The following is a 57,671-nucleotide window of genomic DNA, read 5'->3' on the forward strand; positions in this document are numbered from 1 at the left end:
GGGCGCAGGGAGCGATTTTGAATAAGCTGACCATCCGCACGGTGTTCAACCTGCGCGAGCGGGTGGAAACGAAGATCAACACCCTACCGCTGCGCTACTTTGACACCCGCCAGCGCGGCGACGTGATGAGCCGCACCACCAACGACGTGGACAACGTGCAGCAGGCCCTGCAGCAGTCCCTGTCCTCGCTGTTCAACGCGATCCTGACGGTGGTGGGCATCCTGGTGATGATGTTCGCCATCTCCTGGCAGCTTGCCCTGGTGGCACTGCTGGCCATCCCGCTGACCGGGCTGGTCATGGGGCTGGTGGGCACACGCAGCCAGAAACAGTTCACCACCCAGTGGAAGGCGACGGGCGACGTCAACGGGCACGTGGAGGAATCCTTCTCCGGCCACGACGTGGCGGTCATCTTCGGCCGCACCGACGAGCTGCGCCGCACCTTCGACGAGCGCAACAACGAGCTCGCGGGCGCGGCACAAAAAGCGCAGTTTTTGGCTAACTCGATGCACCCGACCATGCAGTTCATCTCGTACCTGTCCTATGTGGCCATCGCGGTGCTCGGCGGGGTGAAAGTCGCCTCGGGCAAGCTCACGCTTGGCGACGCCACCGCGTTCATCCAGTACTCCCGCCAGTTCAACCAGCCGCTCGGCCAGATCGCCGGCATGATGCAGATGGTCCAGTCGGGCGTCGCGTCGGCGGAGCGCATCTTCGAGCTGCTCGACGCTGAGGAAGAGGTGGCGGATGTCGAGGAGGCGTCGACAAGCGCGCGGCCCGAAGGCCTGGTGGAATTCCGCGACGTGTCCTTCTCCTACACCGACGAGCCGCTGATCCAGGACCTCTCGCTGCGCGTCGCGCCGGGGCAGACCGCTGCGATCGTGGGGCCGACCGGCGCGGGCAAGACGACGCTGGTCAACCTGATCATGCGGTTCTACGACGTGAACGAGGGGGCAATCCTTATCGACGGCCACGACATCCGCGATTTCACGCGCCCCCACCTGCGCAGCCAGATCGGCATGGTGCTGCAGGACGCGGTCCTGTTCAAGGGCACGATCATGGAAAACATCCGCTACGGCCGCCTCGACGCGACGGACGAGGAGGTCATCGAGGCCGCGAAGGCGACCTACGTGGACCGCTTCGTGCACGCGCTGCCCGACGGCTACGACACCATCGTGGACCAGGACGGCGGCTCCATCTCCGCGGGCGAGCGGCAGCTGATCACCATTGCGCGCGCGTTCCTCTCGCAACCCGGCATCCTCATCCTGGACGAGGCGACCTCGTCGGTGGATACGCGCACCGAGGTGCTGGTGCAGCGGGCGATGAACGCACTGCGGGCCCAGCGCACCTCCTTTGTCATCGCGCACCGCCTGTCCACCATCCGGGACGCGGACGTGATCCTGGTGATGCAGACCGGGCGGATCGTGGAGCAGGGCACGCACGAGGAGCTGCTCGAGCGCAAGGGCGCGTACTCCGAGCTGTACCAGAGCCAGTTCTCACATAGCTAGGCTACCTTTATACAATTCCCTGGAAGTTAACCAGAAATACACAGCAATTCCGCTTCTTGCTCATAAGGTGCACTCTCGACCAAGTCCATACGACGTTGATTGAGAGCGCACATGAGCAGAGATGCCAAGTACGCCGAGACCGGCGCGCGCGAGGCGGCAACCGGCAGCACCGCCCTTGCCACCAAGACGAAACCCGACGCGGACACGGATGCGCCCGCAGACGCCGACGACGAGCCGGCCACCGACCCGCTTAGCTGGCTGCCCCTGAGCGGTGGCGCCAAGAAGGCCGCAGAGTGGATCTCCGTCGTCCTGGCGATCTGGCTGCTGCTCAACGCCGTCGGCATGATCGGCGCGGGTTTCAAGATGGCCGCCGGCGACCAGGCGAAGGAGCTGTTCTCCTTTGCAGAGAACCCGTTCGTCGGCCTGGCGGTGGGCATCCTCGCCACCGCCATCATGCAGTCCTCCTCTACCACCACCTCCATCACCGTCGGCATGATCGCCGGCGGCCTGCCGCTGGAGGTGGCGGTGCCCATGCTCTTCGGTGCCAACATCGGCACCACCGTCACCTCCACGCTGGTGGCACTCGGCCTGTCCGGCAACAAGCAGCAGTTCCACCGCGCGTTCTCCATGGCCACGGTGCACGACTTCTACAACCTGCTCGCGCTGGCCATCTTCTTCCCGCTGGAGATCTTTACCGGCTTCCTGTCCAAGGTCTCCGGTGTGTTCGCCGGCTCTCTCGCGGGTGAGGGCGACGGCGTGCTCGCCGGCATCTTCGACGCGATCGGTAACGGCGTCGACGCGATCACCGAGCCGCTGGTCAACCTGGCCACGCTCATCGTCAGCCCGCTGGGCGACGTGTGGGGCGGCATCGTCCTCGCCGTCGGCGGCGTGGCCCTCATCCTGGTAGTCATCGGCTTCATCGGCAAGATGCTCTCCGCACTGCTGGTTGGCCGCGCGCAGGAGATGCTCCACGCTGCGCTGGGCCGTGGCCCGGTCACCGGCATCCTCTCCGGTGCCGTGATCACCACCGCCGTCCAGTCCTCCTCCACCACCACCTCCCTCACCGTCCCGCTCGCCGCCTCCGGCAAGTTCAAGGTCAAGGAGCTGTTCCCGTTCGTGGTCGGCGCCAACATCGGCACCACCATCACCGGCCTCATCGCCGCGTTCTCCGCCTCCGGCGTGGAGGCCGAATCCGCGATGCAGGGCGCGCTGGTGCACACCATGTTCAACGTCTTCGGCGCACTTGTCATCATGTCCCTGCCGTTCCTGCGCGCCATCCCGCCGAAGGGCGCAGACTGGCTGGCCACCATGGCGGACAAGAACAAGTGGTACGTCTTCCTCTGGGTCGGCGGTGTCTTCTTCGCCCTCCCGCTGCTCGCCGTCCTCATCACCAACGTCTTCTTCTAAGGAGCCCCCATGACCACCCCTGAGAACGCACAGTCAAAGTCCGGCCAGCGCGCCCAGAAGCTTATCGACGCCGACGCGCCGAACAACGAACTCCAGCAGCTCATCGACGAGCTCGAAGAAACCACGAGCGTCCTGCGCGCCGAGCTCGAGATGCGCCGCAAGACGGACCACGAGCGCCTCACGCCGGAACAGCTGGAGGAGCTTAACCGCATCCCGGAGTACCTGGAGATGACCCGCCCGCGCTGGCGCGACGTGCTCACCTTCTTCCGCGAGTTCCGCAACGAAGCAACCAAGAAGCACCAGTAAGGCAGGCACAGCACGTATGAAGCAGCAATTCATCGCACTGACCGCCGCGCTCTCCCTCGCGGCGACCGGCCTGACCGCCTGCGCGGGCAGCGACGCCGAGAGCGACAACGATCCGGTCTCCGGCGGCGCGATCCGCGTCACCGGTTCCGCCACCGTCGAGCCGATCACCTCCTTCATCGCGGACCGCACCGACCACGACGTGCGCATCTCCGCCGACGGCTCCACCGACGGGTTCGAGGCGTTCTGCGACGGCAAGTCCGACCTCAACGACTCCTCCGTGGCCATCCCGCAGGAGTACCAGCAGCAGTGCAGCGACAATGGTATCGAGTTCATCGAGCTGCCCATCGCGCTCGACGCAGTGACCATTGTGAAGCACGCCGACAACACCTGGGCCCAGGACCTCACCACCGAGCAGCTCCACGACATCTGGGCGGCGGATTCCCCGGTGACCAAGTGGTCCGACATCGACCCGTCCTGGCCGGACGAGGAGATCTCCCTCTACGGCCGCCCCGACGGCTCCGGCACCCTCGAGGTGTTCAAGGACAAGGTCCTCGGCGGCGACACTATCCGCGACGACTACGAGGCGACCGACGACATCGACGAGCTGTCCGGCTGGATCGCCGACGACCCCAACGGCATCGGCTTCATGGGCGTTGGCAACTACTTGGCCACCGACGGCGAAACCCGCGACCTGATCGACAACGTCCTCGTCGACGGCGTCTCCCCCTCCCGCGAAGCCACGCAGGAGGGCGAGTACCCGCTGTCCAGGCCGCTGTTCGTCTACGTCAGCGCCGAGGCCCTCAACGGCAACGACGCGCTCGCGGACTTCATGGGCACCTACCTCGACCGCGTCGAGGGAGTACTGCCGCGCGTGTACTTCTACCAGCTGCCCGAGCAGGACTACGACGCCGCCCGCACGCGCTTCGACGAACGCGTCACCGGCGCCGACGAACGCTGGAGCACCTAAAGCACCACCTACGGTGCTATGGTGGGGCCGTTACTCTCTCTGTGAACTGTAAGGAGCATTTCCCCGATGAGCAGCGCTTTCCAGCCCACCCAGCCGGAGAACATCCGGCTTTCTGACGCGGACCGCACCGAGGCAATGTCCGCTCTCGGGGAGGCGCTGAGCGAGGGCCGCCTCACCCTCGGGGAGTACGACGAGCGCTGCCAGTGCTGCACCCAGGCGCAGACCCGTGCGGACCTCGTGCCGCTGTTCGCCGACATCCCCCAGGCACCCGTCATGGGCTCCAGCGCCGGCATGCCGGCGGCCCAGCACGACGTGCCCGTCTTCACCGCCCGCGAGCTTGTCGAGGCGCGCCGCTCCGGCCGCCGCACCCGCGCCGGCATCTTCTGGCTGGGCACCATCGGCAGCATCACCCTCGCCGGGGCGGCCTTGCTCCCCGCCGCGCTCGCGGTCATCCCGGTCCTGTTCATCCTGCTCTACGTGATGAAGGTGGGGCCGGACTCCTGGTACTCGCCGTCGCTGCGCGACATGGAGCGCTCCAAGCGCCGCCTCGTGCGCGCCAAGCAGCTGGAGCTGGAGGCGGACCGCGCCTACGACGCGGCGCGCAGGAAGGCGGAGCGCCGCGAGCAGATCGACCAACTCACCGGCGATACCCTCAACTTTGCTCAAGAATCCCTCAACAGGTTCCGCCGCCGCGACTAATATGGCCCTATGGCCAAGAAACATCCCAAAAACCCAGACCAGCCAGCCAATCCCGAGAAGGTGGCGTCGACACGCAGCAAGCGTGCACACCGCCACTTCGACCAGGCCGACAAGCTCAAAAACGTCTTCTACGACATCCGCGGCCCCGTTTCCGCGACTGCGGAGGAGATGGAGCGCGACGGCCACACCATCCTCAAACTGAACACCGGCAACCCCGCCGTGTTCGGTTTCGAGGCCCCGGACGTGATCATGCGCGACATGATCGCCAACCTCCCCACCTCCCAGGGCTACACCACCTCCAAGGGCATCACGTCCGCCCGCCGCGCCGTGGTCACGCGCTATGAGCTTATCGACGGCTTCCCGCCCTGCGACATCGACGACGTGTATTTGGGCAACGGCGTCTCCGAGCTAATCAGCATGGTCACGCAGGCCGCGCTCAACGACGGCGACGAGATCCTCATCCCCGCCCCGGACTACCCGCTGTGGACGGCGGCCTCCACCCTCGCCGGCGGCAAGGTCGTGCACTACCTGTGCGACGAGGAGGACGACTGGAACCCGTCGCTGGAGGACATCCGCTCTAAGGTCACCGACAAAACGAAGGCCATCGTGGTGATCAACCCCAACAACCCGACGGGCGCCGTCTACTCCCGCGAGACCCTCGAGGGCATCGCTGACATTGCCCGCGAGCACGAGCTGATGATCTTCGCCGACGAGATCTACGACCGCATCCTTTACGACGGCGCCCAGCACACCTGCATGGCCGAGGTCGCCCCCGACGTCATCACCATCACCTTCAACGGACTGTCCAAGGCGTACCGCGTCTGCGGCTACCGCGCCGGGTGGATGGTCATCACCGGACCGCGCCGCCGCGCGAAGGGCTTCATCGAGGGCATCGACCTGCTCTCTGGCACGCGCCTGTGCGCGAATGTCCCAGGACAGCACGCCATCCAGGTGGCGCTCGGCGGCCGCCAGTCCATCTACTCGCTGACCGCCGAGGGCGGCCGCCTGCACAAGCAGCGCGACGTCGCCGTGCGGAAGCTCCGCGAGATCCCTGGCGTTTCCGTCGTCGAGCCGAAGGGCGCGCTGTACTGCTTCCCCAAGATCGACGCGGAGATGTACGGCATCCACGACGACGAGCGCTTCATGCTCGACCTGCTCAAATCCGAGAAGATCCTCATGGTCCAGGGCCGCGGCTTCAACTACCCCACCCCGGACCACTTCCGCGTGGTCACGCTGCCGTGGGCGTCCCAGCTAGAAAACGCGCTAGAGCGGCTGGGGAACTTCCTCGCCGACTACCACCAGCACTAGCAGAGCACTCGCGGAGTGCTGGTGGGTGGGCCGGGCACCATGTACGCTCAGTGGCATGACGACTGCACCAGTGCCTCACGAGGATCTCCGCCGAACTGCGGACATCCTCCGCGAAGCAATTCTCCACGCAAAACGTGCGTCGTCGGCGACCGTGTCGATTCCTCAGGAGGGTGCTGCTGCGATCCTCAGTGTGCTCGAAGGCGCGGACGCTGAATACGAACGCCGCGATCGTGCAGCCGCTGCACTCGCCGAATTCTCTAACAGCATCGGCTTCGTAGAGTAATTTTGCGGACCCCTTTTTCGCGATGAGAGTTTTCGCTGACGCAAACATCTTGTTCTCCAGGGTGCTCCGAGACTATCTGCTGTACAGCGCCCACGAAGAGATTGTCGAAGTGCGGTGGAGCCAGGGTGTCCTGAACGAGATGTCCAAAAATCTGCGCGCTAGACTTCAGCTGAGCAAAGACGCGACCGATCGTTTGGAAGCGCTGATGAACGATTTCCTTCCCGACGCTTTGGTCACCAGCGACGTTCCGCTGCCACTGCCTCCTCACGGATCGAGTGTTCACCCGAAAGATTGGCATGTCTTATCGTCAGCGTTAGTTGCAAAGGCAGATGCGTTGGCCACCGACAACGCGAAAGACTTCCCGTCAGAGTGGATGCGCCTCCGGGGCGTCGCCCTCGTTGATGCTGAGACAATGATTTTAACCCTCATTGCTGAATCTCCTGAGCGATTCCTCAGAGCTCACGCTCTGGTAGTAAGGCTCAGTGCATCGCGTGACCAAGAGACCGTTCTCAGGCAGCTCGAAAAAGCCACCACACCCAACACTGTTGCCATGGTTCGTGCGATGCTCCAGTAGCCAACCCCCCACGTACACCCCCGGAACACGGAAACGGCCCACTGCCGTGGTCTCACAGAAGCGGGCCGGCCGGCGTGCGCACGTGAGTTCACGTGGGTTACAGCGAGCGGCCGAGAGCCCGCACCGTCCATCCGGCGTCCTGCCACGCGGGGACGGGGAGGACGTTGCGGCCGTCGATAAGCACTCGCTGCTCCACGCGCTTGGCCGAGGCGACCGGATCCATCTCCTTGAACTGCTTCCACTCGGTGGCGAGGATGACCAGCTCAGCGCCGGTCAGCGCATCGTCGAGGGTGTCGGCGTAGTCGAGCGTGGGGAAGACGCGGCGGGCGTTGTCCATCGCCTCCGGATCGAAGACGCGCACCGCGGCGCCCGCGAGCGAGAGCTGGCCGGCGACGGCGAGCGCGGGCGAATCGCGCACGTCGTCCGAGTTCGGCTTGAACGCCGCGCCGAGAACGGTGATGCGGCGGCCGATCAGGCTGCCGAGCTCCTCGCGCGCCATGTCCACCACGCGCTCGCGGCGACGCATGTTCACCGCGTCCACCTCGCGCAGGAACGTGAGCGCCTGGTCGGCGCCCAGCTCGCCGGCGCGCGCCATGAACGCGCGGATGTCCTTGGGCAGGCAGCCGCCGCCGAAGCCAAGGCCGGCGCCCAGGAACTTGCGGCCGATGCGGTCGTCGTAGCCGATGGCATCGGCGAGCTTCGTGACGTCGGCGCCGACGATCTCGCAGACCTCGCTGACCGCGTTGATAAAGGAGATCTTGGTGGCCAGGAACGCGTTGGCGCTCACCTTCACCAGCTCAGCGGTCTGCAGGTCGGTGACGATGAACGGCGTGTCCTTGGACAGCGGGGTGGCGTAGACCTCGCGCGCGATAGCCTCCGCCTGGGAGTGCTCCGGGCGAACGCCCAGCACGATGCGGTCCGGCTCGATCGTGTCCTTCACCGCGTAGCCCTCGCGGAGGAACTCCGGGTTCCACGCGATCTCCACCGACGTGCCCGGCGCGGCCAGCGCATCGGCGCGGTCCTGCAGCTCCGCGGCCGTGCCCACCGGCACCGTCGACTTCCCCAGGATGACGTGCTCGCCTTCCAGGTGCGGCACCAACGAATCGATCACGGCCTCGACGTAACGGGTATCCGCCGCGTAGGAACCACGCTGCTGCGGGGTGCCCACGCCGATGAAGTGCACGTTGCCGAACGCCGCAGCCTCCTCGTACGAGGTAGTAAAGTCCAAGCGCTCGGCGGCCATGTTGCGCTCAAGGACCTCGGGCAAGCCCGGTTCGTAGAACGGGACCTCCCCTGCCTTAAGTCGATCGATTTTCGCTTCGTCTACGTCCACGCCAAGCACCTCATGACCAAGCTCAGCCATGCAAGCCGCGTGGGTTGCACCGAGGTAACCGGTGCCAATTACTGTCATCCGCATAACTGACCATTATGCCCGTTTCTGTGAGCCGGGGCAGGACGAGGGTGACGCGGGACGGTGCTGCCGTTTTTTCAAAGTTGTAAGAAAGAAGACTAAAACACAAGGAGCCGCCAAGGACGGCCCAAATGAGCGATTACAAAGAGGGCTGCAGTAACTCCTGCGCGGTGGGCGTCGAAAAGCGAAATGCCCTACTGGAAGTTTAGGTACGCGCGCGACGGCGTAGGCCCGCGCTGGCCCTGGTACTTCGAACCGAGCGCGCCCGAGCCGTAGGGGACCTCGGCCGGCGACGACATGTTGAAGATCGCGAGCTGGCCCACCTTCATGCCAGGCCACAGCGTGATCGGCAGGTTGGCCACATTCGACAGCTCGAGGGTGATGTGGCCGGAAAAGCCGGGGTCGATGAAGCCCGCGGTGGAGTGCGTGAGCAGGCCGAGGCGTCCGAGCGAGCTCTTGCCTTCCAGGCGGCCGGCCAGGTCCGCAGGCAGCGTGAAACACTCGAGCGTGGACGCGAGGACGAACTCGCCGGGGTGGAGGACGAACGCCTCGCCCTCGGGGACCTCCACGGCCGTGGTGAGGTCGGGCATCTCCAGCTTCGGGTCGATGTGCGTGTACTTCGAGTTGTTGAAGACGCGGAAGAACTTGTCCATGCGCACGTCGATCGAGCTCGGCTGCACCAGGGCAGCATCGTAGGGGTCGATGCCGAGCTTGCCGGAGTCGATAGCGTCGCGAATGTCATGGTCTGAAAGAAGCACGCCACAAGCATACGGCAGGCTCGTTTTCCGTTTCAGCGCGGGACGGTGCTAAAGTATTGCCATTGTCGCGCTGATTCGGCGCGGCAGAATGCCGGCGTAGTTTAGTGGTAGAACATCAGCTTCCCAAGCTGAGAGTGCGAGTTCGATTCTCGTCGCCGGCTCCAATTTGATGAGGCCCGCTTCCCCGCTTCGTACCGGGAGGCGGGCTTTTTCGTGTGCGGTTTTTGTGTGCGGTGTGTCTGGCTCGGGGCGGGGTTGGGGGTTTGGCCTGTTTGACGAGGGCAGGGTGACGAAGACACGGAATTTTGTCGCATCCTCGTCACCCTGCCTTCGTCATATAGGTACTCAGAAGGAGGCGTCCAACCGCCAGAGCTCCGTCAGCTTACGCCCAGCACGCCCCGATCGGCTGGGCGGCGAGCACGGCGACCTTGCCCGATGCGGCCTCCAGCACCCGCCACTTCGGGTGGTAGCGCCACCCGGTGGCCAGCACGTTGGGGTTGTGGAACCAGCCCTGGACCACGCCGTCGTCGGTAGCAAACGTCACGCGCGTGCCCTCGACCTGCAGGATCTCCACCCGTGTCCACCCGCCGGCCTTGCCGTCGCGGGAGTTCGCGGCGCGGGTGACCGGGATCCAGTGCGGGCGGTGGCCATCCGCCACGAGCCTGCAGTGGGTGTGATCCACCGCTGCGTAATCGCGGGCGGGCGGCAGCGGGACTTCCTCGCCGGGGACGCCTCCCTCCGCAGCGGCCGCGCGCAGACGGTTGCGCTCCGGCGAGTACTCAAAGTTCGTACCCACCCGCTGAACCACGTCGAAGGCCGCGAGCTGGGTGCCAAACACGCGGACGTGCAGCTCACCACCAGCGGAAAAGGCCAGTACGGTCTGGTTGATGTTGTCCAAAGTGGCGGGAAGCCAGGACGTCAAAGCCATGAGGGCTCTCCTTGGAAGGTCGCACTTTCGGCGCGCGGTGTTGCAAACGCCGACAGATCTTCTCCCGGGGGCACCGTGCGCGATCTGCGCGGTTGCCAGCCGACGGGCCGGGAGGCCTTGCTCAAATCACACTGCAACAGCAGTCACTAGAAAGAGCGCGTCGGACTTCTTGATCCGTCGACCAGCGTATCGGAGCGAAAACTCCCGGTCAAGGAAGCGCGCAACCACATATGCTGGATACGCATGAAGCTCGCCACCATGATCGTCGCCGGCTCGGCCGCACTCGGCGCGGCCAACGCCGCGCGCAACCGACCACCGCTGCCCTTCAACGACCCGGACTTCTCGCCCTCGTACACCACCCCAGTCATGTACATCCACGGCGTGACCAGCCGCGCCCGGGCGTTCCGACCCAACGCGGAGCGCCTGCGCGACGAGGGCTTCTGGGTGTGGGGCGCCGACTACGGCGACATGCTCGCCCCCGGCTTCTACGGCATGGGCAACCTGGACAGCATCATCGAGGACGTGCACACAAACGTGGACCACGTCCTGGAGCAGACCGGGGCTGCGAAGTTAGACATCGTGGCGCACTCGCAGGGTGGGCTCATGACCAAGCTGTTCATCGCCAACGGGGGCGCGCCGAAGGTGCGGCGCGTGGTCGCCATGGGCGCGAACTTCCACGGCACCGACGTGCGCGGCCGCGCTCCCCGCTTCACCCCGTTCATTACGCGGCACCCGCGGGCGGCGTCGGCGTTGGCGTCGCCAGGCGTGATCCAGCAGCTCGCGGACTCGCCGTGGGTGCGTACGCGTCTCAACGTGCCCGATACGGTGCCGGGCATCGTGTACACGTCGCTGTACTCGCCCGCGGACGTGCTGGTCACGCCCAATGCGACGTCCATGCTGGCCGCCGTCGACGGGGCGGACGTGGTGAACATCAACGTCGCCGACGCTTATGACGGCTACGCCCCGCGGCACGCGCTGATGGAACGCGACCCGGTCTTCACCGAGCTCACGCTGTGGGGCCTCACCCGCGAGCGCGGGGAGCACACCCCGCCGCCCATCCCGTGGGCCTAAACGGGACCTAGCCGCACTTCACAATCGGCTCGGGGTCGTAGACCGTGGTCTGGGTCTCCTGGTCGATGAGGTTGCCGGAGAGGTCGTAAATACTCCGGGTGTCCGAGGTGGTGAACCCGGGCGAGCCGCCGGAGGGGCTGCACGTTGCGCCCGAAAGATTCATTGTGTTCGGCTGGGTCTGCGCCCAGCGCCCGCCGTTAGCGGACTCGACGCGCACCGTCTTCACACCCATGAGGCTCACGGTGAGCTCGCCGCCGCTCACGCCGGTCTGGATGCGCACGGGGTGGTTCGAGTCGTTGCGGAACTGCAGGTCGATCGCGCCCTCGTAGACGGTGGCCTCGCGACCCACCGGGTAGCGGGAGATGTAGTAGGAGTGCGGCGTGTGCGCGATGTCCGTCATGCCCGCGAAGTACGCGGCGTTGTAGAGCGTCGTCGCGAACTGGGAGATGCCGCCGCCCACGGCCATGTCGGAGTGGCCGTTGAGGATGATGCCGGACTCCACGTAGCCCTGGGCTGTGCCGCGCGGCCCGGTGTAGCCGTTGAGCGAGAAGGTCTCGCCCGGGTTCACAATCGCACCGTTGACGGTCTGCGCCACCAGCGCAATATTGGTGCCGGACGGCCCCGAGAAGCCGCCGGTGGTGAAGGACCCGACCTCCTCGTTGAACGTGGCGTTCTGCGCGTCTTCGGTGGTGAAGTCGGCCTCGACCGGGCGGTACGCGGCATCCCAAGTGCGCTCGCCGTGGCCAAGGAGGCGGTCCTCGAATCCGTCGAAGGTCGCGTCCCAGTCCACCTCGGTGCCGTCCTGCGAGGGCTCGACCCCGCCGCCCTCGAACACGCGCGCGTTGCGCATCTCGGTCTGCGTCCCGTCGAGCGCCTCACCAAGGATCGCGCCCGCCACGTCGCGGTGCACGTCGGGCTGAATGCGCCCCTCCACGTTGTTGAACTGCACGACCTCGCCCATCCGCTCCTGCGGAATAGTCGCCGTCACGCCGTCGCGGCCGTTGACGGTCAGCGGTCCGCCCAGCGCGGCCTTGATCGGGCCATCCATCGCCTGCGTGATCGCCGCATCATTGATCGCGGGCTCCACGGGTTGCGGCTCCACGTCCACGCCCTCCGGGTCGAGCCAGCCGTCCGTCACCGCAGTCTCCAGGTCGGCCGGGTTCACCTCCTGCCCCAGCTTCGGGTCGGTCACATTCGCCTTGCCGCCGTCGACTTGGATCGCGCCGTCTACCGGCGCCACGTACAGCTCGTCCTTCACCCGTGCCAGTTCTGGGTCGAGCTTGTGCTTATCGACGCTCCCCTGCACGTCCACCTCGTGCTGCGTAAACAGGCCCGTCAGTCGCGGGATCGGGTTCGCGGACTGGATCCCCGCCGCATCCACAGTCGCCTGCCAGTCGATCCCCAGCCCCGCCGCCGCCGGCACGAGTTGGGCGCGCTTGTCTGCCGCCGTGACCTCGACGGGTTGCTCGGTGACGTCGCCAAGCTCCCCCTGCAGGCGCTCGCGCGCCTCGTCCGGCGACATGCCGCCGATGGCCACGCCGCCGACCGTGGTGCCGCGGGGGACGTTGCCGCGGTTGAGCGCCAGATCCGCCAGGTATACGGCCAGGACAACGGCGAGCAGGCCCAGGACGGCGCCGAGCGCGATCTTGCCCGCCTTACCGGACGACCCGGCGCGGCGGTGCGACGAAGTTTGCCTGTGGGAAGTAGTCACCTGTCACAGGGTAGTAGATGGGGTAGTAGATGTAGCAACGAATTCGCATGCTGGGCTGGCCGCGGACTTACAGGCCGGTGTTGATCAGCTGCTGCTGGGCGCGCGCCGCAGCCTCGTTCACGCGCGCCTCGGGCAGCTCGCCCGACTGCACGGCGGCGACGACACCGTCGATCACCTGCGGCACGTCCGCGCCCGAGGACCACAGCGCTTGGTCCGCGCCCGCCGCGATCGCGCGCTTGACCGCCTCCGGCGTCGGCGCGTAGTCCAGGATGCCGCGCATGCCGGAGAGGTCGTCGGTGACCACCACGCCCTCGAACGGGACGCCGCCCGGGTAGTCGCCGTCGCGCAGGATGCGGTACGCCTCCGGGTTCAGGGAGCTGGGCACGCCTTCCGGGCCCATGCCAGGGACGATCATGTGGCCCATCATCACGCTCGAGCGCGGGAAGCGCTGCAAAAGCGGGCCGAACGGGCGCATGTCCAGCTCGCGCACCTGGTCCAGCGGCGGCGTCACGGCGAGCTGGTGATGCGTGTCGCCGGAAGCGCGGCCGTGGCCGGGGAAGTGTTTGAAGGTGGGGGTGACGTTGGCGTCGATAAGCCCCTGCGCAAACAGCGTGCCCACTCGCACGACCTCGTCCGGGTGGCCGCTGAACGCGCGGTCGCCGACGATGTCCAGGCCGGAGACATCAAGGTCCAGGAGCGGGGCGTAATCCACGTTGACGCCGCGCCCGCGCAGGGAACGGCCGATGTCGTAGCCGGTGCCCCGAATGACCTCGGGCGGGCGGGCGGCCAGCTCGCGCGGGGCCATGAAGCTGCCCATCACGTCGGTGTGGCGCTGGACGCGGCCGCCCTCGAAGTCGATGGCCACGGAGAACGGGTGGTGGTACTGCGCGCGCAGCGCCTCGATGTTGTGGCCCTGCGCGGTAAGCAGCGCGGGGTCGGCCCAGCTCGGGATGATCAGGCCACCGACGCCCTGGTCGAGCGCCGCGCGGGCCTGCGCCTCATTGGTCACGCCGACCACCATCAGCGACGCCACCCGCGCGCGCAAGTCCGCGGGGACGCGCTGCTGCGCCGGGCTTTGCGGCGCGCTCGGGGCCGGCTGCGGGGCGGGCGGTACAACTGCGGCGGGTTCGTCGGCTGAATCCCCTTCCTGTGCAGTCTGCGTGGGTTCTTGCGGGGCCGTGTCGTCGTGCTCGGAGCACGCGGTGAGGGCGGCGACAAGCAGCGCCACGGCGAGCACGCCGCCGACGCACACGGCGACCGCCCGGTTCCGCTGCAGCATCTTGGACACGCGCGCCCCCTTCGAGTTGGAAGAAACGGTACCAGTGTAGTCGTGCTGGTAGGCTCATGCGCATGTCCCACCAAGTTCTGCGCCTGCCTGCATCGTTGCCGCGCCGTGCCGCCAACCCGGTGATCGCCTCCGCAGTCGTCGGCGCCGTGCTCGGGGTGGTCGGTGTGCTGGGCGTCGCCTCCGTCTCCGGGCAGAGCACCGTGCCCCAGGGCGGGGCCGTGGCTGCGGACGATGCCGTGCTGGGCGGGCCGGAGTACGGCTCCCGGGAGTAGCCGTTGCGCGCACACATTGGCGGCTGGGTGCTGCTGGCGCTCACCGTCCTGCTGCAGCCGCCCGGCCGGGTCGCCGCGGACACCAAGCTCAACCTGTTCGTGGACCCGGCGCGCTTCCTTTCCCGCGCCACGCACGCCTACACGGACGAGTTTCCGCTGGGCCAGGTGCAGAACCAGGCCTACGGCTACCTCTTCCCGCAGGGCCCGTTCTTCCTGCTCACGCACTTCGCCGGGGTGCCGGAGTGGGTGGCGCAGCGCGCCTGGTGGACCCTGCTTGTGTGCCTGGCGTACTCGGGCGCGCTGATCCTGGCGCGCCGCACCGGGGTGCACGGCCGCGTCCCGCAGGTGACGGCGGCGCTGCTCTACGCGCTGTCGCCGCGCATCCTCACCACGCTCACCGCGATCTCCTCGGAGGCGTGGCCGGTGGCGCTGGTGCCGTGGACGCTGGTCCCGCTCGCCCGGGCCCGACCGCGCGTCGCCGGCGCGGTGCTCGCGGTCGCGGCGATGGGCGCGGTCAACGCCACCGCCACCATCGCCGCCTGCGTGCCCGCGTTCATCTGGCTGTTGTGCCGCCGCGAGTACGCCCGCGCCGCCTGGTTCACGCTGGGCGCGGCGGCGGTGTCCGCGTGGTGGATCGGCCCGTTGTTGGTGCTCGGCCGCTATTCGCCGCCGTTTACGGAGTTCATCGAGTCCGCCTCCGTCACCACCGCCTGGCTCAACCCCGTGGAGGTCCTGCGCGGCGCCACCAGCTGGGCGCCGTTCGTGGACGCCGAGCGCACCGCCGGCTTCCTCGTCGTCGGCGAGCCCGTCTTCGTCCTGGCCACCGCGCTCGTGGCCGGCTTCGGCCTCGCCGGCCTCGCGCGCCGCGACGTCCCGTGGCGCAGCGCGTGGGTGGTCATGCTCGCCGTCGGGTTCGCTCTCTTCTGCTCCGCGCATTTCTGGGTCCCGCTTCTCGACGGCCCCCTCGCCCCCTTCCGCAACCTGCACAAATTCGACCCACTCGTCCGCCTGCCCCTGACTATCGGGGTGGGCCACCTGCTCGCCCGCGTGGACCGCCCCCGGGCGGCGGGTGTGGTTCTCACCGCCGCGGTCGCGGTGGCGCCGGCGTGGTCGCTGCGCCTGCTCCCCGACGGCACGTGGACGGAGATTTCGCCCGAGTGGGTCGCCGCCGGCGAGTGGCTGGAGGAGCACGCCGCGGGCACCCGCACGCTGGTCGTGCCGTCGGCCTCGTTCGCCCGCCAGACCTGGGGCTGGACCCGCGACGAGCCGATCCAGGCGCTGACCAGCACCCGCTTCGCGTTCCGCGACGCCGTCCCCCTCGCCGACCCGGAAGCCATCCGCGGCCTCGACGGCCAGGTGCGTGCAGTGGACCCGGAGGCGCTGCGCGCCATCGGCGTCGGCGCGGTGGTGGTGCGCCACGACCTGGCGACCGGCCCGCCCGCCACCACCGCCCCGCCGGTAGACCCCGCCTACGTGGCGCGCAACCTCGGCGAGCCCACCGTGAGCTTCCGGGACGAGGGAGACGACACGGGCGTCGACATCTACCTCCTCGAGCCCCAGCGCGACGCCATGATCACGGACGCGGAACCGGTCGCCGTCGACGGCGGCGGCGAGGTCCTCCCGCTGCTGTGGGCGCGGTGGGGGTACTTCCCGGCGCGGCTCGTCGATAGGCATGCGAACGTGGTCACGGACACCCCGGCGCTGGCCGAGCGCAACTACGGTACGCTCCGCGGCGCGCAGTCCGCGCCACTGGCGCAGGGCGAGGGCGGCAACGTGGGCAACCGGCTGCCCGACTACCCGTCGGCCGGCACGCGCGTCGGCGTCGCCGAGGACGGCGGGCAGGTGCGCGCCTCCTCCTCCGCCGCGGACGCGAACGCGTTCGGCGGCGCGGTCGCCGGGGCGTCGCTGACCAGCGCCTTCGACGGCGCCCCGGAGACCGCGTGGTGGCCCGCGCCGGGCGACCGCCACCCGTGGATCGAGGTGCCGCCGGTGGCGGAGTCGCTCACGCTCACCGCAACGCGCACCACCACCGTGGAGCTCACGGGCGGAGCGCAGCGCCGCGTCACCCTCGTCGCGGGCGAACCGCGCACGATCCGCGCGCCTGGCACCACGCGCATCGGGCTGACAGAGCGCGTCGGTATCGCCGAGCTAGACGCGGGCGTGTCCCGCACCGTGGAGGTCCCCGGCACTGCCGACACCTACTTCTTCCAGCGCCACTTCCCCGAGACGCAGGTGATCCAGCGCCGCTTCACCACCGCCATCGACGCCACGTGGCACCTCGACGCGCCCGCCACCATCGACGGCACCCGCTACCCCTCCGGCCCCGTCCACCTGCCCGCGGGCCCCCACGACCTGTTCACCCGCCGCGACGCCGTCGCGCTCACCCGCGGCGAGGCGCCGACCCCCATTTGGTCCCCGCTGCCCGCCACGCTCGCCCCCGCCGACCACGCGCGCACCATCATCACCACCCGCGCGTTCAATGCTGGCCTGCGCGCCACCGTCGGCGGTCACGCGCTCGAGCCCACGCTTATCGACGCCGCGACCCAGGCCTTCACCGTCCCCGCCGGAGCCTCGGGCGAGTTCCGCATGTACTTCGCCGGCGAGGCGACCTACCGGTACTCCCTCCTGCTCGGCGGCGCGTTCAGCGCCCTCGTCGCGCTGGCGTGCCTGGTGGCAGTGGTGCGCAGGCGGGGCGACGGCGGCATGGCCGATCCGCCGGAGCTGCCCCGCGTCGACCGCGCCGCGCCGCTGCTCGCCACCGTCGCCGCCGGCCCGGTCGCGGGGCTCGTCGCCGCGGTCTCCGCGTGGGCCATCCGGCGCTTCACCGTACTGCCGTCCGCGTGGCTGTCCGGTGGCGCGCTGGTGGTCGCCGGGCTGGTGCTGGCGAGGGCCCCGTGGCCGTCGGCAAGCTATGCGGGCGCTACGCTCCTGCCGGTTGTGGGGTGCTTCGCGGTGGCGTGCCTGGCGTGGCCGGACCGCGACGAGTAGCCAGCGCCGCGCGCATCACCCGCGCGCCGGGCACCTCCACGAGCTCGTAGGAGACGTAGCCCACGGCCAGGCTCGCTGCCGCCGTCACGGCCAGGACCAGCCAGAAGTGTCCGCCGAAGACGGGCACCCCGAGCACCGGAAACACCAGGTCCAGCACCGCCATGTGCCACAGGAACACGGAGTATGACCAGCGCCCGGCCAACATCGCGGGCCGCGTAGACAGCAGCGTCCCGCCCTCCCTCGGCCCGAGCGCGTAGGGCGCAACGAACAGGGCGGCGAAGAGCGCGCCGAGCAGGACGCGCACGTTGAACTCGGCCGGCGTGGGGTGGGTCAGCCCCTCCGGCCCGACGACCCCGGCGAACCACGCCACCGGCATAGCCAGCAGCGGGAACGGCCAGCGCGGGCCGCGGTAGCGCAGGCCGGCGCGCTCCAGTTCCGCGCAGACGAGCCCCACCGCGAACCAGGGCGCGTACGACGGCGGCCAGATCTGCAGGTTGACCACCTCCGGGTTGGAGAGCGGCTGGATGAGCCACGGCCAGGCCAGCCCCGCCACCACCGCCGCGGCGAGCACCCTCCTGCGCGCCCGCCCGCCGCGCGCCAGGTACAGCGGCAGGACCAGGTAAAACGCCACCTCCACGCACAGCGACCACATCTGGGTCAGCCCCGCGATCAGCCCATCGGGCACGTAGATCTGCAGCATGAGCAGGTTCGCGACCGCCTGGCCCACGCCCACCCCGCTTAAGGCGGGCAACGCGAGCAGGGCCACCACCACGCACACCACGTACGCGGGCGCGATGCGCGCCGCTCGGCGCGCGAGGTACTCGGGCCGCGGCCCGCGCCGGGCGAGGACGAACGCGGACAGGGCGTAAAACACGGCGACGAAGTAGTCGAAGCGCGCGAGCAGCGGCGAGTGGTTCGCGGTTTGGAAGGCAACGTGCGTGGTCAGGATCCCGAGGGCGGCGACGGCGCGCAGGCCCTCGAGTTCCGGCAGTAGGTTAGAGTTTCGAGTGTGGTTTTCGGTGAGCTTTTCGATGTGGACATTGTAAAGAAGCGCAAACTTGCGTGGGCGGCGGGCATCGCCGTCGGCGCGCTGGCGTTCAACATTGCATCGCCAATCGTCATCGCCCACCAGCGCACCATGCCCACCGGCACGTACGCGATGACCTTTGACGGCCCCGACGGTGAGCACTTCACCCGCACGACGACGCTGGAGAAGTCCACGGCCGCGGACCCCACGACGGGCAAGGACAAGAACATCTACACGCTCTCCACCGAGCAGACAGGCCCGAACGCGTTTACTGATTCCTTCCAGATCAACCCCACCACCGCCTTCCCGGAGAAGGAGCGCCAGGGCCTCGGCGCCTACCTGCCGTACCGCCCGGAGCGCCGCTCGTACCCCTACTTCGAACCCGGCGCGCAGGCCACGGTCCCGCTGGACTACCTCGGCCCGGGCTCCGTCGGCGGCCTGGACACGTACCAGTACCGCGCCACGCTGCCCGACGGCACCCAGCGCACTGTCAATGCGGAGCGACGCACGGGCACGCTTATCGACGAAACCTGGTCTCTCCCCTCCGGCGTCTGGGCACTCGATGACGCCTCCAAGTCCGCGGCGGTGGACCGCGCCCGCAGCGAAACGACGTGGCTGCGCGCGCTGCAGATCATGGCGCTGCTGACCCGGTTCGTCGCCGCAATTGCAATCGTGTGGGCGTTGGTGCTCCTTGCGCGCCGCCGCTAAGTACCTGCTGCCCGCCTACGGCACCCTGCTGGTGCTGGGCCTGACCTGGCCGTTTTTCCTACCTGGCGAGGCGTTCGCGCTGCGCGACATGATGGTGCTGCCCGACATGGCGCTCACCCGCGCCTCGCTCGGCTTCGGCGATCTGCCCGCGCGCAACGTGCCGCAGGACGCGCTGCTGGGCCTCGTCCCGTTCCCGGTCCTGCTCGTACGCGTGCTCGTCGTCGGCGCGGCCGCCGCCGCGGCCTTTGCCGGCCACCGACTGGGCACCCACCCGCTGGGCAAGGCGGCGGCGATGACGGTGGCGGTGTGGAACCCGCTGGTCATCGAGCGTCTGCTGCAGGGCCAGTGGTCGCTCGCCGTCGCCGCGTGGCTCATTCCCCTGGTCGCGCTGGGTGGAAGGGCGGGTCCGGTGGCGCAGTGGGTGGCCTCGTTCACTCCCACTGGGGCGATCGCTGCCGCCTGCTTCGTGCGCAACCGGGCGGGCGTGGTTGTTGCGGTGCTGTCGTGCGCGCCGTGGGTGGTGGCGGGTGCGCTCGCCACAGGCGGCGGGACCGCGACTGCAGCAAGCGCTGCCGCGTTCGCGCCCCGCGCCGAGCAGTATGTGGGCACGCTTGGCGCGCTTGTAGGGCTGGGCGGCATTTGGAACGGGGCGGCGGTCCCGGCTTCGCGCGAGGTCGGCTTTGCCCTGTTCGGCATCCCACTGTTCATCTTGCTTGTGCTTGGGTGGCGTGCGGTTCCGCGCCGCTGGCTGGCGTTGGCGGCGGCTGGCTTCGCGGTCGCGCTCGCGTCCTGGGCGGGGCTGACCAACCCCGTGGTCACACACGTACCCGGTGGCGGCTTGCTCCGCGACGCGCAGAAGTGGCTCGTCCTGGCTATTCCGGCGTTCGTCGCGGCGGCAGGGGCGCTCACCCCGCGTCGCGCCGCGGCCGCGTTGGCGTGTGCGCTGTTACAGGTGCCGGACGGTGCGGTGGGCGTCGCAAAGCTGCGCCCTGGCGCTGTCGTATGCCCGGCGGTGGCGCACGCGGGCCGCGATGTGTATTTCGCTGAGCGTGCGCCGCTGACGCTCGTGCGCGGTGAGCCGACGGTCGATGCGGCGCCGAAGTGTATGAATGTCGTGGAGTCCGGGGCTTTGCTTGTCGACGCCACCCTCATCGATCCCCCATCGCCACGGTGGGTCGCGGCGCGCGAAGCTGTGTCGGAGGAGCCGGTCGATGTGGCGCGGCTGCGTGAGCTCGGGGTGGGGCTGGTGGTGTACCCGGACGGGCGGGTGCTGGAGACCGGCACACCCGCGCGCGGGCTGCCGCCGGTGGGGATTGCGCTTTTCGCGGGTTACGTCGCGTCGTTAGGCTACGCGGTATCTGCGGGGAGGCGCTCGCGCAGCTCGGCGGCGAAGGTCTCGGGGTCGGGCACGGAAACGGCGTAGTCGCCGTCTGCGGTGTTGATGCGTACTGTCGGGCCACCGACGGAGTAGCACTCAGCGCCGTCGACCTTCCGTGGGCCGCTTAAGTGCGGTGGGGAGAACATCCAAGACCACACGCTCGGTTGCGGGCCTGCCTCTTCGACGCCGGTGATCCGATCCAGCGGGATCGCGGTTTCTCGGCCTGCAAGGCGCAGCTGCAGGGCGGAGTTACCTCCACGGTCGTCAACGCAGACGTGCAGCGTGATGCGCGAGTAAAAGAAGGCGTAGGCGGCGAAGCATGCCAGGAGAATCCAGCTGAACGGATCGGAGCGGAATCCACCTACGAGGGGCACCACCATCACCGTGGCCACAATCAGGATGGCCAAAGGGACGCCGTTTACCCTGCGGTCTCGTTCCAGGTTGGTCATGTCACAAGCGTAACAGTGTTCACACTTATTTATATTCACACATATATGGATCACGGAAAATTCGTAGAAAAACCCGTTTACCAGCGTATATTCTGTTTTTAGTTGGCCCACGCCAATAAATGCGCAGGCCCAATCATTGAAATCCTTGCATGATTCAACCCGTGCCACTAAAGTTAACCGCAGATGAACACAGGGTTACGTAACCGATAGTCCGGAGGAAGTACCTCAACGACAGAGCAAAGGAGATCGTCATGCAGGACGTCAACAACATCGACTTTTCCATCATCCGCGAGCGCGCACTGCGCAACATCCGCGAAGACCTCATCGCCGAGTGGTCCGACCGCTTCGACGCCGAGGAGATCGGGCTCGCCTTCGATTCCATCCTCAAGGCGCACCGCGATGGCGCCACCCTGGACCACTTCATCCCGGTCCTGGTCGAAGCAGAGATGAGCGCACGCCTGCGATCCGGCAACCTGTGGCCCGCCACTGCTGCGTAAACGTCGCAGACACAGGCGTCGCGTACGCGAGCCGCAAGCACAGCACAACCGCAGCCCCCTCCCCGCACAACGCGGGCCGGGGGCTGCGGTTTTTGCTATACTGTCCTGCTACATGCTGTCGGTAGCGGGATTCCCGGGCCGCGGCGTGCGTCTTAGCGAACACTCACCCGCGCCAGCCCGGGTAAGGCTGGAGACTCTGATCAGGCCCTTTGCCGCACGGCCACCCCTTGCATTGTGACGCGGCCTGCATCGAGCACACGAGCACTCCCCACCAGGGAACGCACAGATAACTGAGTATTACCGCAGTGTTGGAAGACGCACTCCCGCCACACCCGGGACCCGTGAGGGTTGGGATACGGGGACGCATACGTAAAAAGGAAAGGGGCCACCATGTTGCTTGCAGAGGCACTCGCACAACGCGCCGAGGCGCAGCACCGCCTAGACGAGCTGCGCTCCCGCCTGGTTGAGCAGGCGCGCGTGCAGGAGGGCGACGAGCCCGCCGAGGACCCAGCCGAGCTGCTCAAAGAGGCAGCGCACGTGCTGGAACAGATTGAGGTGTTGGTGCGCCGCATCAACCACACCAACTCGGTCACGCCTTTCGAGGGCGACGCCACGCTGACCGACGCAATCGCGCGCCGCGACGCGCTGGTCCGCGCGGGCCGCTTCTACTCCGCGGTCGCGGACTCGGCGACGGCGCGGATCGACCGCTACTCGCGTTCCGAGGTGCGCTACGTGCCCACCGTGGATGCGGCCGCACTGCGCAAGATGTCCGACGGCGCTGCCAAGGAGTACCGCCAACTGGATACGAAGATCCAGCAGTTGAATTGGTCCACGGAGCTGCGCTAGCGCCCCGCCACGTCACCAACCACGTCATCCAGCACCGCGGCGAACTTCTCGCCCGTTGCTGCCCACGAGTACTTCTCCGCCCGCGCTTGAGCGGCGGCGCCGAGGCGGCGACGCAGTGAGGCGTCGAGAAGCAATTGCTCCACTGCCTGGACAAACTCAGCCTTTGTATCGACGAGCAGGCCGGTTTCGCCGTCGATGATGGAGTCGTTGACGCCGCCGGCGCCGCGGTAGCCGACCGTGGGCAAGGCGTGCTGCGCGGCCTCGATCACCGCGATGCCCCAGCCCTCCTTCGCGCTCGGCATGAGGTGCAGCGCCGCGCGCGAGAGGACCGCGTGCTTGTAGGCGTCGTTGACGTGACCGTGGAAGCGGATCTCCGCCCGCCCCGCCGCGTACTCGCGCAGTTTATCCTCCCACCAGCCGGAACCGAGGATGTCCAGCACCACATCGTCGCGCCCAGCGATCGCGTCAATGGCGTGCTCGATGCGCTTGTGCGGCACGAGCCGCGACAGCGTGACCACGTGTACCTTGCCGTCGTCGGGCACCACGGGCAGCTCGTCCGGGATCGGATCGACGCCGTTTTCCACAATCGCGATGTCTCGCTCGCGCACGCCGAGCACCACCAAATCGCTTTTCGACGCCTCGCTCACCGTCACATACCGCGCACCCCGGTACACCCGCGGCGCCACCTTGGACTCCAAAAACCAGCCCAGCCGCCCGATGACCGGGCCCGCCACCGGCCACTGATCCTTGTGGCAGTGGTGCGTAAGCAGGACGACCGGGCGGCGCGTGAACATGCGCGCAAAAAACGGAATGCCGTTTTGCGTATCCACAATCACGTCCGGCCGGTTGCGCCAGATGGACAGCGGCGCCAGCACGTACACGCCGTACTTACCGCCGGCACGCTCGAAGCGGATGCCGCCACGCGTGCTACGCCGCGGCGCATCGGTGTGGCTCGAAGTGCGGAAAATGACCTCGTGGCCCTGCGCCGCGAGGTACTCGCCAACGCGTTCCAGGTAGCGTTCGCTGCCGCCACCCTGTGGGTGGGTGGAGTCGCGCCAGCACATCAGCAGTATCTTCATTGCTATGTACCGTACCCGCCGCCTCGCCACGTTGACACGTTCGCTGCGCCTTCTGCGCTCGTTTGCCTACGAGCAGTTCCGCCCCGCCGTGTTCTACTCCGGCTTGGCGCGCGACACCCGCTCGCTTCTCGACGCCCTGTGGCAGGACACCACGTCCCCCAGCCCAGCCGGCCTCACCGGCCGTGCTGTGTTGGACGTCGGCGGCGGCCCCGGCTACTTCGCCGATGCTTTTTCGGACACTTTCTACATCGGCATGGAACCCGACGTCTCCGAGCTTTCCGCCGCAGGGTTATCGGGCTACGGCGCGGTGCGCGGCGACGGGGCGCACTTGCCCTTCGCCGACGGCTCCTTCGACCTCGTGTACTCCTCCAACGTGGCCGAACACATCCCTAACTGGCGCGCCATGGGCGAGGAAATGCTGCGCGTGGTCAAACCCGGCGGGCTGGTCGTACTGTCTTACACCGTGTGGCTAGGCCCCTTCGGCGGCCACGAGACTGGGGTGTGGGAGCACTACGTTGGCGGCGAGTTCGCACGCCGACGCTACGAGCGCACACACGGAAGACCGCCCAAGAACGTGTGGGGGACCTCCCTGTTTGCGGTCTCGGCCCGCGAAGGGCTTGAGTGGGCAGAATCGACCGGCCGCTTGCTCACCGCCTTCCCGCGCTACCACCCGCATTGGGCGTGGTGGCTTTCGCGCGTTCCCGTCCTCCGAGAGTTCGCGGTTTCGAACCTGGTGCTTGTGCTGCGGGGATAGGCTCGCCAGATTCCATTGCTTTTACGGGGTGCGTGATAGATACTTACCCCGAGGCGGCCGACAGTAGCAGCCCGTATCGATGAGCTCCCTGAAAGAGAAGGACCGCAATGCAACTCCCATCCCAACTTCAAGCTGCAATGAAGCAGATTCCTTTCACCCCACACACGGTGGGAGCGCTTCTAGCCAGCGTGATTGCCCTGATTTCCCTCGTGACAGCTATCGCAGTTGGGGAATCTTCCTCGAAAGCACCAACCGTCGAGCCCCGCGGCGAGAAGTCTGTGATCCAGGTCGTCACGGTGGATGGAAAGACAGCAGGTGTATGCGCACTCGGAGGCCTGCGCCAGGAGAAAGTGCACTACACCGACAAGAATTCCGTCTACTACTGGGAGCTCAAGCCCGGCGAAGAACGCATTGACGCATCATGCCCCAGTGTTAGTGCCCTTTCCTCCGGTAAAAAGCGTTTGGAAGGCCACGCGATAGTAAAGAGCTTCGACGCACCGCAAGTTGTCAAAATTACTGTGCAATAGCGTCGGGACAGTTTACAAGCAGCATCGTGAAACCCCGACTGTCCCACTTCACTTTCGGATTTGCGGGATCTGCCAACACAACGTGGCGACTCATCACGATCGCATGCGCTTTCCTCTCAGTCGCCCTTTTGGACCGCAAACACGGTCTACCAGAGCGATGCTTGGACCTCGAGTAACTTGCGTTGAACCTTTCCATGGGTAAATTGGAGGTCAAGAAAGTGAGGACAAGGTCCCTCGCTATGAGTGAGGATAGGTCTACAGGACAATTTGCGCCTGTAGGCCTTTCCTCTTTTTCTACTAGGGTCGGGCCGAGTAAATTTTCGGGTTAAGCGACAAAATGTGTGCTTTTCTCGGCGTGTCGACTTAAGCGCACGGGATACAGCACAGAACGGGGCTCACAGCACTCGCCGCAAAATTCGCATGACGAAAGGCCCGCCAGTTCACATTCAAACAGGCGGGCCTTTTGCGTCAGCAGGCTAGCTGCGCGCTGCCTTCACGCGCTCAGCAAGCTGGTCGAGCTGGTCGAACAGTTCCTGCGGTACGCGGGAGCCGAGGCCCTCGAGGTACTCGCGGCCGTCCGCCACGTCGTGAGCCCACAGCTCCGGATCCGGGTAGAGCGCCTCCTTGACATCCTCGGCCGGGGTGTCCAGGCCGGTCAGGTCCAGGTCCTCCACCCGTGCGGTGTGGCCAACCGGGGTCTCCTCGGCCCCGACCTTGCCCTCGATGCGCTCCACGACCCATTTGAGCACCCGGGAGTTCTCGCCGAAGCCCGGCCACAGGAAGCGACCGTCCTCGCCGCGGCGGAACCAGTTGACCAAGAAGATGGACGGCAGACGGTCGCCACCGCGCTCGCCCATGTCCAGCCAGTTCTGGAAGTAGTCACCCACGTTGTAGCCGATAAACGGCAGCATCGCCATCGGGTCGTGGCGCAGGGAACCCACCTTTGCTTCCGCAGAGGCAGCGGTCTGGCCGGAGGAGAGCATCGCGCCGATGAGGGTACCGTGCTCCCAGCTCAGTGCCTGGGTGACCAGCGGGACGGTGTCCGGGCGACGGCCACCGAACAGGATTGCGTCCAGCTTCACACCACGCCAGTCGTCGAACTCCGGCGCAGCGGTCGGGCACTGCTTGATCGGTACGCAGTAACGGGAGTTCGGGTGCGCCGCCTTCTCGGCGGAGTCCGGGGTCCAGTCGTTGCCGCGCCAGTCGATGAGGTGGGCCGGCGGCTCGCCGTCCATGCCCTCCCACCAGACATCGCCGTCATCGGTCAGCGCGACGTTGGTGAACAGGGTGTTGCCCGGCTCCATGGAGCGCATGGCGATCGGGTTGGACTTGTAGTTCGTGCCCGGTGCCACGCCGAAGAAGCCATTCTCCGGGTTCACGGCGTACAGGCCGTCCTCCTTGAGGTGCAGCCACGCGATGTCGTCGCCGACCACTTCGGCGGACCAGCCCTCCAGGGTCGGGGTGATCATTGCCAGGTTCGTCTTGCCGCACGCGGACGGGAAGGCGCCGGCCACGTAGTAGTGCTTGCCCTCCGGGCTGGTGAGCTTGAGGATGAGCATGTGCTCGGCCATCCAGCCCTCCTCGCGTGCCATCACCGAGGCGATGCGCAGGGCGTAGCACTTCTTGGCCAGGATGGCGTTGCCGCCGTAGCCGGAACCGTAGGACCAGATCTCCTTGGTCTCCGGGAACTGGGAGATGTACTTGGTGTCGTTGCACGGCCAAGCAACATCCTCCTCGCCCTCAGCCAGCGGAGCGCCGACGGAGTGGAGGCAGTGGACGAACTTGTCGCCCTCAATCTTGTCCAGGGCCTCCTGACCCATGCGGGTCATGACGCGCATGGACATGACCACGTAGGCGGAGTCGGTGAGCTGGACGCCGAGCTTCGGGTCCGGATCACTAATCGGGCCCATGCAGAAGGGCACCACGTACATGGTGCGGCCCTTCATGGAACCGGCAAAGTGTTCCGTCATCTCTTCCTTCAGCGCGGCCGGCTTCATCCAGTTGTTGGTCGGGCCGGCGCCCTCCTCTTCTTCGGTAGAGATAAAGGTGCGGGACTCCACGCGGGCAACGTCGGAGGGGTTGGAGCGAGCCAGGAAGGAGTTCGGGCGCTTCTCCTCGTTCAGCTTGAGCAGGGTGCCCTTCTCTACCAGCTCTGCGGCCAGGCGGTCCCACTCCTCCTGGGAGCCGTCGGCGAAGACCACTTTGTCGGGCTGGAACAGCTCGACCGACTCGTTTACCCAGGCAATAAGTGCTTCGTTGTCGGTTGGGGCCGGGCCCTCCATGCGGTTCACTGCAGTGGTCATGTGCTCTCCTTCATAGTTCACGTCCGCTTTGCGTCCCCGCACAAATCCTCGGGATTTCCAGCGTATCTGAATCGCGGGTGCGCCGGATAAAATCCACGTTTTCCCAGGTAGAACGCTACACCCTGAAGTGACGCACACCATACATTCGCGTGCGGATTTGGGGCCACCACCTCCCCGTTTGGGGGTATACGTCCGCCGCAAAACAAGCCCGAAACAGCACGTCACACTGGGCAAACGGGGGACCGCGCGGGGGTCAAACGGACACCGTTGCCCGACCTGCGCGGCGCCTCCCCCTGGAATGGGGTGGCAAGGGGGGCGTCGATAAGCGTACGAAAGCCCCCTCACAAACTTGCGTCACCGCACGTCATGTGGACAATAAACACAATGAATAACGCTGATTTTTCCCAAACTCCCCGCGAGGGGACTGGCGAGCTGCCCGCCGGGCGCCCGCTGCAAACTGACTTTGGCACCGGGCTGGACTACCCGCGGCTCGGCTCGGTGACCTTCCGCCGCGGCACGCTCACGGAGAACCAGGAGGCCCTGTTCAACGAGCACTGGCCGCGCCTCGGCACGGTGCTGACGAACGAGACGGACGGGCACATTGACGTGGACGAGTGGTTCGGGCGCGCGGGCCACCCCACGATCGTGGAGATCGGCTCGGGCACCGGCACCTCCACCGCCGCGATGGCGCCGCTGGAGGCGGACACCAACGTGATCGCGGTGGAGCTATACAAGCCCGGCTTGGCCAAGCTGCTCGGCGCGGTCGTGCGCGGCGGGATTGAGAACGTCCGCATGGTGCGCGGCGACGGCGTGGAGGTGCTGGCGCGCATGTTCCCGGAGGCCTCGCTCGACGGCGTGCGCGTGTTCTTCCCAGACCCGTGGCCCAAGGCGCGCCACCACAAGCGGCGCATCATCCAATCGGGCACGCTCAATCTCATCGCCACCCGCCTCAAGCCCGGCGGGGTGCTGCATGTGGCCACCGACCACGCGGACTACGCCGAGTGGATCGACGAGCTGGTGGATGTAGAGCCGCTGCTGGAGTACAAGGGCTGGCCGTGGCCGGACGCCCCGCTGCTGACGGACCGCCAGGTGATTACTAAGTTTGAGGGTAAGGGCCTGAACAAGGACCACGTGATCCGCGAGTACCTCTGGGAGAGGAAGTAACCAATGGTTCTGCAGGACAAGACGCACCCGTACACCGAGGGCGCACCGGCCGGGCCGGAGTCCTACCTGCTGGTGTGGGACGCGCCGAACCTGGACATGGGGCTCGGCGCCATCCTGGGTAGCCGCCCCACCGCCGCCTACCGCCCCCGCTTCGACGCGATCGGCCGCTGGCTGGTCGGCGAGGCGGACGAGCGCTCCGCGGAGACGGGCACGCAGGTCGAGCCCGAGGCCACCGTGTTTACCAACGTCTCCCCCGGCAACACCGAGGCAGTGCGCCCCTGGGTGGAGGCGCTGCGCAACGTCGGCTTCGCCGTCTTTGCCAAGCCGAAGGTGGACGAGGATTCGGACGTGGACCAGGACATGCTGGACCACATCGAGCGCCGCTACGAAGAGGGCGTCCTGCGCGGCCTCGTGGTCGCCTCCGCAGACGGGCAGAACTTCCAGGAGCGCATCGAGGAGCTCGCCGCCGAGGGCATCCCGGTGCAGGTGCTCGGCTTCCATGAACATGCCTCGTGGGCCGTGAACTCTGACGCGGTGGACTTTGTGGACCTGGAAGACATTCCGGGTGTGTTCCGCGAGCCGCTGCCGCGCGTCAACCTGGACCACCTGCCGGACGGCGGCGCCTGGATGCAGCCGTTCCGCCCGCTGTCGGCGCTGCTGCACAACCGCGACTAAGGAGGCCTCCCTCGTGTTTTACAGGTGGGGCCGCGTCGCCTTCCGCCACCGCCGGGTCATCCCGCTGGTGGTCATTGCCATCATCCTGGTGATGCAGGTCTTCTTCGGCGCCAAGCTGGGCGACCGCCTCTCGCAGGAGGGCTGGGAAGACCCCGGCGCCGAATCCACGGCCGCCGCACAGATCGAGCAGGACACGTTCGGCCGCGACAACGCCGGCGATGTCATCGTGCTCGTCTCGGCCCCCGGTGGCGTGCAGGACAAGGCGCTTATCGACGCCGCACATACCCAAATCTCTGCCCTCCAGGACAAGCACCCGGAGCAGATCGACCACGTCACCAGCTACTTTGCCAAGCCGAACCAGCAGCAGATCAGCGAGGACGGCACCCAAGCGTTCGCCGCAATCGGGCTGAAAGGTGATGGGGAGCAGACGCTCAAGGACTTCCGCGCGATCGAGCCGGACCTGCGCGCCATCGAGCTATCCGGCGACGCGACCGTGCAGATCGCGGGCGCGACCGCCGTGGCCGACGCACTGGACGACGGCATGGCAGGCGACATCGCCCGCGCCGAGAAGGTCGGCCTCATCTTCGTGGCCATCATCCTGCTCTTCGTCTTCGGCGGCGTGGTCGCCGCGGCGATGCCGCTGATCGTGGGCATCCTGTCCATCCTTGGTTCCCTGTCGCTGCTGTCCATCCTGGCGCAGTTCCAGCAGGTCAACATCTTCTCCCAGTCCGTGATCACGCTGCTGGGCCTGGGCCTGGCCATTGACTACGGCCTGTTCATGGTTTCCCGCTTCCGCGAGGAGCTCGACCGCGGCCTGGAGGTGGAAGAGGCGGTGGCGGTGACCACCACGACGGCGGGCAAGACGGTCTTCTTCTCCGCGCTCATGGTGGGCGTGGCGCTGTCCGGCCTGCTCATGTTCCCGCAGGCGTTCCTCAAGTCCGTGGCATACGGCGCGATCAGCGCGGTCGTGCTCGCCGCGGTGATTTCGGTGGCGGTGCTGCCGGCCTTGTTCGGCATGCTGGGCACACGCATTGACATGTGGTCGGTGCGCCGCACCAGCCGTAAGGCCCGTCGTTTGGAGGATACGGTCTGGTACCGCATCCCGGCGTGGGCCATGCGCAACTCCAAGAAGGTGGTCGTGGGCATCACCGCCCTGCTGTTCCTCATCACCGCCCCGATGGTGGGCATCACCTTCGGCGGCATCAACGAGTCCTACCTGCCACCGTCGCAGGAGACCCGCCAGTCGCAGGACGCCTTCAACGAGGCGTTCCCCGCCTTCCGCACCGACCCGGTGAAGCTGGTGGTCACGGGCGCGTCGAATGAGCAGCTGGGCAACATTGTCATGCAGACTCGCCAGGTCTCCGGCCTGGCCTCGCCGCTGAAGCCCTCGCACCCCACCCAGGACGGCACCACGATCCTCTCCGCCCCGCTAGCAGACCGCAACGGCGGCCAGGAGGTCGTGGACCAGCTGCGTGACCTGGACGTCCCGGACGGCGTGCAGACGTACGTCTCCGGCACACCGGCGATGGAGGTCGAGTCCATCGAAGCGCTCCTCCACCGCCTGCCGTGGATGGCGCTGTACATGGTCGCCGCGACCTTCCTGCTCATGGCGCTCCTCTTCGGCTCGCTCATCCTGCCGGCCAAGGCCGTGATCATGAACGTGCTGGGCATCGGTGCCACGCTGGGCTTCCTCACTGCCGTCTTCGTCGGCGGCCACGGCGCGAGCCTGCTCAACTTCACTGCCGGCCCGCTGATGAGCCCGGTGCTCGTGCTCATCGTGGCGATCCTCTACGGCCTGTCCACGGACTACGAGGTCTTCCTGGTCTCGCGCATGGTGGAGTCCCGCCACAACGGCGCGTCCACCGACCAAGCGATCAAGGAGGGCACGGCACACACCGGCGGCATCATCACCGCTGCCGCCGCCATCATGATCGTGGTCGCGGCCGCCTTCGCCATGAGTGACATCGTGATGATGAAGTACATCGCCTTCGGCATGATCTTCTCGCTCGCCCTCGACGCCACGATCATCCGCCTCCTGCTCGTCCCCGCCGTGATGCACCTGCTTCGCGACGACAACTGGTGGGCACCCCGCTGGGTCAAGCGCGCCTACGCCTCCCTCGGTGAAGGCGGCGAGAGCAGCGCGGGCACCGCGGGCAGCCAGCCCGCGCAGCCCGCCGACGACCCGGAAACCCACCCGGGCCGCGCCGGCGTCTCGGTGGAAGAGAACCACGAACTCGTCCCGTTCCGTGAGCTCATGCGCCAGCTGGAGGAGCGCAAGGCCCTCGAGTACATCCAAAAGCGTGAGCTCGAACGGTAGCCGCGCGCAGGTGATGCGGTGGGTGCGCTGGCTCGCGCCCGTCGTCTTGCTCGCACTCCTCGTCGCCGCGTTCTGGGAGGAGCTCGACTTCCTCGCGGACTCGTGGCGGGCTCTGCGCCGCGCCGTCGCTCACGCGCCCGGCCCGATCGCCGGTGCCGTCGTCGCCGCGTTTGGCGCGATTGTCGCCATGGCCGCGGTGATGAAGATCCTGCTCAACGTCGACGCCAAGCGCACGGACATGGCGCGCACCACGGCGCTCACACTCGGCTCCAACGCCTGGTCCACCACCCTGCCCGGCGGCCCCGCGCTCTCCGCGTGGTTGACCTACCGCGTCCAACGCTCCTGGGGCGCGTCCCCCGGCCTGTGCGGCTGGTTCTTCGTTATCTCCGGCGCGCTTTCCACGGTGTGGATGGCGCTGATCGGGCTCGCCGCCGTCCTCTTCCTCGGCGCCGACCTGTCCGCGGCTACCTTGTGCACGTCGATCGTGCTCACCGTCCTCGTCATCGTCGCCATGTTCTGGGCCACCCGCCACCCGGCACTGCTGACCCGCTGGACCCGCTTCCTCCCCGGCTCCGTGCGCGGCAAGGTCGCCGACGTGATCACGCAGGTCTCCCAGATCCGCATGACCGCCGGCCAGTTCTTCTCCTCCGCGTTTTGCTCCCTGTGCAACCGGCTCTTAGACGTCGTGGTCTTCTACTTCTGCGTCTGGTCCGTCGTCGGCGACGCGCCCGGACTCCACGCGGAGCTCAACCGGGCGAGCCTCATGGGGGTCACGCTCGCGTTCATCATGACCAAGCTCGCCGGCGCCGCCCAGGTCACCCCGGGAGGGGTCGGCACCGTCGAGGCCGCCGCTGCCGCCTCGCTCGTCGCTGCGGGCATGACGCTTGTCGACGCCACCGCCGCCACCCTCATCTACCGCATCATCTCCTTCGCACTCATCACCGCGATCGGCTGGGTTGTCCACCTCGCCTGCTACGCCGGTCGTGGCTACATGCTCGGAGCGCCGTCGCGGTCGGGGTCAGAGTCAGTCGGGCAGTGACGGGTTGAGAGTTCGTCGCGTGGCGTACCTTAGCTCTCGCTTACGCTTTTCCCTGGTTTTCTCTCGTCGTTGTTGTGGATTGCAGATTGCGCTGAATCCCACGCCTCAATCAGGTTTTGGGCCGCATTATCGCCACCTGGAACAAACGTTTTTAGCATGTTCACCACTTCACTAGTCCCCATCGTCCCCTTGTCGGAGTATTCATTAAACAGCAATACGGTTTCTCTAGGGAATGGCAATAGCCCTTGGTTTATATCGACCTTTTCACCATTATTAAGAGCATGCACTGTTCCCAATAGCTTGAGCGCTAACGTCTCTTGTTCGAAAGTCAAGGCCATGAGCATCGCTGTTTTTCGAAAAATTGTCATCGGCGAGGGGAATGGGCTGTGAAGTTCAACCAGGCGTTCAATTTGAACAGACAGATACTCTATTCTCCGCTCCAGGGCAGCGACGTCTACTGAGTCTTCTTCCACAAAAACTCTCCCTACAAAAAGACAAACATCAATGCTTCAGCTATACCAAGGGCTAGTTGCTGACCTACGACTGGTTCAAGGTTGACACGTAGTTTCTCCTTGATGTCCTCCTCGAATTCGCCAGCCTGGTGCAGCGTATTGTCGATGGCATCAGCAATTTGGTTTGGCTTCGAACTAATTGCCCTTGCCATATCATCATCGATAAATCCACGTTTACGAGCTGCTTCGACAACTTCTCCGACCTTGCCGTTGCGCAATATAGAGCTAACGAGTCGCAGCCCTTTCTTTATCAAAAATCCCCTACCCCCAAACGGTTGCGTCTCAGATGTGGGTGAACCTACTGATTCTGTATTTGCTGTTTGCTGTACCCCTTGAGCCGCACTCGGAGTTTGCGGGCCGGGTGCCGTTTCGGCATTGGCCACAGCAACGGGAGCCAGTCCCACACAGATGGCCACGAATAATGACGCTACCCTGCGGATTCTACGATTTAACTTTTCTACCTGTCCCACTTTCCGGTGGGAGTGTTCCTCACTTCCTATTCCTTACTCAAGTTTCAAGATTTCGCAGGTGGGCCCGGCCCCCTGCTGAAAGTGGCCGACGGAATCGAAGCTAAACAGTTTGATCTGCCCGACACACTCCCCGAGCAGGGAAGCCTCATCGATTTAATCGGCCCTGGCCACAATGGGACGCAAAGGCGGACAAAAAGCCGCAGAACGCTGGAAAACCGACCCAAACGGTGACTACGCAACACGTCAACGCGACGTCCTTGGTAGCGCTAATCGAAAAGCGTGCAGCCGGGGGGCGAAGTAGAGCGCACCAGATCGCTGCTTTCTTTGACGATTACTATGCGCAGACAGGCCACTATCCCACTGTGCAGGAGGCTTCCCAAGAGCATGGTGTGAGTGCTCGGACGGTTCAGCGTGCGCTTACCAAAGCGGGCATAGACCTTGGAAGCGGCGGGCGCCCTAAAAAGGGTGACACGCCGTAAGCAATATACGGTTCCCCTGCCCCTCGGGCAGTAGAGAAGAAGAACCTTCGAGCAATCGTGAGCGCTAAAAGGGGAAAGAAGGTAAAGGTCTCACACCGTAAGCAATATGGTTCTTTTGCCCTTGGCAATCGAAATAGATAGTGCAAGACTGCTGGGAAGCAGGGGTGCTCAACCCAGGGTCGCCGTTAAACTAATCCTGATGGTGAATACGCCCAACAACAGCACCAGATACTTGGTAAAGCGAATCGGTAATGGGCCGTATTTTGCACAGGTGGACACTAGATCAGTTACGTAAAGCTGGCGGAGCCGCAGCTCCGCGAAGCAGAGTTGTTAGCTGCTTTTAATCATATGGAAAGCTGGAATTTAAGCTATGGAAGAGCGAAGTTGACTTTCGGCTATCTTTCTCGACTGCAGCCAACTGAAGGAGCAGGGCAGAGCAGGGAGCGGATCACCTGAATGGGGTCAAATTCGTTTCCCGCTTCAAGCGTGGCAATCTGAGATTCTTCCCATTTCTTCATTCGTAGCGAATTTAGCTTCCGGCCCTAGACGCGGGGATTAACAGTTCGCTCTTTATTCTCTAATGTCAATTAAAAGATTGACCATGATGTCCATACGAGTATTGGGGTCTTCTGTCCGTAGAAGTTCTTCTACCTTGCTTTTAAACTCTGGAGATTCCTTTTTAAAAACAGGTTTTTGTGGCATGCGATAAAACGCTTTAAATAGACGTTCATCTTTTTCAATTTCGCGTGCTACTGAAGAGATTTGCTCGTTAGTCGCCCGGAAGGGGTGAATGTCACAGGCACCGAGTGCTCCAGCCAGAGAAACCCAGTCTTCGGTCTCTTCCATTTCTTTCTTGATGATTCTGAATAAATCGTTACGCAACGTGGATCTTAAAAATCTTGCTGTTGACGTTGTTGTTGATGTCGATTGTGTAGCCGCCTGACTTGCTGGCTGTTCGAAAATCAAGTCGGGTTCCGTCGTCTAAGAATACTGTAGAAGGTTTTACCACCGGTTCTTGTCCTTCGGTGGTTTTCATAGAGGCCTCGCCAGTGAATGTGTGGCTGTGCACCAAAGCTTCCATACTTCATTATCGGAGGGAACGCGCCAAATGCGTCTATCGCGGTCGCCGAGCTAGTAAGCATAAACTCCATTCAGCTCGACAGTCTTGAGTCAATACCTGCATGCACATGTCGGTGTAGTGCGCGTTCTCTAGGGGATATTTTGCGGGATCTCCCAATCCTCTATGGGAGATCGGCGTGCGCCCCAATAGTCAATTCCCCACTCTTGAGAGGAGGGAATTGACTCAACTCTCCCGCCGTAGATAAATGTCTTGGGCATGTAATCGCTCTGAGGGATCTTCTCCTGATTTACACGCTGCTCGGGGAGCCACTCAAATGCTCCGATTTGATGCCAGATTTTGTACTGTTTGACGAAGGAAGAGAAATCGCTATAACCGTAAAGATGTACTAACTCATTTACGGTAAATTCTGCAAAACTATCTTTGTCCTCAAAGAAGCGGATTCGTAGCAGAAGATTCCCGATTGAAGTACGCGGTTGTGACTCGACTAGTTCGTCCAGGCGCCAAATAGGCAGCTCACTTACCGCTAAAATAGTCAAGAACGTCTTCCTTTCACGCTGTCGGTTATCTAAAATCGGAGCTTCCCCCAGCTCCCGCAAACCCCGAAGAGCTTGTTCTACGAAGCTCAGCTGCTCCACCGGGCAGTTCTATACACGTAAACGATTCGGGAGAACCGCTAACATATTTGCGGTAGTTTTCGCAATGGTCAGGGGCTGAATTTATTTGGGCAATGTACTGCCGTATTAATCGGTTTACTGTGTGTGGTACTTAGCGGAAGTCTAAGTACCGTGAGTTGAAGAGGCACGGTTAGAGGTAGAAAGCCGACCGAAAACTAGCCATAGTATAGAAACGAAAACGATCGTTTTTAGTACCCAAGATATATCGTGGGTTGTGTATCCAACAAGGACCACAACAAGACCGGATAAAGCGATTCCGGTGACTACCGTCTTCTTGTTCATCGTCTATCACTTTCCGGAAATTGCATCAAAGTCACACCCTACATATCCGCCGCCCTAGCTTGCTGTTGTTCCATTTCGGATTGCTTGGGCGACGGTTTTCGCCGCCTTAGCAGCTGGGATACCCGCTAGAGCTACACTTACTAGACACTTATTCCAAGCGTCTTGCTGTTCTCGCGTGGTGCTACCGTACCTTGAAATGCCGTCAGGAAGTTGACAAGTACGAGGATGGTGGGCGCACTCTTTATATGGGTCTGGGTTCTTGTGCGGGGATTCAACCTGGTTGGGGAACGGATTATTGTAATTTTGGGCGTTTGCGTGTGGTGCAAAAACTGCCAGCGACGGAGTGCTGGCAGTTAGGAGTAAGAGAGTGCGCTTGGCAACCGAGTTATTAGAAATCATGATGCCTACTATAAGAACTAAGTGTGCTTAGTTGAGCGGGGCCGCAGTTAACCTTGCAAGCAGCGTTCTGTTGCCATGGCAGTTCCAATATAGGCCGCGGTTGCCCCTCCGATAGCCAAGCTACCGCCGAGTGTGAGCGGTGCCGTTGCGGCTGCGCCGATAGCCGTAGCTCCAGCCCCCGCCATCATTACCCACTCGGGGGCGCAATTTTGCATGGATACGGGCATGACACCTCCGACGACGGGTGAGTCGTACGATGCAACGATCTCGTTGCCGTCAACCTGTTACTCGATGTTACGGACAGTGCCGTCTTCAAGGAGCGTTGCGGTGGAAAACTGGCCTGCAACTGCTCCGTCTTCATCTACGATCACCACGCTACCGCCCGGCTGCTTTGTGACCGAGCCGTTTGCGACACTGGCAGTGAAGCCATTTTTGCGATCATATTCTTCTGAGTCGTTTCAATACCTTTCTCGATTTCCGGTTGGAGTTTTCAGCTTTGACAGCAGATCACTGATCAAGGTTACTTGTAATCCCGATCACTAACTGCTTGCATCAACCAGGTTACGGAAATGTTGCACTATGCCCGTGAGACACATCACACTTATGATATTCCCCCTCTATACGTCTAATATATTCGTTGAATCAAATTGTGATGCAGGATACAGTTGGCCCCATGAGCTCACAGACTGACAATGTCCTGCGGTTGGTGGAGCAACAGGAGATTGCGTTTATCCGCTCTGGTTCAACGACATATTCGGCAGTTTGAAAACGGCGATGATGTCGTCCGATGAGCTCGAGAGCGCCTTCGAAGAGGGGTGGGCGTCGACGGCTCTTCCATCGAGGGGTTTTCCCGCATTTCCGAGTCGGACACGCTGCTTCGCCCCGACCCGTCGACATACCAGCCGCTGCCGTTCGACGAGGAATCGGGCATCCAGACAGCGCGCATGTTCTGCGACATCACCATGCCGGACGGGGATCCGCTGTTCGCCTGCCCGCGCGAGGTTTTGCGCCGCCAGCTGTACGCCGCGCGCAACATGGGCTTCGAGTTCGTGGCCAGCCCGGAGATCGAGTTCTGCGTGGTCAAACCGGACGCACCGGGGGACGCGGCGACCCCGGCTGACAAGGGCGGCCACTTCGACCAGGCGAAGCGCAACGAGGCGCCGAAGCTGCGCCACCAAGCCGTGAGCGCCTTGGAGTACATGGGCATTGCCAGCGTCCGCATCAATGCAGCCGCCCTGGTACATGGGGTTGTTGGCCACGAAGCCGACCGCTCGGCCGTCGACGCGGCCGAAGGCGCAGATGAGGTTCTCCGCATAGTTGGCCTGGACTTCGACGAGGTCCTCGTCGTCGCCGAGCTGGACCAGCAGGTCCATCATGTCGTAGCCGGCGTTGGTGTCGTCGGGCATGAAAGAGTCCAGCCCGCTGTCGTCGAGCTCCTCGTCCGCGGGCGCGTCGACCTGCGGGGCCGGGTCGAACGTCGAGGTAGGCAGGTGCGCGAGGAGGTCGCGGACGTAGTCGAAGGCCTCCTCCTCGGTGGGCACGACCGCCTGGATGTTGCCGGACTGCTCCTGTACGCGCGCGCCACCCAGCTCGGCGGAGGTGATGTCCTCGCCGGTGACCTCGCGGATCACGTTCGGGCCGGTCACGTACATCTCGGACTCTCCGTCCACGGCGACCACGAAGTCGGTCGTCACCGGGGCGTAGACGGCACCACCTGCGGGCTACGCCCCGACAGTGGGAGCTGGCGTTTCGCAATCTCCGAGTACATCGCCAACGAAGTCACCGCGACCTGGTCCCCTTCGACGAGCTCATGCGGCAGCTGGAGGAGCGCCGCGCGACTAGGCGCGCTCCCACCCCCGCCGCGCGAAGTCCAGACGATGGGTCTATCGTGCGACACATGAGCGTATCTGATGGTCTCGTAAGGTTCCTCGCTGGCGTGCGCAGCGTCGACGGAAAACGAGTCACTCCAGTGGGCTGGCATGCGCACAGCCAGGGCGTGGAGACCCTGCTGGCGAGCTTCCGGCAGGTCCCCGCGGGCGAGCGCGTCCGCCTGGCTAAGCGCACGTCGAATTTGTTTCGCAAGCGCATCGAGCCCGGCGCTGGCCTCGATGTCAGCGGCCTCGGCGGGGTCATCGCCATCGACCCGGTTGCTAAAACCGCGGATGTCCAGGGGATGTGCACGTACGAGCAGCTTGTCGACGCCACCCTGCCCTTCCACCTCGCACCCCTGGTCATCCCCCAGCTGAAGACCATCACACTCGGCGGCGCCGTCTCCGGCATGGGTGTGGAGTCCACCAGCTTCCGCAACGGCCTGCCACACGAGTCTGTCATCGAGATGGACGTGCTCACCGGCACCGGCGACATTGTGCGCTGCTCACGCAAGGAGAACGTGGACCTCTTCCGCGCCTTCCCCAACTCGTACGGCTCCCTCGGCTACGCGGTGCGCCTGAAGATCGAGCTGGAGTACGTCGCGCCGTACGTGGAGCTGCAGCACGCACGCTTCCACTCCCTGCGTGACTTCCAGGAAGCGCTCAGCGCCGTCTCCGCCTCCGGATCGTGGGACGGCCGCACGGTGCACGGGCTTGACGGCGTAGCCTTCTCCCCGGAAGAGCAGTACCTGGTGCTCGCCTTCCAGGCCGACGACGCCCCGGGCACCTCCGACTACACGCGCGACGCGATCTTTTACCGCTCCCTACAGCACCCCGAGGGCATCACGCACGACTTCCTCACGATCCGCGACTACATCTGGCGCTGGGACACCGACTGGTTCTGGTGCTCGCGCGCCTTTGGCACGCAGCGCCCGAAGGTGCGCCGGTTCTGGCCCCGCGAGCTGCGACGCAGCGCCTTCTACTGGAAGTTGGTCGGGCTGGACAAGAAGTACGATCTGGAATACCGCTTCCTCAAAAAGCCCAAGAACCTGCCGCGCACCGAGCGCGTCGTGCAAGACATCGAGGTCACCGACGCACATGTCGCCGAGTTCCTCGACTGGTTCTTCCAAGCCAGCGAGATCGAGCCCGTCTGGCTCTGTCCCATCAGGTTGCGCAGCGACTCGGCTGCGCTCTCACAGCTTGGTCTGCCTGAGCACGCCCCGTGGCCGCTCTACCCGCTCGAACCGGGCACAACCTGGGTCAACGTCGGGTTCTGGTCGGGTGTGCCCGCCGACCACGTCTCGCCCGCCCAGGAGCCGGGCGCCTTTAACAAGGTGATCGAGCGCAAAGTAAGCGAGCTGGGCGGCCACAAGTCGCTCTACTCCGAGGCCTTCTACGAACGACCCGAGTTCGAACGCCTCTACGGCGGCGACCTGCCAGAGCGGATGAAGGCCACGTACGACCCGGACCGACGCTTCCCGGGCCTGTTTGAAAAAACTGTCAACAACGCATAGCGCACACCGCAGCGCACAGGAGAAGAATGCACATGAGCAAGTTCGTACCAATGACCGTGGCCGACATCGTGGATACCCTGTTCCCCACGTACAACCCGTTCCGCTGGGAAGCGTTCGACGGGTCCTCCACAGGGCCGGTGGGCGCGGAGCACACGGTGCGCGTGAACAGCCCGGAGGGGCTGTCCTACATCGCCACCGCACCTGGCGACGTCGGCCTGGCGCGCGCCTGGGTCACCGGCGGACTCGGGGTCGAGGGCGAGCACCTAGCACACCCGTACGCGGTGTTTGATAAGCTGCGCAACCTCTACGCCCACTACAAGCGCCCGAACCCAAAGGAACTCTGGCGCATCGTGCGCTCCTTGCGCGGCATGGGTGCGTTCCAGATCCAGCCCGTGCCGGAGGCGGAGCAGGCCTCCTGGTTTGAGCGCACCGTTCGCGAGGGCCTCGCGCCCCACTCCAAGGAGCGCGACGCGGAGGTCATCTCCTCCCACTACGACGTGGGCAACGACTTCTACGAGCTGTTCCTCGGCGAGTCCATGGCCTACACCTGCGCCTACTACCCCACCGAGGACGCCAGTCTGGACGAGGCCCAGGAAAACAAGTGCCGCCTCGTCTTTGAAAAGCTCCACCTCAAGCCGGGCGACCGCCACCTGGACATCGGCTGCGGCTGGGGCACGATGGTGCGCTACGCCGCCAAGCGCGGCGTGAAGTCACTCGGCGTCACCCTGTCCAAGGAACAGGCCGAATGGGCGCAGGCGAAGATCAAGGAGGAGGGACTCGAGCACCTCGCGGAGGTACGTCACCTGGACTACCGCGACGTCACCGAGTCCGGCTTTGACGCGGTCTCCTCCATCGGGCTCATGGAGCACATCGGGGTAAAGAACTACGCCTCCTACTTCGACTTCCTCTCCAGCAAGCTGCGCCCGGGCGGCGTGATGGTCAACCACTGCATCACGTTCCCGGACAACCACAAGACGAACAAGGGCGATTTCATCGGCCGCTACATCTTCCCGGACGGCGAGCTCACCGGCTCCGGCACTATCGTGCGCAAGATGCAGGACCACGGGTTCGAGGTTGTCCACGAGGAGAACCTCCGCTTCGACTACATGCGCACGCTGCGCGATTGGTGCGAGAACCTTAAGGAACACTGGGACGAGGCGGTCGAGCTCGTCGGGCTGAACACGGCCAAGCTCTGGGGCATGTACATGGCGGGCTCCGAGTGGGGCTTCGAGCACGACATCGTGGAGCTGCACCAGGTGATGGGCATCAAGCTGGATAGCGAAGGCTCCCGCGCCGGCACGCCCGAGCGCCGCTGGTGGAACGACTCGGTATTCTAGGCGCGGTGTTTTCAGTACCGCGAGGCGCTAGCATGGCGGGTATGAAGAAAACGATTTCGAAGCCGTACGCCATCGCCGCTGACTACGTCGCTATCGCGGTGTTTGCGCTGCTCGCGCGCGCCGCGCACCAGACCGAGGAGATGCCGTTTAACTTCACCGGCTGGCTGTCCACGCTGTGGCCATTCGCGCTCGGAGTGACGCTCGGCTGGCTCATCGCCCGCGATAACAAAGGCGGCATCATTTGGCCGGTCACCGTCATCACCGGCCTGGTCATTTGGGGGATCCGCAACCAGTCCATCCCGCACTGGTCCTTCATCATCGTGGCCACCGTGATGTCCGCGCTGCTCATGCTCGGCTGGCGCGGCATTGCCAAGCTGGTGGCAAAGAAGGGCTAGAAGCTCGACCCGAAGTTGTACATCGGGTCGCCGGTCTGGATGCCGTTGACAAACCAGACGAGCATGCTGATCAGGTCGCCGGCGAGATCGAGGGTGGAAGAGAGCATCGAAGCTATACCTTTCTGGTGAGGAGATCGTACGGTTAGCCTATCGGCACCGTAACCATTTCGTTACAGCGGGCTGATCGTGTGCTTCTTCGGCAGATCGGACTCCCGCTTGGTGGAGAGCTGGCGCAGGGCTCGTCGTAAAGCAATGCGCGTCTCGCTCGGCTCGATCATCTGGTCAATGTACCCGCGCTCCGCGGCGACATACGGCGAGGTCATGTTCTCGTCGTAGAAGTCCATGAACATCTTCTTCATCGCCTCGCGCTGCGCGGGGTCCTCGATGGCGGCGAGCTGCTTGCCCTGGATCATCACCACGGCAGCAGAGGAACCCATCACGGCGATCTGGGCGGTGGGCCACGCCAAGTTGATGTCGCCGCACAGGTTCTTCGAGCCCATCACCGCGTAGGCACCGCCGTAGGCCTTACGCACAATCAGCGCGACCTTGGGCACGGTCGCCTCCACGCCCGCGAAGGCGAACTTCGCGCCGCGGTGAATCAGTCCCTCGCGCTCCTGCTGCACGCCCGGCAGGTAGCCCGGGGTGTCCACCACGTAGACGATGGGAATGTTGTACGCATCGCAGGTGCGGATGAAGCGTGCGCCCTTGTCGGCAGCATCGGCGTCGATGCAGCCAGCCTGGTACATGGGATTGTTGGCCACAAAACCGACGGCGCGGCCGTCGACGCGCCCGAAGGCGCAGATGAGGTTCTCCGCATAGTTGGCCTGGATCTCCACCAGGTCCTCGTCGTCGCCGAGCTGGACAAGCAGGTCCATCATGTCGTAACCGGCGTTCGTGTCGTCGGGCATGAAAGAGTCCAGCTCGCTGTCGTCGAGCTCCTCGTCCTCCGGCGCCTCGACAACCGGGGCCGGGTCGAACGTCGAGGTAGGCAGGTGCGCGAGGAGGTCGCGCACGTAGTCGAAGGCCTCCTCCTCGGAAGCCACCACCGCCTGGATGTTGCCCGACTGCTCCTGCACGCGCGCGCCACCCAGCTCTGCGGAGGTGATGTCCTCGCCGGTCACCTCGCGGATCACGTTCGGGCCGGTCACATACATCTCGGATTCGCCATCGACGGCGACCACGAAGTCGGTAGTCACCGGGGCGTAGACCGCGCCACCGGCGGACTTGCCCAGCATGATCGAAATCTGCGGGCTGCGGCCCGACAGCGGGAGCTGGCGCTTCGCAATCTCGGAGTACATGGCCAGCGACGTCACCGCGTCCTGAATGCGGGCGCCACCCGAGTCCTGGATGCCGATGACGGGGCAGCCGATCTTGATGGCAAACTCCATCACCTCGACCACCTTGCGGCCAAAGGTCACGCCGACAGAACCGCCGTAGACGGTCTTGTCGTGCGCGTAGATCGCCACCGGGCGGCCGTCGATACGCCCGTAGCCGGTCACCACGCCGTCGGAGTAGACAGCCTTGTCATCACCCGGGGTGCGCGCGAGCGCCCCGATCTCCACGAAGGAGTCCTCATCCAGCAGGGCGGCGATGCGCTGGCGCGGAGTCGTTCGGCCGGCGTCGTCGCGGCGCTTGCGGGAGCGCTCCGAGCCCGGGTCCTGGGCCTTTTCCAGCCGGGCGCGCAGGTCTGCAAGCTTATCGGCGGTTGTCATGCTCAATCCAATCGTTCATGTGCTTGCCCACGATCCCCACCGCGGGCTCGTCCACCACAGCGAGGTGGTCGCCAGGCAGGTGCACGATGGTCAGGTCCTTTACGATAGCGCCCCAGCCACCATCTTCGTCAATGTGCGCGTAGTTCGGCTCCAGCTGGATCGCGCCGTCGTGCATGCGCTCGGCGCGGAACAGCAGCACGGGCACGGTCACGTCGGCCCAGCGGGTGAAGTCCAGGTGGTTGAGGATCTGGTTATCCACAAAGGAGGCGCGCTGGTGCTCGAGCACCCCGGCGGCCAGGCCGTGCTCGGAGGCGTCGGTCGTAGCGAGGAACTGCGAAAGCATCTCTAACAGCGCGTCCTCGCCCGCGGTCTCGAGCAGCTCGTAGGGCACCTCGAAGTCCAGGCCGTACGTCTCCTTGGCAAAGGCGGCGTAGCGGCCCCAGCGCGCCTTCGTCTCCTCCGGCGTGTCCGGGATCGGCTCGCTCGGCTGCGTCGTATCCAGCAGCGCAATGAAGTCGATTGTGTCATTGCCCAGCTGGTGCGCGACCTCGTAGGCCAGCGCGCCGCCGAAGGACCAGCCGGCGAGCACGACCTTGCGCCCCTTCGCCAGCTCGGTGATGTCCTTCACGTACGCCGCGGCACGCTCCTCAAGCGAGCCCTCGAGGCGCTCCACGCCGTAGACCGGCACGTTGTCGCCGAGTCGGCGCGCCAGCGGGGCGTACACGCTCGAGGACCCACCCGCCGGGTGGAACACAAAGACGGGGTTGACCTCGTCGGAGCCGTCGCGGAAGACGCGAATGTTGCCCTCAACCTCGGTCTCGAGCCCCTCGCGCACAATGTTCGCCAGCGGCTCCAGCGTCTCCGCCTCGAGTACCTGCTGCGCGGTGACCTCGATGCCGGAGCGCTCGGTGAGGTGGTTGGCAATGTCGTGCGCTTGGGCATCGCTAATCGACGCCAACGGGGACGTCACACCAGCCGCGGCCTTCCCCGCGTACTTCGCCCAGGCGCCGAACACCATGCGCTCGGAGGCGTCGCGCGGGGCCACGCCGACGCCCTGCGCCGGTTCGGCGGATTCCGCCTGTGCGGAAGGCGTGCTGGGCTCCGCCGGTGCCGCGGCCGGAGTTTCCGCCTGTGCGGAATTTTCGCGGCCGGCCACGACCTCTTCGACGATGCGGATGACGTCGGAGACGGAGGCGTCGCGAAGCGTCTGCACCTGCAGCGGCGGGATCTGGAAGTCGTTTTCCACCTGGTTCTTGATGCGCATGCCCATCAGCGAGTCCAGGCCGAGGTCGATCAGCGGCAGCTCGTCGGGCAGGTCCTCCGGGTCGTAGCCCATGGATTCGGAGACGATGCCGCGCAGGCGGTCCGCCACCGTCTCGCCGGAGGCGGGGTCCCAGCGCACGGCCTCGACACCTTCGGTGCCTGCGGCACCCTCGCTCGCGCTCGGTGCGGTGGCGGCGTCACCCGTCGGGGCGATCTCCGCCACGCCCGCGAGCTGCTCATCGCCGCCGAGCGACAGCGTGGTGACAAACCCCTCCGCGAGCAGCGTGTCCTCGTTGAACACCTTCACGCTCGCGCCGCCCAGGCTCGGCTGGACCACCGTGGTGACCTCGCCGTCGGCGGGCAGGTAGCTGTGCTCCTCGCTCGCCACGACGCGGGCGCCCGGGAGCACCTCGGCCGCCGCGGCCTCGATGAGCTGGTAGGGGCTAAAGACCTGGTCGGCCTGGGTAGCAAAGGCGACCTTCCCGCCGGGCAAGCGGACCTTAGCGCCCAGCAGGGACCCGCCCGCCGCCGAGGGCCGGGCGGCCGTCCAGTAGGAGTTGGTGTGGAAGGCGGTGCGGGGGGCGTCGATAAGCGAGCCCTCGCCGTAGAAACCAGCGAACTTCACGGGCACGCCGCCGACGTAGAGTTTGGCGGCGAGATCCAGCAGCGCGCCGACCTCGTCCACCTTGCGCTTGTTGGTAAACAGCAGCTGCGCGTCCGGCTTGCCCGCGGCGAACGCGGTGTTCATCATGCCCATGAGCGCGACCGGGTTCGGGGTGACCTCCACCAGGGTGGTGTGGCCCGCGGCGAAGGCGGCCTCGGTGGCGTCCTGGAAGTAGACCGGCTGGCGCGTCATGCGCAGGAAGTAGTCCATGTCGTGCACGACCGCGCCCGCCGGGTAGACCTCGCCGCGGTCCACGGAGGTGAACAGCGGCACGGTCAGCGGATGCGGCTCGATGCCGGCGATGCTGCCGGCCAGGTCGCCCAGGATCGGGTCGAGCGCGCTCGTGTGGCCCGCGCCGCGCACCTTCAGCTTGCGGGCGAACTTCTCTTCCTTGGTCAGGGCGTCCACGATGTAGTCCACGGCCTTGCCCGGGCCGCCGACGGTGGTCATGCCCGGACCCGCGTAGACGGCGGGCTCCACGCCCGCGGCCTCCGGGTGGGCCTGGATGAACTCGGCGAGCTGGTCGCGGGACAGCTCCACCACCGCCATCGCGCCCTCCTGGTCGGTGCCGGCGATCATGGCTTCGCCCTCGCCCATGAGGCGGGCGCGCTGGGTGGCAATGAGGATGGCGTCCTTGTCCGAGATGCCGCCCGCGGCGTAGGCGGCGGCGATCTCGCCCATAGACATGCCCATGGTTGCCGCCGGGGTGATGCCCATGGCGGCGAGCAGGTCGGTCTGCGCGATCTGGATCGCGGTGATGGTGACCTGGCCGGTCTCGGTGTCGTAGGTCTGCCCGTCGTCCGTGATGATGTCCAGCATGGACCAGCCGCCCTCGAACTGCACGTACTCGTCGAGCTCACGCATGCGCTGCGCAAAGAGCGGGGAGGCGTCGAGCAGCTGCTTGGCCATCTTGCGGTGCTGCGAGCCGAAGCCCGAGTAGACGAAGACGGGGCCGACCGCGCCCGGCGCGTCGGCGGCGACGATGCCGGGGCCGATCTTGCCGTCGGCCACCTGACGCAGGCGCTTCACGGCCTCCTCGGTGGTCGCGGCCTGCACGACGGCGGCGGAGCGGCCGTGGTTGCGCTTGGCCAGCGAGCGGGCGATGGGCGCGAGGTCCGCGTCGGCGCGGCCCTCCAGGAAGTCCGCGAGCTGGGCCGCGGCCTCTTTGCGGCGCGAAGGCAGCAGCCCGGAGACCGGCAGCGCGACCTGCTCGGCGGCGCCGGCGACGAAGGCGGCGGCGTCGGTGTTTTCGGTGTCCACGGCCTCTGCGGTGTCCGCTGCCTCGTAGTCAGCGGGATCGAAGTCGGTGACCACCACGTGCGCGTTGGTGCCGCCGAAGCCGAAGCCAGACAGGCCCGCGACGCGGCGCCCGGAGTACCGGGGCCACTCGCGCGGGTCCTGCACGACCTCGATGCGCTCCGCGTCAAAGTCCACGAAGTGGTTCGGCGCGGTGAAGTTCGCGCTCGCCGGGATAGTGTCGTGCTTGAGCGCCTCGATCACCTTGATCATTGCCACCACGCCGGCGGCGGATTCGGAGTGGCCCACGCTCGACTTCGCCGAGCCCAGCAGCAGCGGCTCGGTGGCCTCGCGGCCCCGGCCGAGCACCTCGCCCAGCGCGGTGGCCTCAATCGGGTCGCCCAGGATGGTGCCGGTGCCGTGAGCCTCGACGAGGTCCACCTCGTGCGGGTCCACGCCCGCGTCGGCGTAGGCGCGGCGCAGCACGTCTACCTGCGCGTCCGGGTTCGGGGCGGTCAGGCCGTTGGAGTGGCCGTCGGAGTTCGTGGCGGAGCCCTTGATCACGCCGAGGATCTCGTCGCCGTCCGCCATCGCGTCCTCCACGCGCTTGAGCACGACGAAACCGGCGGCCTCGGAGCGGACGATGCCGTCGGCGTCGTCGGAAAAGGCGTGGATGCGCCCGGTGGGGCTGATCACGCCCAGCTCGGAGAACATCAGCGATGCGAACGGGTTGGCCAGGATGTTCACGCCGCCAGCCAGCGCCACATCGGCCTCACCATCACGCAGCGCGCGCACCGCGTGGTGCACGGAAACCAGCGACGAGGAGCAGGCCGTGTCCACGTTCATGGACGGGCCGCGGAAGTCAAAGGCGTAGGAAATGCGGTTCGGGATAATGGAGCTCGCCGAGCCGGTCAGCGCGTACGGGTGCGCCTGCGCCGGGTCGGCGCCCATGAGCATGCCGTAATCATTTGCCGAAGAGCCCACGAACACGCCGACCTGCGCGCCGCGCAACGAGTCGGCCGGGATGTGTGCGTCCTCCAGTGCCTCCCACGCGACCTCGAGCATGATGCGCTGCTGCGGGTCCATATTGGTGGCCTCGAGCGGCGACAGGCCGAAGAACTCGTTGTCAAAGGATGCAATGTCGTCGAGGTAGCCGCCGTCCGTGGACTCCTCCGCCATCTTGGTGCGCAGGTAAGGGTCGCCCGTGTACTCGCTCCACCTGCCTTCGGGCAGCGGGCCGGTGGCCACGGTGCCGTCGACAAGCAATTGCCAAAACGCCGCCTGATCCTTCGCGCCCGGGAAGCGGCCGGCCGAACCCACAATCGCGATGTCGCGCTGCGCCGGGGCAAGTGCTTCACGACGCCCACTCGCCCCCTCACTCACGCCCCCCTTCGGCTCGGGCCGCTCGGGCTGCTCGGGCGCAGTCAGCGCCTTGGCCAGGGAGAGGATGGTCGGGTGCTGGTAGGCGATAGTGGGGTCGACGCGGCGGCCGAGCGTGCGTTCGAGCTCGCCGGAGAGCACCACGGCATCACGAGACGACAACCCGTAGGCCTCGAGCGACTTGGCCGGATCGACCGAATCGGCACCAGTAACGTCGGCGGCCTCGGCAGTCTGGGCCACCCATTCCTGCAGCCAGCGGATCAGTTCAGTCTCAGTCATTGCGCGTGAGTTCATAACACCTAAGGTTATCGTCCTACTGCGGGTTCGCGTTAGCACGCTCCTGGAATTGCTTTGCGTTCACCCGGCGCGCAATCTTGCCCGACGATGACCGCGCGATCTCGTTCGGCGCGCGGAACTCCACTACGTCCGGGGACACGCCGTGGTGCGAAGATACGGCCGCGCGGATCGCTTCCTCCGCGGCGGCGTCGCCGGACGCGTCGGCGGTGTCGCCGCGCTCGACAAGGATGACCAAGCGCTCCACGTCATCGCCCGGGACGGAGAAGGCGGCGACGGAGTCCTTGCGCACATGCTCGGACGCCTCCATCACGGTGGCCTCGATGTCCTGCGGGTAGTGGTTGCGCCCCGCCACGACGACCAGGTCCTTCACGCGGCCGGTGATGTAGAGCTCACCGTCCACGAGCACGCCGAGGTCGCCGGTGTTGAGCCAGCCGTCCTTTGGCAGGCCCTCCTGGAGGGTGGTGCCGATGGTGTTGGCGAAGGTGTCGGCGGTCTCCTCCTTGCGCTCCAGGTAGCCGCCGGCCACGTTCGGTCCGTTGACCCAGATCTCGCCCACCGAATTTTCCGGGACCTCGTCCTTGGTTGCCGGGTCCACGATGGCAAAGCGCATCCAGCTCACCGGCTGGCCGTTGGACGCGAACTGGACGCCCTCGCCTTCCGCCACCTCGGCGGCGGTGCCGGCCGCGAGCTGCTCGCGGTCGAAGGAGGTAAAGCGCGGCAGCTCCGGCGTCTTGCCGGCCTGCGGGGTGGATACCAGGAGGGTCGCCTCGGCCAGGCCGTAGGAGGGGCGCAGGACCTCGCGGCGCAGGCCCGACTTGCCAAACGCGGTGAAGAACGCGTCGACGCCCGGCTTGGTCACCGGCTCGGAGCCGATGATGATGCACTCGAGCTGGGAGAAGTCGTAGTCCTCGGCTGCCTCGGGCCCGTTGGGCGCAGCGTAGCGGGCGGCCATGTCCAGCGCGAAGTTCGGCGCGACGGTGTAGATGTGCATGTCCTCCGGGTCCGACTCGCGGCGGGAGAGGCGCTCCATCCAGCGCTTCGGCTGCTGCACGAAGTCCTGCGGCGTGAAGATCTCCATCTCGTTGCCCAGGATGATCAGCAGCGTGGTGACCACGATGCCCATGTCGTGGTGCAGCGGCAACCAGGACACCAGGCGCATCGGCTGCTGCACGCCCACGCCGCTGTAGATCTGGATGACGTTGGACACAATGGACTCGTTGGTCAGCTTCACGCCCGCCGGGGTGCGGGTGGAGCCGGAGGTGTACTGCAGGAACGCGGTCTGGTTCGCGGTGTCCGTGCCGGCGGCACCCGCCGCCTCTGCCGCCGCGCGCAGCTCGCCCCAGCCCTGGGCCAGGGTGTCCGGCAGCGCGTCGACGGCGATGATGCGCGGGCGCTGCGCCGACGGCAGGTCGGCAAAGTAGGCGCGCACTGCGGCGGCGCCCTTCTTGTTGGTCAGGACCGTCTTCGCGCCGGAGTCATACAGCACGGCGCGCAGGTGGCCCTCGTGGCCGGGCTCGTTCGGGTCATAGAGCGGGACGGGCACCTGGCCCGCGTACATCGCGCCCATAAAGCCGAGGATGTACTCGGGCGAGTTGGCCGCCAGGATGGCGACGCGGTCGCCGGGCTTGCCCACCTGGGCCAGGCGCACGGCGATCGCTTTGATGCGGGTGTTGACTTCACGGCGCGTGTACACAACGGAGTTGCCCTCGGCGCTATCGGAGTAGTCCCAGAACCTGATGCTCACGGCGTCTGCCTGCCCGGCTTGCTCGGCCGCGGCGTAGAGCATCTCCGTCATGGCGGGGATGGTAAATCCCGGCGGGATCGTGATGTTTCCGGCCTCGTCGAGGAAGCGTGCGATGATTGCGTCGAGATCCATGTCTGGGCCCTCCAAAAATTAGTTAGTACCTACAAAGCATCTATAGTAGTGCGCGCCCAATCCAGCGTCCACTGTGGTGTGGTCGTTCCCGGAATCACATCCGGGTTTGTCGCATACATCGCGTGGTTTCCGCTTGCCATTACTAACTCCTGCGCACGCTCCAGCGCGTTGCCCACACGCGCAGGCGCATCGCACACGGTGTCCGCGGGTGCGCAGATCTCAAAGGCGCGGTCCGCAACCTCGCCAAACCCGCCGGGGCGAGCGCCCGTCATAGTCGCGCCCGGCGTCACGCCGTCGGCCACCAGCTGCAGCGGCTGCAGCGCGATCTCCGCGCCCACGCCGGTCACCGGCGCGCCCGGGTTCACACCCACGCCGTTCTCGCGGCGCCCGTCCGCAATCATCACCGCGCCAAGCAGGCGCTCCGGCGGCACAGCGTTCATCCCGGTACCAATCTCGTTGGCAATGTCGCCCACGATCACCGCGCCCTGGCTGAACCCGGCGATGATGAACTTGGTGCTCGGACATGTCGTCGCCACGTGCTTCAGCTCGCCGTTGAGCTTCGCCTTGCCCTCGGCGCGGGAGTCGTCATACGTCATCTCGCGCCGGCCATGCTCAGTCTGGATGTTCCGGAACTGCGCGGTGTACGGCACGGTGAACACGCGGACGTGGTTGATGTCGTACTCCTGCTGGAGCGGCTGCGTGATGGAGAGCATGAAGCTCTGCGGATTGGCCTGCGGATTGAACGGGTCATCATCCGCCGAAGACTCCCAGGTGCCGGGCACGGAGACGAACTCGACGGCCGGGCACCAGTCCGGCTCGGCCGGTTGCTCCGGGTCCTGCGACCCGCCCCCGGTCTCGCCCTGGCCGGGCACCGGGGACAGCGCCGAATCACCGGATTGGTCCGACGCCTGCCACTGGTAGACCCCCAGCCCGATGACTGCGAGGACCACCAGGACGGCTGCAACCACAAAAACGTTGCGCCCTTTGCGCATGAAGTGCCTTTCTTAGCAGAGGTTCGCGCGCGCGGTGTCCGCAATCAGCGTGCCCAGGGCAGCGGGGTCCATGTCGGTGCGCCGCTGCGCCACGAGCTGGCCGGCGACCGCGTCGCGCGTGACGGTATCGTCCGAGCACACGGTACGCCCCGTGGCTGTGAGTTGGTCCTCAACTCCCTCCACGTTCAGTCCGTTCTCGCGGAGCTGCTCCAGGTAGGTCTCCTCCTGCGCGGTAAAGCCCGAGACCTGCTGCGGCACCGAGGTCACCTCCTGCGCCGGTTGGTCCTCCGGCCGCGAGCCGGACTGGGCCGCTGGGGCCTTGGAGCTCGTCGCCTCAGAGCGGGTGGTACCGGGGGCGGCGGTCGAGGACTCTGCCGGGGCGGAGGAGGACTGCTCAGCGCTTGCCGACGCCTTCGCGTCCTCGCCATCAACAGTGGTGGAACCGGAGCAGGCGGCGAGAGAAAGGGTGAGCGTCGCTAAGCACAGGGCTCCGAGACGCCTCATCGCTTCACCACCGTGCCATTGACCTGCTCCAGGGTGCCGTGCTGGAAGCTGATGGTGAGACCGCCGGCGCTGATGTCCTGCATGTCCGAGGTGGGCCAGCCCAGCTCGCCCTGCTCGTAGCCGCGCTTGCCCCACTCGTCGAAGATGTCGCCGTAGTAGATGACGTGCGCGCCGGACTCAGCGGACCAGTAAATGTTGCCCTTCTCAAACGGCTGGAAGAAGCCGCCCTTGATGGCAATCTCGTTGCCCGTGGGGAAGCCCAGGTCCGAGGTGGCGGTGCCCATCTCGCCGTACTTCGCGCCGATCGCGCCGTGGACGATGTGGTGGGTGCCGTCCGGGTTGCGAGTGAGGAAGCCGCCCTGGAACTGCTGGACGTAGCCCTCGCCAACCTTGTTGGCCTCCTTGACCGGGTACTTCAGGTCGCCCGTCTCAAAACCGTTCTCGCCCCAAGCCTGGAACATGTCGCCCGGGATGGCGTACGCGCCGGTCTCTGGGGTCCAGTAGATGGAGCCGTTTTCAAAGTGCACGAAGCGGCCGACGCCGTCCGGGGTAGCCTGCTCGCCCGTGGTGGGGAAGCCGAGCCAGCCCTGCGCGCCGCCCAGGCCGCTGTACTTGGCCAGGATGGCGCCGTACAGGGCGTGCGCGCCGGTGTTGGGCGCCCAGAAGGCGGTGCCGCCGCGGAAGTCCTGGGCCTTGCCCTGCTTGTCCTTGCCCGCGTCGTACTCGTTGTTCACGCAGGAGCCGATCGAGCCGTCCGCGGTGACCTCGGCGATCGCGCCAACCGGGGTGCAGTCCGCGCTGCGGTCTGCCTCGGCCACGCCGAGCGAGTTGGCGATGTAGGGCCACGCCTGCGTCATCTCGAACTGCCAGTACTCCCAGGAGTGCACGCCGGACGGGCGGAACTTCACAATCGGCTTAACGTTGGTGCGGCTGGCGTAGTCCACGAAGGTCTGGGTGGACAGACGCGAGAGCACCTCGAGGCCCACGCCCGCCGGGTTGGCCGCGCCCTTGGCCACGGAGTCCGGGCTGCCAAAGTCGTCGCGGCCCGAGCCGGAGGAGACGTAGACCGTCTTACCCTCCAGGTTCTCAATGCCCAGCTTGGGGTCGTGGTCGATCCAGTCCTGCGAGCCGAGCGGGCCCCACATGGCCTCCGCGTCGTAGCCGCCCGCGTCCAGCTGCGCCGCCTTGATCGCCGACGGCATGCCGGTGGTCGTGGTGTCCAGGTAGCCGGAGAAGGAACCGACGAAGTCGAACAGGTGCGGGTTGCGCTCCGCCAGGTTGATTGCCGCGGTGCCGCCCATGGAGATGCCGGTCAGCGCGCGCTTGTCGTTGGAGCGGAAGCGGTTGTGCAGGACCGGGATGAGCTCCTTGGTAAAGAAGGTCTCCCACTTGTAGTTCTTGCCGTTGTTTGGGCGCTGCCAGTCGGAGTAGAAGGAGGACTCGCCGCCCACCGGCAGGATCACGTTGACGTTCTTGTCGGCGTAGAACTGCTCGATGTTGGTCTCAATGGTCCAGCCGTTCTCGTCATCACGCGCGCGCAGGCCGTCGAGCGCCCAGACTTCCGGGAACTTCGCGTCCGGGTTCTGGTGCCAGTCGCGCGCCAGGAGGATCTGCACCTGCATGAGTTGGTCAGGCATCGCCGCGGACTTGATAAACACGGCGACGCGGCGGTTGGTCAGCCACTCGATGCGGTCCACGCTCACGCCGTCCGGCAGGCCCGGGATCTGCGGGTGCTCGTCGACCTCGATCGGGGTCCGCGCCGGCGGATCCTTCGGACGGATCGCGTCCGAGAGACCGCGGGAATCGCCGAACGTGCTGCTGCCACTGCTCAGCTGTGCCTGTGCCTGCGGGGCGACGCCGGGAAGCGCCGCTGCGACCATGAGCGCCGCGGTGGGCACTGCTGCTACCCGAGCGATACGGGCACGCAGCCTCGTGTTGGGGGAACGGTGTTCGCGCATGAAGGTGTCCTGCCTCATCAATTCATCTGGTCATGGGGGCGTCGCGCCCCTGCAGGCCGGTCCGGGGGTTCCCCTCCCCCGGCGTAGCCAGTGCACGAGCGCTTGTGTAACCCAAAGGTTAAGTTTGACTTGAGACTTTACACGGTGACACGCCGGGAACTTTTGGGGCAAATGTTTTCCGTGTGACTGCGCCGCGAGCGGGGCGCCGACAGCGCCCGCACGGTGCCCGCACAGTGCCAGAGCGCACGAAAGCCCCGCCCCCGCGAATGCGGGGAACGGGGCCAGCGGCAGCCGGGGTTTTACCAGGCGTTCATCACGTTGAGAATGCGCGGCTGAGTGGCCACGAGCTGGGAGCCGAACTGATCCCAGTTGTGCAAGCCAGTCGGCGTGAACACGGCGGTGTGCTGTACGCCCGTCACGGTCGCCTTCGCGCTCCACAGGTGGGTGGTGAAGTTGGCGATGGACTCCAGCGCGATTCCTGACGCGCGGTGCTCCGGCAGATACTTGTCATCGGCCGGACCTGGGACCGCGCTACCGGAGGACACGTAGACGTCCTTGCCGCGCAGGTTCCCCATGTTCAGGAACGGGTCGTTCTCGTAGCGGCGGGGATTGAAGATGGAGCCCCACATGGCGTTGAGGTTGTACAGGCCGCCGTCGAGAAGCGCGACGCGTAGCGCCGTCTGGCCACCGGGGATGGTGGTGGTGAGGTAGCCGGAGTACGAGAGGACCTGGCGGAACTGGTTCGGGTGCAGCGCGGCAAGGTTGATCGCGGCGGTGCCGCCCATGGATAGGCCGAGGATGGAGTTGTTCGTGGGCGAAACGCCGAAGTTGTCCCGCAGGTAGCTCGGCAGCTCCTGGGACAGGAAGGTGTCCCACTTGTAGGTCACCGGGTGGTTGAAGTCGTACGTCGCGGGCGCGTTCCAGTCCGTATAGAAGGAGGACTGGCCACCGACCGGCATGACGAGCGTGATGTTGTTGTCTTTGAACATCTGCGCCGCGTTGACGTCGTTGACCCAGGCGTTGGTGATCTCCGTGGCGCGCAGGCCGTCGAGCATGTACAGGCCCGCGTTGCCGCCGCGCTGCGCCGGCTGGATCTGCACAGTAATGTGGCGGCCCATCGCGGGCGACCAGACGGTGCAGCGCTGTACCCAGAAGCCGACGCGGTCCCACTCGCACGTACCCGTGGAGTCGGGGCGCAGCCAGTCGCGGTTTGCTGCCGAGGCTTGCGGGGCGCTCACCACTGCGCCCAGGGCGGTCAGCAGCGCCATGAGCAGCGCAAGCAGACCACGCTTCGATTTCGTCGCGGACATTACTCTCCCAACTTCGGTGAATGTTTTTCAGCTTTTGGTTACAGCAACGTTACCAAGTTGAGACCGTAAGAGCCATTCAATTCACCGGCCAGGCGATCTGCGTCCCCGAAACCCCAGGATCCTTGCCCTTTTTGATCTCCCGCATCGTCTCGTCCGAGAGGTAGACCGTTGGATCTTGCTCAAGCTGGAGCGAGCGACCGTCACCCAGAGAATACTGCACATTTTCCCAGAAACGGTGCCAGCTCATCGGCTCGCGCGAGCTGGCCAGCAGGTCAGCGATAGGCTCCTCGCGCAGCGCCGCGCGCACCGCACGCGCCTGCTCGCGGTCCACGTCCTTGGGCATCGAGTCGATCTTCGTCGCGGAGTCCGCCACCTGCCACTCCATGGGCAGGTACTTGTCGTGCCCGACTCGCCCCTCCGGGTCGCGGGGCATGCGCGCGGCCAGCGGCGTGGCCAGGCCCACCGAGTCCAGCACGCGCATCTCCAGTGGCGCGTTCATGCTCGTCATGCCCAGGTTGGTGAGGTATGCCGTGGTCGGCAGGTCCAGCAGGTCGCTCCCCTTGGCCTCGTCCTCGTCCATGCGGGGGCGCCAGTACCAGGAGTACTTGTCCGGGTGGGTGCTCAGCCGCGCGATGTTGAGCTGCCCGGCGTCGTGCTCCTGCCCGTTCTCCACCGCCTCGGTCCACGATTCCATCAGTTTGGAGCCGAGGAAGTCCTCCGCGTGCCGTGGCGGGTCGGCCGGGCTCTGGCCGATTGCGTAGGACCAGAACTCGCGCTCGTCGACAATGTTCAGCTCCTTCTCGCCGCGCTCGTACGCGAACCAGTCGATGGGGTGCGCGCGCACGATCGTCACGCCGGCGAACACCGTCGCGGCAAGCGTCAGCGCGATGGTCACGCGCGTCAGCGGCACCGTCATCATCGGCAAGAGCAGGGCAAACAGCGGCAGCAGCAGCATGCGCCCGTGCATGAAGTCGCCGCCCACGCGCAGCACGTACAGCACGTGCACGAGGGCGCAGCCCGCGGTGAGCAGGACAATTGCCAATCGACGCCCCCTCGCACCCCGCAGCAACCACACCGCACACCCCGCGACGACCAGCAGCGGCAGCCAGAGCCAGTAGTAGCCAACAAAGTCCCAGAAGTAGGTCCCGCCCCGGGCCCACTCCGCGTCCGAGGCGGACTTGGCCACCGCCGTGTGCGGGGTGAGCAGGCCGTAGAAGCCCATGCGGAATAGCTGGTACGCGGCGGGCACCGGCAGCGCGGCTGCGAGGATGCCCGCCCACTTGCGGGGACTGTACGCCAGCAGCACGATGCCGGTCACCCCGCCGTAGAGCGCAAGCTCCGGGCGGACCAGCCACGACAGGCCGCACCAGAACGCCAGCCAATACCCGGACACCGGGATGGCGCGGCGCCCGATCGGGGCGGCCCACTGGACCAGCAGCGCCCACCACACGGCGAGCCACATGATGCACAGGCCCCACTCCAAACCGGAGGTGGCAAAGTCGCGCGCAGGCGGGAGCGCCAGGTAGATGAGGATGCCAAACGGCAGGACAACGCCGCGGGTGGCGGCAGCCTGGTCCCAGAACCGGCCCGAGCCCACGGTGGCCACGACGGCGCCGATGACGGTGCAGGCGAGCGCGAGCCACATCGCCACGTCCTCGAGCCGGGCGCCCGTGAGCCAGCCGAACGCCGTGATGAGGTACTGCCACAGCACTGAGGTGTTGGCCTCCACGCGCTCGCCGATGTTAAACACGGGGCCGTTGCCCGCGAGCAGGTTGCGCACGGTGCGCAGCACGATGAGTCCATCGTCGGACATCCAGCGGCGGGTGAATCCTCCCCAGAACGCAAAGATGCCCGCGATTGCCGCTGCAGCGAGCAGCGAAATGCGGGCCTGTTTGTTCATTCCAGCGATACTACTAAGCCACCACCGGAATGACGTAAACCGCCATGACGATGCAGAGGATCCACGCCAGGGCGAGCAACTGCAGGACGCGGTCCTCCAGCGCGATCTCGTCCGGCGCGCCGCCCTTGCCGCCGTCCACCTCTGCCGCGTAGCGCAGGATCGCGATGACGAACGGGACCATGGAGATCTGGTACCAGATCGCGGCCGGGCCATCGGTGTCGTTGGACAGCTGGAAGCCCCACAGCGCGTAGCTCATCACGACCGCCGTTGCGGACAGCGTCCACACGAAGCGCAGGTACGTAGCCGTGTACCCCTCCAGCGCCTTGCGGATCTTCGCGCCCGTCTTCTGCGCCAGCAGCATCTCCGCGTAGCGCTTGCCCGACGCCATGAACAGGGAGCCGAACGCGGCCACCAGCAGGAACCACTGAGACAGGGCGATGCTTGCGGCCACGCCGCCGGCCATGGTGCGCAGCATGAATCCGGAGGACACCAGCGCGATGTCGATCACCGGGATGTGCTTCCACCCGAAGCAGTAGCCCAGCTGCAGGGCGATGTAGATGCCGATGACCAGCGCGAGCGCAGGGCCGTCCGTGGCCAAGAAGGAAAGGCCCAGGGCCAGGGCGATGAGGATGGCAGCCATGCCGAAGGCCAGCTTGATCGGCAGCATGCCGGAGGCGATTGGGCGGAAGCGCTTCGTGGGGTGCTCGCGGTCCGATTCGACGTCCAGGGCGTCGTTGACCAGGTAGATAGAGGACGCGCCGAGGCAGAAGACGATGAATGCGAGTGCGACGTCGATAAGCGTGCGGCCCGTAAACTCACCGGCGGCGAGCGGGGCGGAAAGCACGAGCACGTTCTTGACCCACTGCTTGGGGCGCAGGCCCTTGATCATCGCGTCGGGCAAGTTCTTCGGCGGCTTGCGCTTGGTGCTGATGTCCACACCCGTGGTGTGCGGCTCCGGTTTGAGCAGGGGCTCGTCGTATTCCTTTTCCGTCATCGGGTTGTCCTTTCCACCTCAACTGCAACCTTGGCCACCGCCGCGCCCAGCGCAGCGCCCGCCAGGGTGTCCGTAGGGTAATGCACCCCGAGCACGTTACGCGAACACATCATTACCGGCACGAGAAGCCACGGCAGTTTCGAGCCCGTAATGTCCGCGAGGTGCACCGCGGCCGCCGCCGTGTTCGTCGCGTGCGAGGAAGGAAACGACAGCTGCGACGGCGTCTTCACGCCGATCTGCACGCGCGGGTCGTGGGGGCGCGGCCGCCGCACGATGCGCTTGAGCACCACACTCGCCGCGTGCGCAACGAAGGTGCCCGCACCCAAGGCCAGCCACTT

The 57,671-nt window shown here is 65.8% G+C and carries 47 protein-coding genes, 1 tRNA gene, 2 pseudogenes and 1 riboswitch (2 of these 51 cut by a window edge); of the genes and pseudogenes, 26 read left to right on the top strand and 24 right to left on the bottom strand.

The window, feature by feature from the left end; all coding sequences use genetic code 11:
* The 8 genes from FPH17_RS07180 to FPH17_RS07215 form a co-directional block, all read left to right on the top strand.
* Nucleotides 1–1,502, top strand: the 3' portion of a protein-coding gene (locus FPH17_RS07180) for an ABC transporter ATP-binding protein (protein ID WP_154879461.1). 454 nt of this gene lie to the left of the window's left edge; the window shows 1,502 of its 1,956 coding nt (coding positions 455–1,956); its start codon lies beyond the left edge, outside the window; the stop codon is at nt 1,500–1,502.
* 111 nt (nt 1,503–1,613) lie between these two features.
* Complete coding sequence (locus FPH17_RS07185) at nt 1,614–2,909, top strand: Na/Pi symporter (protein ID WP_154879463.1); 1,296 nt, start codon at nt 1,614–1,616, stop codon at nt 2,907–2,909.
* A gap of 9 nt (nt 2,910–2,918) precedes the next feature.
* Nucleotides 2,919–3,215 carry a hypothetical protein gene (locus FPH17_RS07190; RefSeq protein WP_154879465.1) on the top strand — a complete coding sequence of 99 codons (297 nt, stop codon included), beginning with the start codon at nt 2,919–2,921 and terminating at the stop codon, nt 3,213–3,215.
* 16 nt (nt 3,216–3,231) lie between these two features.
* Entirely contained in the window at nt 3,232–4,182 is a 951-nt protein-coding gene (locus FPH17_RS07195) for a substrate-binding domain-containing protein (protein WP_154879467.1), read from the top strand.
* A gap of 66 nt (nt 4,183–4,248) precedes the next feature.
* Nucleotides 4,249–4,881, top strand: coding sequence for a DUF1707 SHOCT-like domain-containing protein (locus FPH17_RS07200; protein WP_154879469.1), 633 nt, complete (start codon nt 4,249–4,251; stop codon nt 4,879–4,881).
* Nucleotides 4,882–4,890: 9 nt separating this feature from the next.
* A complete protein-coding gene (locus FPH17_RS07205; RefSeq protein WP_154879471.1) occupies nt 4,891–6,189 on the top strand; it encodes a pyridoxal phosphate-dependent aminotransferase in 1,299 nt (432 codons plus the stop codon).
* A gap of 55 nt (nt 6,190–6,244) precedes the next feature.
* Nucleotides 6,245–6,472, top strand: coding sequence for a hypothetical protein (locus FPH17_RS07210; protein ID WP_154879473.1), 228 nt, complete (start codon nt 6,245–6,247; stop codon nt 6,470–6,472).
* A 139-nt stretch (nt 6,473–6,611) separates the two neighbouring features.
* Nucleotides 6,612–7,046: a hypothetical protein gene (locus tag FPH17_RS07215; RefSeq protein ID WP_414437239.1), complete on the top strand. Its 435-nt coding sequence runs from the start codon at nt 6,612–6,614 to the stop codon at nt 7,044–7,046.
* Nucleotides 7,047–7,143: 97 nt separating this feature from the next.
* Here the strand turns inward: FPH17_RS07215 and FPH17_RS07220 are convergent, their stop codons facing one another.
* Nucleotides 7,144–8,463, bottom strand: coding sequence for a UDP-glucose dehydrogenase family protein (locus FPH17_RS07220; protein ID WP_154879477.1), 1,320 nt, complete (start codon nt 8,461–8,463; stop codon nt 7,144–7,146).
* Nucleotides 8,464–8,651: 188 nt separating this feature from the next.
* Nucleotides 8,652–9,215 carry a dCTP deaminase gene (dcd, locus tag FPH17_RS07225; RefSeq protein WP_095536034.1) on the bottom strand — a complete coding sequence of 188 codons (564 nt, stop codon included), beginning with the start codon at nt 9,213–9,215 and terminating at the stop codon, nt 8,652–8,654.
* A 90-nt stretch (nt 9,216–9,305) separates the two neighbouring features.
* Here dcd and FPH17_RS07230 point away from each other — a divergent pair.
* A tRNA-Gly gene (locus FPH17_RS07230) sits at nt 9,306–9,379 on the top strand.
* A 218-nt stretch (nt 9,380–9,597) separates the two neighbouring features.
* Here FPH17_RS07230 and FPH17_RS07235 read toward each other — a convergent pair.
* Complete coding sequence (locus FPH17_RS07235; protein WP_154879479.1) at nt 9,598–10,143, bottom strand: hypothetical protein; 546 nt, start codon at nt 10,141–10,143, stop codon at nt 9,598–9,600.
* A gap of 16 nt (nt 10,144–10,159) precedes the next feature.
* A riboswitch (SAM riboswitch) is annotated at nt 10,160–10,271 on the bottom strand.
* 115 nt (nt 10,272–10,386) lie between these two features.
* Here FPH17_RS07235 and FPH17_RS07240 point away from each other — a divergent pair.
* Nucleotides 10,387–11,214, top strand: coding sequence for an esterase/lipase family protein (locus tag FPH17_RS07240; protein WP_238397116.1), 828 nt, complete (start codon nt 10,387–10,389; stop codon nt 11,212–11,214).
* A gap of 7 nt (nt 11,215–11,221) precedes the next feature.
* On the opposite strand, the gene FPH17_RS07245 is transcribed toward FPH17_RS07240, so the two are convergent.
* Both FPH17_RS07245 and FPH17_RS07250 read right to left on the bottom strand, forming a co-directional pair.
* Complete coding sequence (locus tag FPH17_RS07245; protein WP_414437240.1) at nt 11,222–12,925, bottom strand: VanW family protein; 1,704 nt, start codon at nt 12,923–12,925, stop codon at nt 11,222–11,224.
* A 67-nt stretch (nt 12,926–12,992) separates the two neighbouring features.
* Nucleotides 12,993–14,204, bottom strand: a complete 1,212-nt coding sequence (locus FPH17_RS07250; RefSeq protein WP_154879590.1) for a glycoside hydrolase family 3 N-terminal domain-containing protein — start codon at nt 14,202–14,204, stop codon at nt 12,993–12,995.
* Between the two features lie 71 nt (nt 14,205–14,275).
* On the opposite strand from FPH17_RS07250, the gene FPH17_RS07255 reads away from it, so the two are divergent.
* Both FPH17_RS07255 and FPH17_RS07260 read left to right on the top strand, forming a co-directional pair.
* Nucleotides 14,276–14,485, top strand: a complete 210-nt coding sequence (locus FPH17_RS07255) for a DUF2613 family protein (protein WP_095275761.1) — start codon at nt 14,276–14,278, stop codon at nt 14,483–14,485.
* Nucleotides 14,486–14,488: 3 nt separating this feature from the next.
* Nucleotides 14,489–17,473: an alpha-(1->3)-arabinofuranosyltransferase domain-containing protein gene (locus FPH17_RS07260; RefSeq protein ID WP_154879481.1), complete on the top strand. Its 2,985-nt coding sequence runs from the start codon at nt 14,489–14,491 to the stop codon at nt 17,471–17,473.
* Here FPH17_RS07260 and FPH17_RS07265 read toward each other — a convergent pair.
* Nucleotides 17,406–18,602 (bottom strand): acyltransferase family protein, encoded by a 1,197-nt coding sequence (locus FPH17_RS07265; protein ID WP_244288077.1) that lies wholly within the window; start codon nt 18,600–18,602, stop codon nt 17,406–17,408. The two genes, FPH17_RS07260 and FPH17_RS07265, sit on opposite strands and share 68 nt — an antisense overlap.
* 9 nt (nt 18,603–18,611) lie before the next feature.
* Here FPH17_RS07265 and FPH17_RS07270 point away from each other — a divergent pair, with 9 nt between their 5' ends.
* A complete protein-coding gene (locus FPH17_RS07270; protein ID WP_167496793.1) occupies nt 18,612–19,208 on the top strand; it encodes a porin PorA family protein in 597 nt (198 codons plus the stop codon).
* Nucleotides 19,192–20,631 (top strand): MmpA family trehalose lipid delivery protein, encoded by a 1,440-nt coding sequence (locus FPH17_RS07275; protein WP_203085513.1) that lies wholly within the window; start codon nt 19,192–19,194, stop codon nt 20,629–20,631. Before FPH17_RS07270 ends, FPH17_RS07275 begins: the two co-directional genes overlap by 17 nt.
* Here the strand turns inward: FPH17_RS07275 and FPH17_RS07280 are convergent.
* Complete coding sequence (locus tag FPH17_RS07280) at nt 20,556–21,035, bottom strand: hypothetical protein (RefSeq protein ID WP_133064029.1); 480 nt, start codon at nt 21,033–21,035, stop codon at nt 20,556–20,558. The genes FPH17_RS07275 and FPH17_RS07280 overlap by 76 nt on opposite strands.
* Before the next feature lie 251 nt (nt 21,036–21,286).
* Here FPH17_RS07280 and FPH17_RS07285 point away from each other — a divergent pair, with 251 nt between their 5' ends.
* Both FPH17_RS07285 and FPH17_RS07290 read left to right on the top strand, forming a co-directional pair.
* Nucleotides 21,287–21,532, top strand: a complete 246-nt coding sequence (locus FPH17_RS07285) for a three-helix bundle dimerization domain-containing protein (protein WP_144717916.1) — start codon at nt 21,287–21,289, stop codon at nt 21,530–21,532.
* Nucleotides 21,533–21,922: 390 nt separating this feature from the next.
* Complete coding sequence (locus FPH17_RS07290; protein ID WP_095275704.1) at nt 21,923–22,378, top strand: DIP1984 family protein; 456 nt, start codon at nt 21,923–21,925, stop codon at nt 22,376–22,378.
* On the opposite strand, the gene FPH17_RS07295 is transcribed toward FPH17_RS07290, so the two are convergent.
* Nucleotides 22,375–23,457, bottom strand: coding sequence for a glycosyltransferase family 4 protein (locus tag FPH17_RS07295; RefSeq protein ID WP_154879485.1), 1,083 nt, complete (start codon nt 23,455–23,457; stop codon nt 22,375–22,377). The genes FPH17_RS07290 and FPH17_RS07295 overlap by 4 nt on opposite strands.
* A gap of 4 nt (nt 23,458–23,461) precedes the next feature.
* On the opposite strand from FPH17_RS07295, the gene FPH17_RS07300 reads away from it, so the two are divergent.
* Together FPH17_RS07300 and FPH17_RS07305 are read left to right on the top strand one after the other, a co-directional pair.
* Nucleotides 23,462–24,211 (top strand): class I SAM-dependent methyltransferase, encoded by a 750-nt coding sequence (locus FPH17_RS07300; RefSeq protein ID WP_154879487.1) that lies wholly within the window; start codon nt 23,462–23,464, stop codon nt 24,209–24,211.
* A gap of 107 nt (nt 24,212–24,318) precedes the next feature.
* Nucleotides 24,319–24,738 (top strand): hypothetical protein, encoded by a 420-nt coding sequence (locus FPH17_RS07305; protein WP_133064877.1) that lies wholly within the window; start codon nt 24,319–24,321, stop codon nt 24,736–24,738.
* A 476-nt stretch (nt 24,739–25,214) separates the two neighbouring features.
* On the opposite strand, the gene FPH17_RS07310 is transcribed toward FPH17_RS07305, so the two are convergent.
* On the bottom strand, nt 25,215–27,041 hold the full coding sequence (locus FPH17_RS07310; RefSeq protein WP_154879489.1) for a phosphoenolpyruvate carboxykinase (GTP): 1,827 nt from the start codon (nt 27,039–27,041) through the stop codon (nt 25,215–25,217).
* A 384-nt stretch (nt 27,042–27,425) separates the two neighbouring features.
* On the opposite strand from FPH17_RS07310, the gene trmB reads away from it, so the two are divergent.
* The 4 genes from trmB to FPH17_RS07330 are packed head-to-tail and all read left to right on the top strand — an operon-like array spanning nt 27,426 to nt 32,236.
* Entirely contained in the window at nt 27,426–28,205 is a 780-nt protein-coding gene (gene trmB, locus FPH17_RS07315; protein WP_095554752.1) for a tRNA (guanosine(46)-N7)-methyltransferase TrmB, read from the top strand.
* A gap of 3 nt (nt 28,206–28,208) precedes the next feature.
* Nucleotides 28,209–28,880, top strand: coding sequence for an NYN domain-containing protein (locus tag FPH17_RS07320; protein ID WP_095275712.1), 672 nt, complete (start codon nt 28,209–28,211; stop codon nt 28,878–28,880).
* Between the two features lie 13 nt (nt 28,881–28,893).
* Nucleotides 28,894–31,197 carry an MMPL family transporter gene (locus tag FPH17_RS07325; protein WP_154879490.1) on the top strand — a complete coding sequence of 768 codons (2,304 nt, stop codon included), beginning with the start codon at nt 28,894–28,896 and terminating at the stop codon, nt 31,195–31,197.
* Nucleotides 31,181–32,236 carry a lysylphosphatidylglycerol synthase transmembrane domain-containing protein gene (locus FPH17_RS07330; RefSeq protein WP_244288078.1) on the top strand — a complete coding sequence of 352 codons (1,056 nt, stop codon included), beginning with the start codon at nt 31,181–31,183 and terminating at the stop codon, nt 32,234–32,236. The genes FPH17_RS07325 and FPH17_RS07330 overlap by 17 nt, the downstream gene beginning before the upstream one ends.
* Nucleotides 32,237–32,265: 29 nt before the next feature.
* On the opposite strand, the gene FPH17_RS07335 is transcribed toward FPH17_RS07330, so the two are convergent.
* The 4 genes from FPH17_RS07335 to FPH17_RS07355 all read right to left on the bottom strand — a co-directional run bounded on the left by FPH17_RS07335 (nt 32,266) and on the right by FPH17_RS07355 (nt 35,413).
* Nucleotides 32,266–32,709 carry a hypothetical protein gene (locus tag FPH17_RS07335; RefSeq protein WP_154879492.1) on the bottom strand — a complete coding sequence of 148 codons (444 nt, stop codon included), beginning with the start codon at nt 32,707–32,709 and terminating at the stop codon, nt 32,266–32,268.
* An 11-nt stretch (nt 32,710–32,720) separates the two neighbouring features.
* Nucleotides 32,721–33,164: a YqxI family protein gene (locus tag FPH17_RS07340; protein WP_133064875.1), complete on the bottom strand. Its 444-nt coding sequence runs from the start codon at nt 33,162–33,164 to the stop codon at nt 32,721–32,723.
* 1,103 nt (nt 33,165–34,267) lie between these two features.
* On the bottom strand, nt 34,268–34,663 hold the full coding sequence (locus FPH17_RS07350; RefSeq protein ID WP_133064874.1) for a hypothetical protein: 396 nt from the start codon (nt 34,661–34,663) through the stop codon (nt 34,268–34,270).
* A gap of 243 nt (nt 34,664–34,906) precedes the next feature.
* The gene (locus FPH17_RS07355) at nt 34,907–35,413 is read right to left on the bottom strand and encodes a hypothetical protein (RefSeq protein WP_095554749.1); all 507 of its coding nucleotides are present in this window, start codon (nt 35,411–35,413) and stop codon (nt 34,907–34,909) included.
* A gap of 1,535 nt (nt 35,414–36,948) precedes the next feature.
* Here FPH17_RS07355 and FPH17_RS07360 point away from each other — a divergent pair.
* Nucleotides 36,949–37,380, top strand: a pseudogene (locus tag FPH17_RS07360) (glutamine synthetase beta-grasp domain-containing protein); the annotation flags it as partial.
* On the opposite strand, the pseudogene FPH17_RS07365 reads toward FPH17_RS07360, so the two are convergent.
* Nucleotides 37,339–37,925 (bottom strand): annotated as a pseudogene (locus FPH17_RS07365) (carboxyl transferase domain-containing protein); the annotation flags it as partial. The pseudogenes FPH17_RS07360 and FPH17_RS07365 sit on opposite strands and share 42 nt — an antisense overlap.
* Before the next feature lie 105 nt (nt 37,926–38,030).
* Between FPH17_RS07365 and FPH17_RS07370 the strand changes: the two are divergent.
* From FPH17_RS07370 to FPH17_RS07380, 3 genes are read left to right on the top strand one after another with little or no spacing between them, the layout of a single operon-like run.
* The gene (locus tag FPH17_RS07370) at nt 38,031–39,515 is read left to right on the top strand and encodes an FAD-binding oxidoreductase (RefSeq protein WP_154879598.1); all 1,485 of its coding nucleotides are present in this window, start codon (nt 38,031–38,033) and stop codon (nt 39,513–39,515) included.
* A 32-nt stretch (nt 39,516–39,547) separates the two neighbouring features.
* Complete coding sequence (locus tag FPH17_RS07375; RefSeq protein WP_154879494.1) at nt 39,548–40,852, top strand: SAM-dependent methyltransferase; 1,305 nt, start codon at nt 39,548–39,550, stop codon at nt 40,850–40,852.
* A 41-nt stretch (nt 40,853–40,893) separates the two neighbouring features.
* The gene (locus FPH17_RS07380) at nt 40,894–41,247 is read left to right on the top strand and encodes a DUF3054 domain-containing protein (RefSeq protein ID WP_233125517.1); all 354 of its coding nucleotides are present in this window, start codon (nt 40,894–40,896) and stop codon (nt 41,245–41,247) included.
* A gap of 170 nt (nt 41,248–41,417) precedes the next feature.
* Here the strand turns inward: FPH17_RS07380 and FPH17_RS07385 are convergent, their stop codons facing one another.
* The 10 genes from FPH17_RS07385 to FPH17_RS07430 all read right to left on the bottom strand — a co-directional run.
* Nucleotides 41,418–42,959 (bottom strand): acyl-CoA carboxylase subunit beta, encoded by a 1,542-nt coding sequence (locus tag FPH17_RS07385; RefSeq protein WP_154879496.1) that lies wholly within the window; start codon nt 42,957–42,959, stop codon nt 41,418–41,420.
* The gene (gene pks13, locus FPH17_RS07390) at nt 42,943–47,781 is read right to left on the bottom strand and encodes a polyketide synthase Pks13 (RefSeq protein ID WP_154879498.1); all 4,839 of its coding nucleotides are present in this window, start codon (nt 47,779–47,781) and stop codon (nt 42,943–42,945) included. Before pks13 ends, FPH17_RS07385 begins: the two co-directional genes overlap by 17 nt.
* 34 nt (nt 47,782–47,815) lie before the next feature.
* Nucleotides 47,816–49,675 (bottom strand): FadD32-like long-chain-fatty-acid--AMP ligase, encoded by a 1,860-nt coding sequence (locus FPH17_RS07395; protein ID WP_154879500.1) that lies wholly within the window; start codon nt 49,673–49,675, stop codon nt 47,816–47,818.
* A gap of 29 nt (nt 49,676–49,704) precedes the next feature.
* Nucleotides 49,705–50,667 (bottom strand): cutinase family protein, encoded by a 963-nt coding sequence (locus FPH17_RS07400; RefSeq protein ID WP_154879502.1) that lies wholly within the window; start codon nt 50,665–50,667, stop codon nt 49,705–49,707.
* A gap of 12 nt (nt 50,668–50,679) precedes the next feature.
* The gene (locus tag FPH17_RS07405; RefSeq protein WP_154879504.1) at nt 50,680–51,171 is read right to left on the bottom strand and encodes a DUF732 domain-containing protein; all 492 of its coding nucleotides are present in this window, start codon (nt 51,169–51,171) and stop codon (nt 50,680–50,682) included.
* Nucleotides 51,168–53,129, bottom strand: coding sequence for an alpha/beta hydrolase-fold protein (locus FPH17_RS07410; RefSeq protein WP_154879506.1), 1,962 nt, complete (start codon nt 53,127–53,129; stop codon nt 51,168–51,170). The genes FPH17_RS07405 and FPH17_RS07410 overlap by 4 nt, the downstream gene beginning before the upstream one ends.
* 299 nt (nt 53,130–53,428) lie before the next feature.
* A complete protein-coding gene (locus tag FPH17_RS07415; protein ID WP_095536009.1) occupies nt 53,429–54,439 on the bottom strand; it encodes an alpha/beta hydrolase in 1,011 nt (336 codons plus the stop codon).
* A 76-nt stretch (nt 54,440–54,515) separates the two neighbouring features.
* Complete coding sequence (locus FPH17_RS07420) at nt 54,516–56,339, bottom strand: arabinofuranosyltransferase AftB family protein (RefSeq protein WP_154879508.1); 1,824 nt, start codon at nt 56,337–56,339, stop codon at nt 54,516–54,518.
* Nucleotides 56,340–56,352: 13 nt separating this feature from the next.
* Complete coding sequence (locus tag FPH17_RS07425; protein WP_095546242.1) at nt 56,353–57,333, bottom strand: decaprenyl-phosphate phosphoribosyltransferase; 981 nt, start codon at nt 57,331–57,333, stop codon at nt 56,353–56,355.
* A protein-coding gene (locus FPH17_RS07430; protein ID WP_095536006.1) for a phosphatase PAP2 family protein crosses the window boundary here: on the bottom strand, nt 57,330–57,671 show its 3' portion. It continues 201 nt past the right edge of the window; only the last 342 of its 543 coding nucleotides appear in the window; its start codon lies off the right edge, out of view; its stop codon occupies nt 57,330–57,332. The genes FPH17_RS07425 and FPH17_RS07430 overlap by 4 nt, the downstream gene beginning before the upstream one ends.

It is taken from the genome of Corynebacterium gottingense (genome assembly GCF_007559235.1).
GTDB lineage: Bacteria > Actinomycetota > Actinomycetes > Mycobacteriales > Mycobacteriaceae > Corynebacterium > Corynebacterium gottingense.

Bases quoted from the DNA above. Each gene is read 5' to 3' on its own strand.
- FPH17_RS07305 (WP_133064877.1), top strand. From the start codon at position 24,319: ATGCAACTCCCATCCCAACTTCAAGCTGCAATGAAGCAGATTCCTTTC.
- pks13 (WP_154879498.1), bottom strand. From the start codon at position 47,781: ATGACTGAGACTGAACTGATCCGCTGGCTGCAGGAATGGGTGGCCCAG.
- FPH17_RS07195 (WP_154879467.1), top strand. From the start codon at position 3,232: ATGAAGCAGCAATTCATCGCACTGACCGCCGCGCTCTCCCTCGCGGCG.
- FPH17_RS07255 (WP_095275761.1), top strand. From the start codon at position 14,276: ATGTCCCACCAAGTTCTGCGCCTGCCTGCATCGTTGCCGCGCCGTGCC.
- FPH17_RS07420 (WP_154879508.1), bottom strand. From the start codon at position 56,339: ATGAACAAACAGGCCCGCATTTCGCTGCTCGCTGCAGCGGCAATCGCG.
- FPH17_RS07400 (WP_154879502.1), bottom strand. From the start codon at position 50,667: ATGCGCAAAGGGCGCAACGTTTTTGTGGTTGCAGCCGTCCTGGTGGTC.
- FPH17_RS07240 (WP_238397116.1), top strand. From the start codon at position 10,387: ATGAAGCTCGCCACCATGATCGTCGCCGGCTCGGCCGCACTCGGCGCG.
- FPH17_RS07285 (WP_144717916.1), top strand. From the start codon at position 21,287: ATGCAGGACGTCAACAACATCGACTTTTCCATCATCCGCGAGCGCGCA.
- FPH17_RS07250 (WP_154879590.1), bottom strand. From the start codon at position 14,204: ATGCTGCAGCGGAACCGGGCGGTCGCCGTGTGCGTCGGCGGCGTGCTC.
- FPH17_RS07205 (WP_154879471.1), top strand. From the start codon at position 4,891: ATGGCCAAGAAACATCCCAAAAACCCAGACCAGCCAGCCAATCCCGAG.
- FPH17_RS07405 (WP_154879504.1), bottom strand. From the start codon at position 51,171: ATGAGGCGTCTCGGAGCCCTGTGCTTAGCGACGCTCACCCTTTCTCTC.
- FPH17_RS07290 (WP_095275704.1), top strand. From the start codon at position 21,923: ATGTTGCTTGCAGAGGCACTCGCACAACGCGCCGAGGCGCAGCACCGC.
- FPH17_RS07280 (WP_133064029.1), bottom strand. From the start codon at position 21,035: ATGACCAACCTGGAACGAGACCGCAGGGTAAACGGCGTCCCTTTGGCC.
- FPH17_RS07295 (WP_154879485.1), bottom strand. From the start codon at position 23,457: ATGAAGATACTGCTGATGTGCTGGCGCGACTCCACCCACCCACAGGGT.
- FPH17_RS07375 (WP_154879494.1), top strand. From the start codon at position 39,548: ATGAGCAAGTTCGTACCAATGACCGTGGCCGACATCGTGGATACCCTG.
- FPH17_RS07380 (WP_233125517.1), top strand. From the start codon at position 40,894: ATGAAGAAAACGATTTCGAAGCCGTACGCCATCGCCGCTGACTACGTC.
- FPH17_RS07210 (WP_154879473.1), top strand. From the start codon at position 6,245: ATGACGACTGCACCAGTGCCTCACGAGGATCTCCGCCGAACTGCGGAC.
- FPH17_RS07395 (WP_154879500.1), bottom strand. From the start codon at position 49,675: ATGGATCTCGACGCAATCATCGCACGCTTCCTCGACGAGGCCGGAAAC.
- FPH17_RS07300 (WP_154879487.1), top strand. From the start codon at position 23,462: ATGTACCGTACCCGCCGCCTCGCCACGTTGACACGTTCGCTGCGCCTT.
- FPH17_RS07415 (WP_095536009.1), bottom strand. From the start codon at position 54,439: ATGTCCGCGACGAAATCGAAGCGTGGTCTGCTTGCGCTGCTCATGGCG.
- FPH17_RS07270 (WP_167496793.1), top strand. From the start codon at position 18,612: ATGCCCACCGGCACGTACGCGATGACCTTTGACGGCCCCGACGGTGAG.
- FPH17_RS07200 (WP_154879469.1), top strand. From the start codon at position 4,249: ATGAGCAGCGCTTTCCAGCCCACCCAGCCGGAGAACATCCGGCTTTCT.
- FPH17_RS07215 (WP_414437239.1), top strand. From the start codon at position 6,612: ATGTCCAAAAATCTGCGCGCTAGACTTCAGCTGAGCAAAGACGCGACC.
- FPH17_RS07385 (WP_154879496.1), bottom strand. From the start codon at position 42,959: ATGACAACCGCCGATAAGCTTGCAGACCTGCGCGCCCGGCTGGAAAAG.
- FPH17_RS07425 (WP_095546242.1), bottom strand. From the start codon at position 57,333: ATGACGGAAAAGGAATACGACGAGCCCCTGCTCAAACCGGAGCCGCAC.
- FPH17_RS07370 (WP_154879598.1), top strand. From the start codon at position 38,031: ATGAGCGTATCTGATGGTCTCGTAAGGTTCCTCGCTGGCGTGCGCAGC.
- FPH17_RS07410 (WP_154879506.1), bottom strand. From the start codon at position 53,129: ATGCGCGAACACCGTTCCCCCAACACGAGGCTGCGTGCCCGTATCGCT.
- FPH17_RS07185 (WP_154879463.1), top strand. From the start codon at position 1,614: ATGAGCAGAGATGCCAAGTACGCCGAGACCGGCGCGCGCGAGGCGGCA.
- FPH17_RS07310 (WP_154879489.1), bottom strand. From the start codon at position 27,041: ATGACCACTGCAGTGAACCGCATGGAGGGCCCGGCCCCAACCGACAAC.
- FPH17_RS07190 (WP_154879465.1), top strand. From the start codon at position 2,919: ATGACCACCCCTGAGAACGCACAGTCAAAGTCCGGCCAGCGCGCCCAG.
- trmB (WP_095554752.1), top strand. From the start codon at position 27,426: ATGAATAACGCTGATTTTTCCCAAACTCCCCGCGAGGGGACTGGCGAG.
- FPH17_RS07220 (WP_154879477.1), bottom strand. From the start codon at position 8,463: ATGCGGATGACAGTAATTGGCACCGGTTACCTCGGTGCAACCCACGCG.
- FPH17_RS07320 (WP_095275712.1), top strand. From the start codon at position 28,209: ATGGTTCTGCAGGACAAGACGCACCCGTACACCGAGGGCGCACCGGCC.
- FPH17_RS07235 (WP_154879479.1), bottom strand. From the start codon at position 10,143: ATGGCTTTGACGTCCTGGCTTCCCGCCACTTTGGACAACATCAACCAG.